This window comes from Pseudoxanthomonas sp. UTMC 1351 (assembly GCF_040948865.1).
Classification (GTDB): Bacteria; Pseudomonadota; Gammaproteobacteria; order Xanthomonadales; family Xanthomonadaceae; genus Pseudoxanthomonas_A.
The window spans coordinates 1-41,537 of record NZ_JAVGJT010000034.1 but is presented as its reverse complement, the minus strand read 5'-3'; the positions used below and the strand labels follow the sequence as shown (position 1 = coordinate 41,537).

31 protein-coding genes, 4 tRNA genes and 2 pseudogenes are annotated in these 41,537 nt (G+C 62.6%); 14 read left to right on the top strand and 23 right to left on the bottom strand.

Annotated elements, in window-relative coordinates; genetic code table 11:
• Window positions 1-214 precede the first annotated feature (214 nt).
• The 9 genes from AB6O04_RS18760 (at window position 215) to flgL (ending at window position 10,399) form a co-directional block, all read left to right on the top strand.
• The gene (locus AB6O04_RS18760; RefSeq protein ID WP_368565857.1) at window positions 215-886 is read left to right on the top strand and encodes a flagellar hook capping FlgD N-terminal domain-containing protein; all 672 of its coding nucleotides are present in this window, start codon (window positions 215-217) and stop codon (window positions 884-886) included.
• 51 nt (window positions 887-937) lie between these two features.
• Window positions 938-2,158: a flagellar hook protein FlgE gene (gene flgE, locus AB6O04_RS18755; RefSeq protein ID WP_368565856.1), complete on the top strand. Its 1,221-nt coding sequence runs from the start codon at window positions 938-940 to the stop codon at window positions 2,156-2,158.
• A gap of 235 nt (window positions 2,159-2,393) precedes the next feature.
• A complete protein-coding gene (locus AB6O04_RS18750) occupies window positions 2,394-3,143 on the top strand; it encodes a flagellar basal body rod protein FlgF (protein WP_368565855.1) in 750 nt (249 codons plus the stop codon).
• Window positions 3,144-3,516: 373 nt separating this feature from the next.
• The gene (flgG, locus tag AB6O04_RS18745; protein ID WP_337344779.1) at window positions 3,517-4,302 is read left to right on the top strand and encodes a flagellar basal-body rod protein FlgG; all 786 of its coding nucleotides are present in this window, start codon (window positions 3,517-3,519) and stop codon (window positions 4,300-4,302) included.
• 22 nt (window positions 4,303-4,324) lie between these two features.
• Entirely contained in the window at window positions 4,325-4,999 is a 675-nt protein-coding gene (gene flgH / locus AB6O04_RS18740; RefSeq protein ID WP_368565858.1) for a flagellar basal body L-ring protein FlgH, read from the top strand.
• Window positions 5,000-5,010: 11 nt separating this feature from the next.
• Window positions 5,011-6,195, top strand: coding sequence for a flagellar basal body P-ring protein FlgI (locus AB6O04_RS18735; RefSeq protein ID WP_368565853.1), 1,185 nt, complete (start codon window positions 5,011-5,013; stop codon window positions 6,193-6,195).
• A complete protein-coding gene (gene flgJ, locus AB6O04_RS18730) occupies window positions 6,195-7,307 on the top strand; it encodes a flagellar assembly peptidoglycan hydrolase FlgJ (protein ID WP_368565851.1) in 1,113 nt (370 codons plus the stop codon). Before AB6O04_RS18735 ends, flgJ begins: the two co-directional genes overlap by 1 nt.
• Window positions 7,308-7,319: 12 nt before the next feature.
• Window positions 7,320-9,200, top strand: a complete 1,881-nt coding sequence (flgK, locus tag AB6O04_RS18725; RefSeq protein WP_368565847.1) for a flagellar hook-associated protein FlgK — start codon at window positions 7,320-7,322, stop codon at window positions 9,198-9,200.
• Window positions 9,197-10,399 carry a flagellar hook-associated protein FlgL gene (gene flgL, locus AB6O04_RS18720; RefSeq protein ID WP_368565845.1) on the top strand — a complete coding sequence of 401 codons (1,203 nt, stop codon included), beginning with the start codon at window positions 9,197-9,199 and terminating at the stop codon, window positions 10,397-10,399. Before flgK ends, flgL begins: the two co-directional genes overlap by 4 nt.
• Before the next feature lie 503 nt (window positions 10,400-10,902).
• Here flgL and AB6O04_RS18715 read toward each other — a convergent pair.
• From AB6O04_RS18715 to AB6O04_RS18705, 3 genes and pseudogenes are all read right to left on the bottom strand, one after another.
• On the bottom strand, window positions 10,903-12,027 hold the full coding sequence (locus AB6O04_RS18715) for an HDOD domain-containing protein (protein WP_368565844.1): 1,125 nt from the start codon (window positions 12,025-12,027) through the stop codon (window positions 10,903-10,905).
• A 371-nt stretch (window positions 12,028-12,398) separates the two neighbouring features.
• Window positions 12,399-13,172 (bottom strand): annotated as a pseudogene (locus AB6O04_RS18710) (ribonuclease H-like domain-containing protein); the annotation flags it as partial.
• Window positions 13,173-13,273: 101 nt separating this feature from the next.
• Complete coding sequence (locus AB6O04_RS18705) at window positions 13,274-15,694, bottom strand: DEAD/DEAH box helicase (RefSeq protein WP_368565842.1); 2,421 nt, start codon at window positions 15,692-15,694, stop codon at window positions 13,274-13,276.
• Window positions 15,695-16,000: 306 nt separating this feature from the next.
• Here AB6O04_RS18705 and AB6O04_RS18700 point away from each other — a divergent pair, with 306 nt between their 5' ends.
• From AB6O04_RS18700 to ligD, 3 genes and pseudogenes are all read left to right on the top strand, one after another.
• Window positions 16,001-16,372, top strand: coding sequence for a hypothetical protein (locus AB6O04_RS18700; RefSeq protein WP_368565840.1), 372 nt, complete (start codon window positions 16,001-16,003; stop codon window positions 16,370-16,372).
• 18 nt (window positions 16,373-16,390) lie between these two features.
• Window positions 16,391-17,290 (top strand): Ku protein, encoded by a 900-nt coding sequence (locus AB6O04_RS18695; RefSeq protein WP_368565838.1) that lies wholly within the window; start codon window positions 16,391-16,393, stop codon window positions 17,288-17,290.
• Window positions 17,291-17,480: 190 nt separating this feature from the next.
• Window positions 17,481-18,344: pseudogene (ligD, locus tag AB6O04_RS18690) on the top strand (non-homologous end-joining DNA ligase); the annotation flags it as partial.
• A 147-nt stretch (window positions 18,345-18,491) separates the two neighbouring features.
• Here the strand turns inward: ligD and AB6O04_RS18685 are convergent.
• Together AB6O04_RS18685 and AB6O04_RS18680 are read right to left on the bottom strand one after the other, a co-directional pair.
• Entirely contained in the window at window positions 18,492-19,628 is a 1,137-nt protein-coding gene (locus AB6O04_RS18685) for a GGDEF domain-containing protein (protein ID WP_368565836.1), read from the bottom strand.
• 158 nt (window positions 19,629-19,786) lie between these two features.
• Window positions 19,787-19,861 (bottom strand) — tRNA-Val (locus AB6O04_RS18680).
• A 21-nt stretch (window positions 19,862-19,882) separates the two neighbouring features.
• On the opposite strand from AB6O04_RS18680, the gene arsC reads away from it, so the two are divergent.
• Window positions 19,883-20,275: an arsenate reductase (glutaredoxin) gene (gene arsC / locus AB6O04_RS18675; RefSeq protein WP_368565834.1), complete on the top strand. Its 393-nt coding sequence runs from the start codon at window positions 19,883-19,885 to the stop codon at window positions 20,273-20,275.
• A gap of 539 nt (window positions 20,276-20,814) precedes the next feature.
• Here arsC and AB6O04_RS18670 read toward each other — a convergent pair.
• From AB6O04_RS18670 to AB6O04_RS18585, 18 genes are all read right to left on the bottom strand, one after another.
• Window positions 20,815-22,437: an FMN-binding glutamate synthase family protein gene (locus AB6O04_RS18670; RefSeq protein ID WP_368565832.1), complete on the bottom strand. Its 1,623-nt coding sequence runs from the start codon at window positions 22,435-22,437 to the stop codon at window positions 20,815-20,817.
• 245 nt (window positions 22,438-22,682) lie between these two features.
• Window positions 22,683-22,769, bottom strand: a tRNA-Leu gene (locus tag AB6O04_RS18665).
• 269 nt (window positions 22,770-23,038) lie between these two features.
• Window positions 23,039-23,112, bottom strand: a tRNA-Cys gene (locus AB6O04_RS18660).
• A gap of 278 nt (window positions 23,113-23,390) precedes the next feature.
• Window positions 23,391-24,791 (bottom strand): sensor histidine kinase, encoded by a 1,401-nt coding sequence (locus AB6O04_RS18655; protein WP_368565831.1) that lies wholly within the window; start codon window positions 24,789-24,791, stop codon window positions 23,391-23,393.
• A 182-nt stretch (window positions 24,792-24,973) separates the two neighbouring features.
• Window positions 24,974-26,554, bottom strand: a complete 1,581-nt coding sequence (gene treF, locus AB6O04_RS18650) for an alpha,alpha-trehalase TreF (RefSeq protein WP_368565830.1) — start codon at window positions 26,552-26,554, stop codon at window positions 24,974-24,976.
• Window positions 26,535-27,332, bottom strand: coding sequence for an SDR family NAD(P)-dependent oxidoreductase (locus tag AB6O04_RS18645; protein ID WP_368565828.1), 798 nt, complete (start codon window positions 27,330-27,332; stop codon window positions 26,535-26,537). Before AB6O04_RS18645 ends, treF begins: the two co-directional genes overlap by 20 nt.
• 368 nt (window positions 27,333-27,700) lie before the next feature.
• A tRNA-Gly gene (locus AB6O04_RS18640) sits at window positions 27,701-27,776 on the bottom strand.
• Window positions 27,767-28,414 carry a CDP-diacylglycerol--glycerol-3-phosphate 3-phosphatidyltransferase gene (pgsA, locus tag AB6O04_RS18635; protein ID WP_368565826.1) on the bottom strand — a complete coding sequence of 216 codons (648 nt, stop codon included), beginning with the start codon at window positions 28,412-28,414 and terminating at the stop codon, window positions 27,767-27,769. The genes AB6O04_RS18640 and pgsA overlap by 10 nt, the downstream gene beginning before the upstream one ends.
• Window positions 28,415-28,421: 7 nt before the next feature.
• Window positions 28,422-30,272, bottom strand: a complete 1,851-nt coding sequence (uvrC, locus tag AB6O04_RS18630) for an excinuclease ABC subunit UvrC (protein ID WP_368565824.1) — start codon at window positions 30,270-30,272, stop codon at window positions 28,422-28,424.
• Window positions 30,269-31,690 carry a hypothetical protein gene (locus tag AB6O04_RS18625; RefSeq protein ID WP_368565823.1) on the bottom strand — a complete coding sequence of 474 codons (1,422 nt, stop codon included), beginning with the start codon at window positions 31,688-31,690 and terminating at the stop codon, window positions 30,269-30,271. Before AB6O04_RS18625 ends, uvrC begins: the two co-directional genes overlap by 4 nt.
• Window positions 31,691-31,715: 25 nt before the next feature.
• Window positions 31,716-32,180, bottom strand: a complete 465-nt coding sequence (locus tag AB6O04_RS18620) for a low molecular weight protein-tyrosine-phosphatase (RefSeq protein ID WP_368565821.1) — start codon at window positions 32,178-32,180, stop codon at window positions 31,716-31,718.
• On the bottom strand, window positions 32,177-32,950 hold the full coding sequence (kdsB, locus tag AB6O04_RS18615; protein WP_368565820.1) for a 3-deoxy-manno-octulosonate cytidylyltransferase: 774 nt from the start codon (window positions 32,948-32,950) through the stop codon (window positions 32,177-32,179). The genes AB6O04_RS18620 and kdsB overlap by 4 nt, the downstream gene beginning before the upstream one ends.
• Before the next feature lie 206 nt (window positions 32,951-33,156).
• Window positions 33,157-34,176 (bottom strand): tetraacyldisaccharide 4'-kinase, encoded by a 1,020-nt coding sequence (lpxK, locus tag AB6O04_RS18610; RefSeq protein ID WP_368565819.1) that lies wholly within the window; start codon window positions 34,174-34,176, stop codon window positions 33,157-33,159.
• Complete coding sequence (msbA, locus tag AB6O04_RS18605) at window positions 34,173-35,951, bottom strand: lipid A export permease/ATP-binding protein MsbA (protein WP_368565818.1); 1,779 nt, start codon at window positions 35,949-35,951, stop codon at window positions 34,173-34,175. Before msbA ends, lpxK begins: the two co-directional genes overlap by 4 nt.
• Complete coding sequence (locus tag AB6O04_RS18600; RefSeq protein ID WP_368565817.1) at window positions 35,948-36,370, bottom strand: ExbD/TolR family protein; 423 nt, start codon at window positions 36,368-36,370, stop codon at window positions 35,948-35,950. Before AB6O04_RS18600 ends, msbA begins: the two co-directional genes overlap by 4 nt.
• 9 nt (window positions 36,371-36,379) lie before the next feature.
• Window positions 36,380-37,039: a MotA/TolQ/ExbB proton channel family protein gene (locus AB6O04_RS18595; protein WP_368565816.1), complete on the bottom strand. Its 660-nt coding sequence runs from the start codon at window positions 37,037-37,039 to the stop codon at window positions 36,380-36,382.
• 2 nt (window positions 37,040-37,041) lie between these two features.
• A complete protein-coding gene (locus tag AB6O04_RS18590; RefSeq protein WP_368565815.1) occupies window positions 37,042-39,429 on the bottom strand; it encodes a DNA internalization-related competence protein ComEC/Rec2 in 2,388 nt (795 codons plus the stop codon).
• Window position 39,430: 1 nt separating this feature from the next.
• The gene (locus AB6O04_RS18585) at window positions 39,431-40,393 is read right to left on the bottom strand and encodes an integron integrase (RefSeq protein ID WP_368565813.1); all 963 of its coding nucleotides are present in this window, start codon (window positions 40,391-40,393) and stop codon (window positions 39,431-39,433) included.
• 623 nt (window positions 40,394-41,016) lie between these two features.
• On the opposite strand from AB6O04_RS18585, the gene AB6O04_RS18580 reads away from it, so the two are divergent.
• Entirely contained in the window at window positions 41,017-41,448 is a 432-nt protein-coding gene (locus AB6O04_RS18580) for a bleomycin resistance family protein (protein ID WP_368565812.1), read from the top strand.
• The last annotated feature ends 89 nt before the right edge of the window (window positions 41,449-41,537 follow it).

The following is a 41,537-nucleotide window of genomic DNA, read 5'->3' as shown; positions in this document are numbered from 1 at the left end:
GTATGTCGATCCATGCCCGAGTGATGACGCGGTCCCGTGCGCACTGGGTTGCGGCCCTTCGGGTTGCTTCCCCGCCTCGCCAGGAACTCGCGCGCGGCTTGAACAGGCGGCCAGCCTGTCGCTACGCCACGCACAAGCCCCTGGCGAGGCGGGGAAGCAACGTGACCTGTCCCAATAGCGTTAACAGGCCCCAACTAATTTCAGGACACCGCCGATGAGCACCATCCCCAGCGATCTGTTTTCCAACACGACCACCAGCACCCCGACGGCCAAGAAGCCCGAGACGCTCGGCCAGGCGGATTTCATGCGCCTGATGACCGAACAGCTCAAGCATCAGGATCCTTTGAAACCGCTGTCCAACAGCGAATTCATCGGCCAGTTGGCGCAGTTTTCCACCGTGCAGGGCATCGGCGATCTCAATACCGCGGTGAAAGGTTTTGGTGATGCACTGACGGGCGACCAAGTGCTGAAAGGCGCATCGCTGGTAGGCCACGCCGTATTGATTCCTTCAGAAAAAATGGCGCTAGCCGCCAGCGGCAACACCACCGGCGTGGTGATGGCACCCAGTCCCGGAACCACTCGCGTGGAAATCACCGACGCCAGCGGCGTGGTGGTGAAGAAAATCGAACTGAATGTCGAAGCCAAGGGCGAAGCGACTTTCGCCTGGGATGGTCTGAACGCCAAGGGCGAACGCATGCCCGCCGGCACCTATGCCATCAAGGCGACTCATACCGACGCCAGTGGCACCGCCACCGCGCTCAATACCTACGTCGATGCCACCGTCGAAAGCGTGACGATCGGTACCGACGGGCTGTACCTCAACCTGCCGGGCCTCGGCACGGCGCCACTCGACTACGTGCTGCGCATCGGCAAGTCGGCTTCCTAAGTCCATCGTCCATCCACGCCACCTCACCTCGCATTCCGCAAGGAGTACTCCATGGCTTTCAACAGTTCGCTCTCCGGCATGAAGGCGGCCAACGCCGACCTCAATGTCACTTCGCACAACATCGCCAACGTCAGCACCACCGGCTTCAAGGAATCGCGCGCGGAGTTCGCCGAGGTGTTTTCCACCACCGGTTACGGCCTGTTGCGTAACGGCATCGGCGCCGGTGTGCGCCTGACCAATGTGGCCCAGCAGTTCTCGCAGGGCGACATCAACCAGACTGGCCGCTATCTGGATCTGGCGATCGATCAGGAAGGCTTCTTTACCGTCAGCAACAACGGCAGCAACGTCTACACGCGCGCCGGTAATTTCCAGCGCGATGCCAACGGCTTCGTCACCACGCCGGATGGCTACCGCCTGCAGGTATTCCCGCCACGCGGGGACAATTCCGGCTTCGACACCGGCAGCATGGTCGATCTGCAACTGCTGACCACCGACAGCCCCCCCAGCCCCACCACGGAAGTAAACCTGGGCGTGACGCTGCCGGGCAATGCCGCGCAGCCGACCATCACCCCGTTCAATCCGGCCGACAGCAGCACCTACAACGAAACCACCTCGGTCACCGTCTACGATTCACTGGGCGTGGCGCACACGCAGTCGGTGTACTACGTGAAGACGCCAAATCCCAACGAGTGGCAGGTCAACGTGTACGTTGACGGCACGTCGATGGGCGCGCCGACCACGGTGCAGTTCGACAACAACGGCGCATTGACCGTACCGGCCACCGGCCAGATCACGTTGGCACCGTTCACGCCCACCACCGGCGCCGGCGTGTTGAACATGACCCTGGATATCAGCGGCACTAATCAGTACGGCGAAGTCTTCGCCAAGAACGACCAGCGCCAGGATGGTTTCGCCAGCGGCAAGCTCAACGAATTCAGCGTATCGCCGGAAGGCGTGGTGTATGCCCGCTATTCGAATGGCGTGGATCGCGCGGTCGGCCAAGTCGCGCTGACCAACTTCACCAATCCGCAAGGCTTGGTGTCGCAAGGCAATAACACCTGGACGCACAGCTTCGCCTCGGGCGAACCGCGTACCGGTGCGCCCGGCACGTCGGATTTCGGCCAGGTGTCGTCGGGTGCCTTGGAAGCTTCCACCGTCGACCTCACCGAACAGTTGGTCAACATGATCGTGGCGCAGCGTAATTTCCAGGCCAACTCGCAGATGCTTTCGACGCAGGACCAAGTGACTCAGACGGTTATCAATATTCGTTGATGAAGTGAAGCGGGAGCGGGGAACAGGGAACGGGGAACGGGGAACGGGGAATGAAAGATTCCGGTGTCGGACAGTTCGCTTATCTGCTGTCAGGAAAATATTCCCGGAGGTCCATACACCTTCAGCGAAGGGGAGAATTCATTCCCCTTTCCCCGTTCCCCGTTCCCCCGTTCCCCTTTCCCCGTTCCCCGTTCCCGCTTCTTCTCAAAAACCTCAGCCCCACGGAATTCCCCAAATGGACAAAGCCCTCTACGTCGCCATGACCGGCGCCCGCGCTTCACTGCAGGCGCAAGGCACGGTGTCGCACAACTTGGCCAATGTGGATACCAAGGGTTTCAAGGCGGCATTGGCCGGCACTGAGGCTTTCCGCATCCAAGGCGAAGGTTTTCCGTCGCGCGTGGACGCGGTGCTGATCGATCCGGGATTCGATTCGCGCACCGGTTCGCAGATGGCCACTGGCCGCTCGCTGGACGTCTCCCTGCAGCAGAACCGCTGGTTGGCGGTGCAGGCCGCGGACGGTAGCCAGGCCTTCACACGCAATGGCGAACTCAGCCTGACGCCGAATGGTCAATTAGTGACCGCCAGCGGCCGTCCCGTGCTGGACGACAACGGCAATCCCATCGCCGTGCCGCCGGCGCAGTCCATCGATATCGGTGCTGACGGCACCGTTTCGATCATCCCGCAAGGCGAAGGTCCGCAGACGATGGCCGTGGTGGGACGGATGCGGATCGTCGATGCGGCCCCGCAGCAGCTCGCCCGCGGTGCCGATGGCCTGATGCGCCCCGTCGATCCGCAGACCCCACCCGCCCCTGCCAACGGCAACAACCTGACCGTCGGCGTGCTGGAAGGCAGCAACGTCGACGCCGCCGGCGCACTCGTGCAAATGATCCAGTTGCAGCGCCAATTCGAGATGCAGGTCAAGGTAATTCGCAGTGGCGATGAGATGGCGCAGGCGTCGAATAGTTTGTTGAGACTTGGCGGCTAAGGCTGGGAGCAGAAGCGGGAACGGGGAACGGGGAGCGGGGGAACGGGGGAACGGGGAACGGGGAACGGGGAATGACGGATCGCTTCCGCCGGCAGATACCGGTTGCTCTGTTTCGTCGTTGACGCCGAATGGTGTCCTTCTCGAGCCGCCGCCCGCCAACTTTCATTCCCCGTTCCCTGTTCCCTGTTCCCCGTTCCCCGTTCCCTGTTCCCGCTTCATGCGCTCCCGTCGGAATTCCGTCCGCCCTTCTGGCACAGGACTTGCTGCTGACTTGATGCCGAATGGTGTCCCTTCTCGATCCGCAACTTGTCACTTCCATTCCCCGTTCCCTGTTCCCCGTTCCCGCTTTCGCCTCACCACATAGGAGCCACCAATGAATCAAGCACTCTGGGTCGCCAAGACCGGGCTGGATGCGCAGCAGACGCGCATGTCGGTGGTCTCCAATAATCTGGCGAACACCAACACCACCGGTTTCAAGCGCGATCGCGCCAGCTTTGAAGATCTGCTGTATCAGCAGGTGCGCCAGCCCGGCGGCTCCACTTCGCAGCAGACGCAGCTGCCGTCCGGCCTGCAACTGGGCACCGGCGTGCGTGTGGTGTCGACGTCCAAGGATTTCCAGCAGGGCAATCCGCAGCAGACCGGCCGCTCGCTGGACGTGATGGTCAACGGCCGCGGCTTCTTTGAAGTGCTGCTGCCTGACGGCACGCCCGCCTATACCCGCGACGGCTCGTTTCAGATCAACGCCCAAGGCGAACTGGTCACCAACAGCGGCTATCCGGTGCAGCCCGGCATCCAGGTACCGGAAGGCGCGCAGTCGATGACCATCGGCAACGACGGCACCATCAGCGTGACCATGGCCGGTGAAGGTCAGGCATTGGAAATCGGCGCGTTGACGCTCACCGATTTCGTCAATCCCTCGGGCCTTCAAGCCAAGGGCGAAAACCTTTACGTGGAAACCACCGCATCAGGCCCTGCGCAAAACGGCACCCCCGGCCTCAATGGCCTGGGCAGTGTCGTGCAGGGCGCGCTGGAAGGCTCCAACGTCAACGTGGTGGAAGAGCTGGTCAGCATGATCGAAACCCAGCGCGCTTACGAAATGAACGCCAAGGCCATTTCCACCACCGACTCCATGCTCGGTTACTTGAACAACAACGTCTGAGGCACCGGTGAAAAATCCCATCTTGCTCATCATCATCCTCACCGTCTCCACGCTGGCGCTCAGCGGCTGCGCGCGCTCGTTCGGCGATGTGCGTCCGTACGCGCCAATGGCGCCGATCCAGCCCGTCATGGCGCCGCAGGAACAAGCCACCGCCGGTGCAATCTATCGCGCGGGTCCCGGCCTGAGCCTCTATTCCGATCGCCGCGCACGCAACGTCGGCGATCTGCTCACCATCAATCTGATCGAGAACACCACGGCGCAGACCACCGCCACCACCTCGGTGGACAAGAGCAGCGAAATCACCATGGCCGCGCCGAACATTGCCGGCGCACCGCTGACCTACAACGGCCGCGACCTGCTCAGCGCTTCGGTCAATGGCGACCGCGGCTTCAACGGTAACGGGCAAAGCGCGCAGAGCAACCGATTGCAAGGCAGCCTGACGGTCACCGTCATCCAGCGCCTGCCCAACGGCAATCTTGTCGTGCAGGGCCAGAAGAACATGCGCCTGAACCAGGGCGACGAGCTGGTGCAGATTCAGGGAATCGTGCGCCCGGCCGATATCGGTACCGACAACAGCATCTCGTCCAGCAAGGTGGCCGATGCACGCATCGCCTACGGCGGCCGCGGCGCAATAGCGCAGTCCAACTCAATGGGTTGGCTGGGCCGGTTCTTCAATTCGCCGATCTATCCGAACTAAGGGGAATCGCGATGGACAGCATCGAGACCAAAGCAGGACCAGAAAGCCCGGAACCGGCGAAGAAACCCCGTGAACTCGACGGGCCCACTTTCTGGGGCGGTCTGGCCTGGCTGATCATCGCGCTGCTGTGCCTTGCGCCGTCCGCACGCGCGGAGCGCATCAAGGATCTGGCCCAGGTCGGCGGCGTGCGCAGCAATCCGCTGGTGGGCTACGGCCTGGTGGTGGGTTTGGATGGCACGGGTGACCGCACCAGCCAAGCGCCCTTCACTGTGCAGAGCCTGAAGAACATGCTGGGCGAACTGGGCGTCAACATTCCGCCCAACGTCAATCCGCAGTTGAAGAACGTCGCGGCGGTGGCGATCCACGCCGACCTGCCCGCCTTCGCCAAGCCAGGCCAGCCGATCGATATCACCGTGTCTTCCATCGGCAACGCCAGTTCGTTGCGTGGCGGCAGTCTGCTGATGGCTCCGTTGCGCGGTGCCGACGGCGAGGTCTACGCGATCGCACAAGGCAATCTGGTGGTCGGCGGTTTTGGTGCGCAGGGCCGCGACGGTTCGCGCATTTCGGTCAATACACCCAGCGTGGGCCGTATTCCCAATGGCGCCACTGTGGAGCGTGCGGTTCCCGATGCTTTCGGCGGCGGTGACACCATCACGCTCAATCTGCACCAGGCGGACTTCACCACGGTTTCGCGGATGGTGACGGCGTTGGATCAGAGCTTCGGCGCTGGCAGTGCATACGCGGTGGACGCTGTGACGGTCGCAGTACGTGCTCCGGCCGATCAGAACGCCCGCATCGGCTTCATGGCGCGCGTGGAAAGCCTGGAACTGACACCCGGCACCGCGGCCGCCAAGGTCATCGTCAACGCGCGCACCGGCACGGTGGTGATCGGTTCGCAAGTAAAAGTCATGCCGGCCGCGGTGACGCACGGCTCGCTGACGGTCAGCATCACTGAATCGATCGACGTCAGCCAGCCCAACGAATTTTCGCGCGGTGGCCAAACCGTGGTCACGCCGCATTCCTCGGTGGCGGTCACCACCGAAGGCAACCGCATGTTCAAGTTCGAAGGCGGCACGACGCTGGATGAAATCGTCCGCGCCGTGAACGAAGTCGGCGCCGCGCCGGGCGATCTGATCGCGATCCTGGAAGCGCTGAAGCAAGCCGGCGCGCTACGCGCGGAGCTTGAGGTCATCTGATGGCCGCGCCGGTTAATAGCCTGCTTTCGAACAGCTTGGCGTCGAACAGCCTGACGCAGCCTTCGCTGCCGCTGGCCGATGCCAATGGCAAGCCGGACCGCGCGCGCATCCAGGAAGTCGCCAAGCAACTCGAAGGCCAGTTCGCACAGATGCTGATCAAGTGCATGCGCGACGCCAGCTTCGGCGATTCGCTGTTTCCCGGCGAAAACCAGACCTTCCGCGACATGTACGACCAGCAGCTCGCCAAGGCGATGACGCAGGGCAAAGGCATGGGTTTGGCGCCGATGATCGCGCGCCAACTGGGTGGTGACGAAGCGCCGGCACCTGCCGCTACGCCGAGCAGTTACGGATTATCCGAATACCGCCGCATGTTGCCGTCGACGGAAACCGGCCAGATGCTGGACGCCATCGCTGGCCGCAGCGGTAACACGTCGGACGCTTCTTCCGAAGCCAGCGGCGATAACTTGCCACTGACACTGAAGCAATTGACGATTCCGGAACCGGATGCCTGCGAGGAAGTGGAATCGGTGGGCAAAGCCGATCCGCAGAAATATGCGCGCAATACACCCGAACGCTTCGTCGCCGAAGTCTGGAACCATGCCGAGAAAGCGGCCAAGGAACTGGGCGTCGACCCGCGTGCCCTTGTCGCGCAGGCCGCGCTGGAAACCGGCTGGGGCCGCCGCGGCATCCAGCGCAATGATGGCGGCAGCTCCAACAACCTGTTCGGCATCAAGGCGACCGGTTGGAAGGGCGACCGCGTCCGCACTGGCACGCACGAATACACCAACGGCGTGAAGCATTCGGAAACCGCCGAGTTCCGCGCCTACAGCTCGCCTGCTGAAAGCTTCGCCGACTATGTGCGGCTGTTGAAGAACAATCCGCGCTACCAGCAGGCGTTGGCGGCGGGCAAAGACATCCATGGTTTCGCCAAGGGCCTGCAAAAAGCCGGCTACGCCACCGATCCGTCGTATGCCAACAAGATCTCTTCCATTGCCAACGGCCCGACGCTGGGCAAGGTGCTGTCGGCCATGCGTTCGGTGGCCACCACAGCATTGGATACCGCCGTGGCGTCGGCAGCGGGCACCACACAGCGCAACACCCTGCACCGTTGATGAGGAACTGAAATGTCGAATCTTCTCGCCACCGGTAGCAGCGCCCTCATCGCCTTCCAGCGAGCGCTTTCCACGGTCAGCCACAACGTAGCCAACGTCAACACCGAAGGCTATTCGCGCCAGCGCACGGAATTCGCCGCACGCGACGCTACTTTCTATGGCCATGGCTTCCAGGGTACCGGCGTCCAGATCGTCGACATCAAACGCATGGCCGATTCGCTGGCCACGGCGCGGCTGTTGGACAGCGGCGGCGAGCTCAGCCGCCTGCAACAGATGTCGGTGCTTTCCAGTCGCATGGACAGTTTGTTTTCCGAGAAAGCCACCGGCATCAGTGCGCCGTGGTCGGGCTTCTTCGATTCGGTCAGCGCGTTGTCTTCCAACGCGTCGTCGTCCGCCGATCGCCAGAGCATGCTGGCGCAGGCCAATGCCCTGGTGACCCGCTTCAATCAGATCGATAAGCATCTGGATGGTTTGAACGACGAGGTCAACAACGGTTTGGTCGCCGGCACCAGCGAAGTGAACCGCTTGGCCGTCGAAATCGCCCAGCTCAATGGCAAGATCGGTGGCAACGTCAATGCATCGGCGGACCTGCTGGACCGCCGCGATCAATTGATCAGCCAGCTGGTGGGTTATACCGGTGGCAATGCAGTGACGCAGGATGGCGGCCAGGTCAATGTCTTCACCGCAGGCGGGCAACCGCTGGTGGTTGGCGCCACGGCCAGCAAGCTGGTGACCGTCGCCGATCCCTACCGCCCGGAACGCTTGCAGGTAGCGCTGGAAACCAACGGCATGCGCACCCACCTGGACAATCGCGCCATGGGCGGGCAGATGGGCGGCCTGATGGAATTCCGCACCACCGTGCTGGATCCCGCCGTGGCCGAACTGGGCCGTATCGCCGTGTCACTGGCGGAAACCTTCAATGAAGGCCACGCCGCCGGTATGGATCTGTACGGCCAGATGGGCGGCGATTTCTTCAATCTGACGCCACCCCGGATCACGTCGCATTCCGGCAATGGCGGCAATGCCGTGTTGCAGACATCGCTGGGTGATCTGGGTGCGTTGAACGGGCAGAATGCGCTGCTGCGTTTCGATGGCGCGGCATGGAGTGCCACCCATCCGCAAACCGGCGCCGCGATTCCGCTCACCGGCACCGGCACCGCCGCCGATCCGCTGGTGGTGAACGGCGTGGAAGTCGTGCTGGCCTCCGGTGCGCCGGCGGCGAACGATCGTTTCCTGCTGCAACCCACCGCGGGCGCGGCCGGCACCCTATCGCTGGCCATCACCGATCCCAGCCGCATCGCCGCCGCCACGCCGATCAAGGGCAGCGTCGATCTGACCAACCTCGGCAGCGGCAAGCTCAGCGGACTGAAGGTCACCGACGCCAGCAACGCCAATCTGCTGACGCCGGTGAATATCGAATTCATCGACGCCACCCAATACACCGTCGACGGCACCGGCCCATTCGCCTACACCGCCGGGCAGACCATCAGCTACAACGGCTGGAGCCTGGCCGTGGACGGTGCACCCAGAGCCGGCGATACCTTCACCGTGTCGGCCAATGGCGCCAATTCCAGCGATAACGGCAACGCCAAGTTGCTGGCCAACCTGGACGATGCGCGCGCTTTGAACGGCGGCACGCTCACGCTCAATGGCGCCGTTGCTGGCCTGACCACCAGCGTGGGCTCGGCGGCACGCCAAGCCGACTATTCCGCTGAAGCGCAGCAGGTGATCCATGACCAGGCGCAAGCGGCGCGCGACAGTATTTCCGGCGTAAACCTGGATGAGGAAGCGGCCGACCTGATGCGCCTGCAACAGGCCTATCAAGCGGCCGCGCAGATCATCTCTACCGCCGACAGCTTGTTCCAATCCCTGCTCAACGCGGTGCGCCGATGACCTATCGAATTTCCACCGGCATGATGTACCAGCAATCGATCAGCTCGATGCTGGCCAAACAGGCGAAGCTGGCGCATACGCAGCAGCAGCTTTCCACCAGCCAACGGCTGATCACCGCCAAGGACGACCCGGTCGCCGCCGGTACCGCCGTTGGTCTGGATCGCGCGGTGGCCGAGCTGGAGCGCTTCGCGCAGAACGCCAACGCAGTGCAAAACCGACTAGGGCTGCAAGAAAACGCGCTGACGCAAGTCGGCGATGCGATGGCCCGCATCAACGAACTCGCCGTGCAAGCCAACAATGCCGCACTGGGCGATGACAGCCGCGCCGCCATCAGTACCGAACTGAAAGCAATCCACGCCGGCTTGCTGGACCTGGCCAATAGCACCGACGGCGCCGGACGTTATCTGTTCGGTGGCACCGACGACGGTGGCGCACCATTCGCCATCACCGGCGGCAGCGTGCTGTACAGCGGCAATCAGACCCAGCGCCAGGTCGAAGTGGCGCCGGACATGTTCGTTTCGGACACCATTCCCGGCAGCGAGATCTTCATGCGTCTGCGCACCGGCGATGGCCAGGTGGACGCGCATCCTGAGGCAGGCAACACCGGCACCGGATTGCTGATGGATTTCGGTGTGACCGATTCCAGCGCTTGGACCGGCGGCAACTACCGCATCGAATTCACCGCGACCAATGCCTACGAAATCCGCGACAGCAGCAATGCGGTGATCGCCACCGGCGCCTATACCAAGGGCGAAAGCATCGCCTTTGCCGGCGTGCAGATGAAGATCGACGGTAATCCGGCGGCGGGCGATGCGTTCGAGATCGGCCCTTCGGCCACCCGCGACGTCTTCGCCACCGTGCAGAACATGATCGCCACGCTGGAAAGCAATCCCACCACTCCCGCACAGCGCACGGCGATGCAGAACGGCTTGCAGACCGCCATGCGCGACGTTGCCACCGCGCAAGGCCGCATGATCGACGCCCGCGCCAGCGGCGGCGCCCAACTGTCAGCGATAGACACCGCCGCCGAACTGCGCGACGCCAACGCCGTGACCTACAAAGGCACCCTGTCCACCCTGCGCGACCTGGACTGGGCCGAAGCCATCGGCCGCTACAACATGGAAAACACCGCCCTGCAAGCCGCGCAAATGGTCTTCACCCAGATGCAGTCGCTGTCGCTGTTCAAGCTGATGGGGTGACGTAGATGCACCTTGTAGGAGCGACGGCTTTCAACAGCCGAATGGCTGGTCAAGTCGCGACGTTGATGTCTCCGGTCGCGGCTTGAACGTATCGCCAGTACCGAAGATCGACAACCCGCCAAAGAGTTCAATTGCTGTCCTTGTCCAAACCCCGCAGCAGGCCTGTCCACTGTGGGGATTTTTTTGCCTGTTTGGCGGGGAGCAAACAAAAACATCGTGCAGAAAGTATGCCGGCATCAACGTAGAGCGGAGCTTGCTCCGCTGCTGTTCGCACTATGCACGCGGATCGAAGAGCAGCCGAGCAAGCTCGGCTCTACGTCAGGTGCGGCTGAAATTCTTTGTATGAAGCAGCGGTTTTTAACAGCCGAATGGCGGGTCAAGTCGCGACCGGAAACATCAACGTCGCGACTCACCGGTGCCGGCATGCCGGCACCACTCCCACAAGTGAAGATTCCGAGTCAGGAATTCTCCATTCTCGGTTCCCTATTCCCCGTTCCCGGCTCCTAAGCCGCCGTTTCCTCGAACCGCTCGACCATCGATTCCGCCATCTGGCGCCACGACGGCAGCTGATGCAATACGCCCAGCGAGGACAGGTAAGCCTCGTCCACGGGTTCGTTGCTGGCCAGCGCGCCGGCCACGTGCACGGCGCCGGGTACCCAGAAGCTGCGCAGGCTGGAACGCTGCGGATGGCGGTGGAAGGCGACCGCTTCGACGATGGGCATCGGCAGGCCCCACAAGCCCAGCAGATACGCGCCGGCTTCGGTGTGACCAGGACGCTCGTTCTGATCGTCGGGCAAAAGTGGCTCGCGCTCGTCGCGTACGCCAGGCAGCAGCAGGCCGATGTTGGCCAGCAACGCCGCGGTGGCACCGAGGTCGGCGCTGGTCTTGGGCAGAATCTTGGCCGCCAGCCGCGAAGCGAACAGCGCCCGCTGCTGCAACATCGTACGGTCGACGGTGGAACTGGTCTTCATAGAGAAGACTTCGCTGGCCAACACCAGGTCACGCAACGTGCTCAAGCCCAGCCGTGTCACGGCGGCGCGCAGATCAGTGATACCGCGACCGTTGGAGAAGAACGCGGAATTGCTCAACTGCAGCACCTTCGCGGCGATGGCCGGATCACCGGCAACCACCTTGGCGATGTCGGTCGCCGTGCCCTCGTCCTCTTCCAGCGCACGCGTCAGCGCGAAATACAGATGCGGCGGCGATGGCAGATGCTCGACCCGGCCGATGGCACGGCGCAGGCGCGGACTGTCCAGCAGATCGCGCAGTTCTTCCAGGCTATGGATCGCTTCCAGCACCGTTTCCGATGACAGCGGCAGCGGCAGGAACCGGTGCGCGACGCCAATCAGCTTGATCGGGGGCGCCATGCTGCCATCGGAGGTTTCCAACAGCGCGATGCGGATGGTTTCGGGCCGAAGCGTGCGGATCTGGCCGAGCAGAGTCGGCGGCGGCAGGTCAGGCAGCGAAGGCCCGACAAGCACCACATCGACCGGCGCGACGGCGATAGCGAAAATCGCGGCGTTGCCATCGGCCACCACCTCGACTTTCCACTCGTCGCCCATGTCACCGATATAGTCGGCCAGGTCGGCAGGCAGGCAGGCGGTATCGCCAACGTACAGAATCCGCAAAGCAGTTCCCCTAAAGCGTTTGATCCAACCGGAGGTAAGCGTTTTCCCGAACGGTTTCACCCGCTCGAAAATCTACCAAGGATTTCGGCAAGCCCTGTTGCTTCTTTAGGGGCGCTTTCCGGGATTGAGCAGTGCTTCACATTCTGGTGGGTGGTGGGTGGGGAGAGTCCTGATGGCAAGGTCGTCGTTGGCGTTTTTCCCTTCTCCCCTGGGAGAAGGTGGCGCGCAGCGACGGATGAGGGAATGGAGTATCCGCTTGTAGCAAACTTGACCAGCGAGTCATTGCCATTCCCTCATCCGCCCCCGTATCAAGTACGGGGCAGGCTCTTCGGGCACCTTCTCCCGAGGGGAGAAGGAAACTAAGCCGCCGTTCAAGCGATAGCGGAAAGAACCAAGGGCGCCCCAATGTCCCCCGCTAACCGCTCACCGCCCACATCCACCACCGCCAAATGCTCCAACAACCTTGCCAACGTCACCACATCCTGGAAGTTGTGCGCCAGCACCCGCCGCAACAGGTCCGAAGAACCACCACGCAGATATTGCAGCCAGGCGCCAGGCGCTTCCGATCCCGGAAGATCGTCTTCGCGGACAATACCCAGTGCATTGCGTTCGATGGTGGCCAGCTTGCAGTTCTCCCAGACACCGCGGTAACGGCGTCGCGTGGGAAACAACAAATCGAGGTGCGCCAGATCGGACAAAGGATTGTATTTGCGTGCCAGCCGATAACGTGTGGCCAATAGCGGTGCGTCGTAACAGCGTCCGTTGTAGCTGACCAGGCGCGTATCCGGCCCCAGCCATTGCGAGAACGCCTCCAGCATCGCCGTCTCGGCCGCCAAGTGGGAAATAAGCAGTTGCCGTATCCGCAGACCGTCCGGTACGAAGTCGGAGGCGCCGATCATGAAAGCGCGCGTGCCGGTGCCGCCAGACAACCCGGTGGTTTCGGTGTCGAAGAACAGCATGCCTTCACTAGGGAACGCTTCGCTTCGCGCGAAGCCGCCATCGAACTGCGCCGGCACTGTGGCCCAAGGCAGGACGTGTTCCACCAGGCGCAGACCCGGTGAGAGCTCAACGCCTGGCAATTGCCGGTCGGATTCCGCAGCACGCACGGTCACCGTTCGCTGGCGCACACCCAACATCCGCCGCAGCATCGGCATCGTTTCCGACGCCGCCGGCACCTTGGGCTTGGCTGCCGCCACCGGCACGCCACTCTGCGTGCGCAAACGCTGCAATTTTTCGGCACTGACGCTCATGATGTTTCCAAGAATTCCAAGACGCGGGACGCAAGTTGCCGTGGCGTAACTTCGGCATCCTCGTCAGCGGCCAGCACCGGTCCCACGCAGGCCGGACAACCGGCCTGGCAATCGCAGGCGGCGACCAGTTCGCGTGCACGTTGCAGCAGTTCGCGCTGGCGATGCCACAACGGTTCGCTCAGTCCGATGCCGCCCGGGTAGTTGTCGTAAAGATAAACCGTGGGAACGAAGCGGTCGCCGGAAGCCGGCGAAAGCAGTTGGCTGCCTGCCCCGCGCAACTGCCCACGCCCCTGCCCGTCCGGCAGCGCCGACCAGGCGCCATCACTATCGCCGACCGCTTTCTGCAGGTCGCGCCCTTCCGCCATGACCGCCACCGTGGCGGCGATATGCAGCGCGTTAGCTGCGCCAAGAAAACCATCCAGCGCCTGCTGCCTCGATTCGAAGGCGCGCTCCAGTACCTCCGACGGCAGCTGCCACCACAGACTGGTGGTGTGCATTTCCTGGTCCGGCAGATTGACCGGCCCGTAGCCGATGTTCTCGTGGGTGTAGTAGCGGATTTTCTTGTAGCCAGCGACGCGCCGCACCAGATGCACTTCGCCGTGATGACAGGTGCCCTGCCCGGCGATGCAGCCGTCAAAGCGCTCCAGGACTTTCAGCTTGGTGTAGTCGATGGCATCGGTGTAGTAGTCGACTTGCGTACGCGTCACGTAAGCCTTGCGTCCTTCCCAGTCCAGCCGCTCCACTTGGTAGGGCATGGACTGGATCATGTGGATGGCGCCTTCGTACAAGGTCAGCGGCGCGGCACTGAAATCCACTTCGGCGATGATCGTCTGGCGACCATCGGTGCGGTCGACCACCACGAAATTGCCATCGGCCACCGAGCGCAGACTCACCGCATTGGCCGGATAACTGTCGGCGATCCACTCGTAGCGGTCGCCTTCGCGATGCACCACGCTGTCTTCGCTGAGCAATTCCAGGAACGGCGCCGGATCTACCGGCCCGAAGCGTTCGCCTATCAGGAACGGCAATTCGAAGGCCGCACAGCGAATGTGGTCCAACAGGATCATCGGCTGGTCGGCGGCGATGCGTGCATGCTCCGGCGGACTGTCGGCGAAGAATTCCGGGTGCCGCACCACGTACTGGTCCAACGGCTGCGAACTGGCGACCAGGATGCCCAGCGATGCCTGCTGGCGGCGCCCTGCCCGGCCGAAACGCTGCCACGTGGCGGAGATGGAACCGGGATAACCATTGAGCACCACCGCGTCCAGGCTGCCGATATCCACACCCAATTCCAGTGCTGAAGTCGACACGATCCCATCGACGCGTCCGTCGCGCATCGCGCGTTCCGCCTCACGGCGCTCCGTCGGCAGGTAGCCGCCGCGGTACGCACGGATGCGGGGCGGCTTGCGCGGGTCGTGGTCGAACACGTCCTTCAGGTACTTGGTCAGCACTTCCACCATGGTCCGCGATTGGGCGAACACCAATGTCTTCAGGCCTGCCTTGATCGCGAGCCGCGCGATGCGGTTGCTCTGCGAACGCGCCGACGCGCGCAGGCCCAGATCGGGATTGACCACAGGCGGATTCCACAGCAACACGTGCTTGTCGCCGGTAGGCGCGCCGGATTCGGCAATCGCCTCCACCTCGGCCTCGATCAACGCTTCAACATGCGCCTTGGGATTGCCGATGGTGGCCGAGCACAAAATGAACTGCGGATCGGCGCCGTAGAACGCGCACACCCGTTTCAACCGGCGCAGCACATTGGCCACATGCGAGCCGAACACGCCACGATAGGTGTGCACCTCGTCGATCACTACAAAGCGGAGGTTCTCGAAAAACTGCGCCCACTTGGTGTGATGCGGCAGGATGGCCTGGTGCAGCATGTCCGGATTGCTGACCACGATGTCGCCATGCAAACGGATCGCCTGGCGCGCATCGCCTGGCGTATCGCCATCGAAGGTGAACGCCTTGACGCCAAGATCGCCTGCCGCATTCAGCTCCAGCAGTTCGCTGACCTGGTCCTGCGCCAGCGCCTTGGTGGGGAACAGGTACAGCGCCTTGGCCTGGCGGGTGATCGCCGCCGATACCACCGGCAGCGTGTAGCAAAGCGATTTGCCGGAAGCGGTCGGCGTGACCACAGCCAGGTGTTTGCCCGCCTGCGCATGCGCCCAGGCCTCGGCCTGGTGCGAATACAGGCGTTCGATGCCGCGTGCGCGCAACGCCGTCGCCAGCGACGCTGGCAGGTCAGCCGGAAGTTCGGCATAGCGCCCTTCCCGTCCGGGAATCATGAAGCGGCCGGTGATGCGGTCGTGGTACTTGGACGCCAGGCGGTCGCTCAAACCCTTGCCATCGCCACTTCGCGCCGGCAGCAGCGAAGATTCAGATTCGAGCTTTCTCAACAAACCGGTTTGGCTGGCCATGCCTGCATTCCATGAAGGAGCGCTATCTCAACCGTTACCTGTCGCAACTGGTGAGACTGGCGGATTCTGGCGCACGGTCTTTTTCCACAGCGTAATTGAGTGCCGCGGGTCCGCTGGCGCGTTCATATCCGTTTCGATCCGCTGCGCCACACGCGGCGCCGTGAAAGCGTCTGCTCGCTGAATGACTATTCACCAATGCAGGCAAGTGAGTGTTGCGTATACGGTCCCGTCACGGGCTGGTAACGGCCCGGCGGATAACTAACACGTTACTGATTCGGACCCCCACCTTGCCGAGCCGGAGAACGCATGGACAGGATCAAATATCGCGACCAGTTGGAATCGCTGAAGAAAACGCGCGGCAGGATCGCACAATGCGTTGCCTTCCGGGACACCGACCAAGCTTCCGATTTCGAAGCCTTCAGCGCCGCCGACTACGGACGGCGTGTCCGCCTTCACCCTGAAGTGGCGTGGGATGACGCCTGCTCGGCTTACGCGCTGGCACTGGCAAGTTACGAAGCGCATGACGGTACGCTGGATCTGTCGACCGAATACGAACTGGAAGCGCAGTGGGAAACGATCCGCGGCCCGTCGGAGGTCAGTTGGCCGGTGGTGCGCACCATGGTGAGAGAGGCTTGGCGCTGGCTGGACGATCACCGCCCTGCGCCGACCCAGCACTGACGGCTCTCACCGACCCTCATGGCGCGTCCGATCTGGACAGGCACGTTATCGTTTGGGCTGCTGAACGTCCCCGTTTCGCTGATGTCCGGCGAGCGCAAGGTGGACCTGCATTTCCGGATGCTCGATTCGCGCGACAAGAAGCCCGTCCGCTTCGAACGTGTCAACGCGGAGACCGGCGAGGAAGTACCTTGGAAAGATATCGTCAAGGCCTACGAATACGACAAGGGCAACTATGTCGTGGTCGAGGAAGAAGATTTCCGCGCGGCGGCGCCTGAAAGCCGCGAAAGCGTCGAGATCGAAACCTTCGTGGAAGCCAGCGATATCGACCCGCGCTACTTCGAAAAACCCTACATCCTGGTGCCGGGCAAGAAAGCCGAGAAAGGCTACGTACTGCTGCGGGAAACCCTGGAAAGCACCGGCAAGATCGGTATTGCCCGCGTAGTGATCCGCACCCGGCAATATCTGTCCGCGGTAATGCCGCTGGAAGACGCCTTGGTGCTGATCCTGTTGCGCTATCCGCAGGAGCTGGTCGACCCCGCCGAACATCACCTTCCTTCTGGTGCCGCGAGCACTTACCGCATCAGCGCCAAGGAAATCGAAATGGCCAAGCAGCTGATCTCGTCGATGGCGGGCGAATGGAAACCCGACGACTATCAGGACGAATACCGCCAGCGCCTGCACGAGATCATCAAGAAGCGCGTGAAGTCCAAAGGCAAGGTGGCCAAGTTCGACGACACCGAAGAGGCGCCGAAGGACGCCACTACCAACGTGGTGGATTTCATGGCCTTGTTGGAAAAGAGCCTGGCCAGCAACAAGCGCACGCCCGCCAAGAAAACTCGTAAGACAACCAAAGCCACCAAGGCAAAGTCAGCCAAGAAGACCAAGACCACCAAAGCGGCGAAGAAGAAAGCGGGTTGAAATGGCCGGCCGTCGCCGGCGCCAAGACTTGGCGATGTCGTCGGCGCTGTTGTAGGAGCGGCGTCCCGCCGCGAGCTCTTCCGCTTCTATCGCGATCTGACGGGAAGAGCTTGCGGCGGGACGCCGCTCCTACATTGAGATACACCATCGAGATCCATCGGCACCACACGGAAACCATCCGATGAAAAAATCGGCCAAAGATACGGTGACGCTGACCAGCCCCGACCGCGTCGTCTATCCCAACAGCGGCATCACCAAAGCCGACGTCGCCGACTACTACCGATCCGTCGCCAAATGGATACTCCCGGAGCTGATCCGTCGGCCGTTGTCCCTGGTGCGCTGCCCTGACGGCGCAGAGGGCGAATGTTTTTTCCAGAAACACCACACCGACGCCCTGGGCGCGAGCGTCGAAGCGATCCCGCTGCAGCAGAAAAGCGGCAAGGAGGATTATCTCTATATCGAAGATCTGTCAGGGCTACTGGCGCTGGTACAGATGAATACGCTGGAGTTCCATCCTTGGGGTGCCACCATCCAAGCGCCGGAACGGCCGGACCGGCTGGTGTTCGATCTCGATCCAGGCGAAGGCGTGGATTGGGCAAAGGTCAAAGCCGCCGCGCGCGAAGTGCGCAAGCGCCTGCAGCAAGCCGGTCTGGAAAGTTTCGTACGGCTCTCCGGCGGCAAGGGCCTGCATGTGGTGGCGCCCATCAAACCTGGGCCGTCGTGGGAACAAGCCAAGGATTTCTGCGAATCAATCGCGAAAGGCTTGGCACAGGACCAGCCGCAACGTTACTTGGCCACGGCGAGCAAGGCCGAGCGCGAAGGCCGCATCTTCATTGACTGGCTGCGCAACACACGCGGCGCCACCAGTGTCTGCAGCTGGTCGCTACGCGCCCGCCCGGATGCCACCGTCGCAATGCCGATCCGCTGGGAAGACCTGAGCAAGATCGCATCCCCCGGCGCCTTCACCCTGCCCGTGGCTAAAGCACGGGCAGCACGATTGCGAAGTGACCCTTGGGGAGATATCGGCAAGCTCAAGCAGAGCTTGCCGGGTTGAGAGCTTCAGGTCCCGCAATAACTCCTTGTGGGAGCGACGTGAGTCGCGACGCTCTTCGTACTACCAACTGCTACGGTCGCGACTCACCGGTGCCGGCATGCCGGCACCACTTCCACAGTTAGGAATACTGGAACGGCTCTCCGCCCTTCAACCGCGCACCACCAACCGATCCCTACCCGCATCCTTGGCTTCATACAACGCCTCATCGGCACGGCGCATCTGCGCGCGCAGGCTGTCGCCAGGCTGGCGATAGCTGATACCGGCGCAGACGGTGGTACGGATGTCGCCGTAGCCCTTGGAGAATTCGGCGCGGACGCGTTCGGCGAACGACTGCGCCGATGCCGCGTTTTCGCCCGTCATCAATACCGCGAACTCCTCGCCTCCGATCCGGGCGGCGTAATCGCCTTCCGCCAGTCGCGCCTTCAGTATTCCGCCCAGCCGCTGCAACACGGCGTCGCCGCCTTCATGCCCATGCTGGTCGTTGATGCGCTTGAAGTTATCGATATCGAAGAACACGATGGCGGTCGGGCGGTCTTCCACCGCTTCGTACGCATTTGCTGCCCGGTCGTTCCAACCGGAGCGATTCGCCAGGCCGGTCAGCCCATCGGTGTAGGCCTGCTGCATCAGGCGCCGGCGCATGCGCCAGACCGATACCGCAAAATCGGTTCTGTACCCCGCCAGCACCACGCCAAATCCGACCGTGGTGAAGATGTATAGCCAGTACAGCGCGCTACCAGCCCCCGGAACCCCGTAGACGGCAATCCGCAGATACGCCAGTACCAATACCAGCACCGCCATCGCGGTGATCGACATCGGCCTGACCATCAACGCCATCAGTGCCAGTGGCAATAATTGGAACAATCCGGCACGCAGCGCCAATTGACCGGTTTCGCCGGGCAGCGGCATGCTCATGAACACGCCGATCAACAGCGTGGCTGTCAACGCCAACGTCAGGCGCAGTCTCCAATCCGTCAAACGCATGACGGCAAATGCGCATCCGGCCGACGTCGCCGCCGCCAATTGCACCAGCCACCAGGGATAGCCGGAACTGGGCGCGACGCCCGTCATTTCGAAGAAACCAGTCAACGCCAGCAGCAGCGCGCCGCAAAACAGCACGCCGCTGATCACAGGGCGCGTGGCTTTTACCTGGGCCTCGGTCAGATCGGCCCGCTCCTCGTCATCCAGCTCACGTGTGGAGCGGCGGGAAAGCAGACGACGGAAATTAGGAGCCGAAGCTCGGATCTGGACCGATGGCGTGGCAACCGGAATGGCGTGACTGTTCATACAGGTTTCCTCCCAAGAGACCTGTCGGAACAGAGGCAAGTTGTGTGCCAAATCTGCCTCTTCGCCTCTTTTGAGCGACACCCTGGCATGCGGATCGCCCGCTTCCGCTGCTCCTCAAAAAGCAAAAGGCCCGGACAAGCCGGGCCTTTTGGTGCAACTGGTGGGCGGTACAAGTTTCGAACTTGTGACCCCTGCCGTGTGAAAGCAGTGCTCTACCGCTGAGCTAACCGCCCGAAGTCGGGGCGCAAATGGTAATGGGAGGGACGATTCTGGTCAAACAGATTAATCTTGTGCCCGTGGACGGCACTTTGCTTTACCACAACCCCTGCCGCTCAAAATCCCGCGGCGCCTTGCAACTACTGGCTGAAAGCGGCATCGAGCGTACCGTGGTGCCTTATTTGGATCGGCCACTGCATGCTGACCAGCTCCGCGCCCTGCTCCAGCAACTCGACCTTTGCGCTCACGACCTCCTCCGCCCCGGCGAGCCCGAATACGCCGAACTGGGGTTGGCCGACCCGGCCCACAGCGAGGACCAGCTGATCGCCGCCCTGGTCGAACACCCACGCCTGATGGAACGCGCGATTTTCGTCCACGGCGGACGCGCAGTCATCGGCCGGCCGCCAGAGCGGGTGTTGGAATTGCAGTAGCCGGACGTTCGGCCGCCCGCCTCGTAGAGCCGAGCTGCGCCCCGCGACAGCACCGAGTCAATACCAATGAGGTCGTCGCAACGGGGCGTGATAGCGAATAGCCGCTTGGTGGCGGCTCTCGTAGAGCCGAGCTCGCTCGGCTGCTCTTCGATCCGCCCCGGCCAACGTGTGCCGGCCAGCAAGAGCAGCGGAGCAAGCTCCGCTCTACATGAAAGCCTGCTCCTTCCCCGAAAAGGGCGCTCCTCGTAGAGCCAAGCTACGCCCCGCGAGAGCACCGAGTCAGTAGCAATGAGGCCGTCGCAACGGCGGACGATAGCGAATAGCCGCTTCCGCTTCTGGTAGAGCCGAGCTCGCTCGGCTGCTTTTCTATCCGCGTCCGGTCAATGTGTGCCGCCCAAGGAATTTCCCTAAGAAGCGGGTTTAAGGCCATTCGCCATCACGTGCCGTTGCGCCGGCGTCATTAGCGATCGGTACGGCAAGACCGCGGGGCGCAGCTCCGCTCTACGTCCGTCCGAGAATCAATCCAAGCGCCGCCTCGCCTACCGATCCTTGGAACCGCACAGCGCGCTGACCTTGGCCGGCGCGGCGAACGCATCGCTGCGGGCGTCGGCCCAGAAATCGCGGAATACCGCATGTTCCGGCACCCCATCGATCAGCTCGCCGGGTTCCAGGAAACGGTACAGCGCCGCCAGCGACCGCACTTCGATAGGCGAGACCCGGCGCAGGATGTGCTCCGGCCCCAGTTGCTGCGGATGGCTCAGCCCCGCGGCACATAACATGTCACGCAACGCCTTCAATGTGTTGGCATGGAACTGCTGTACACGGACCTCCTTGTCCCCGACATCCAGATGCTTCCAGCGCTGTGGATTTTGCGTGGCCACACCGGTGGGACAGCGGTCGTTGTGGCAGCTCTGCGCCTGAATGCAACCCAGTGCGAACATGAAACCGCGCGCCGCATTGCACCAGTCCGCCCCCATCGCCATGGTCCTAGCAATGTCGAACGCGCTGGTGATCTTGCCCGCCGCGCCAATGCGGATGCGGTCACGCAAGTTCAGACCCACCAGCGTGTTGTGGACCAGCAACAAGGCTTCATGCATCGGCACCCCGATGTGATCGATAAACTCCGCCGGCGCCGCGCCGGTGCCGCCTTCGGCTCCATCAACCACGATGAAATCCGGCAGCAGTCCGGTTTCCCGCATCGCCTTGGCGATACCGAACCATTCCCACGGGTGCCCGATCGCCAGCTTGAAACCGGTCGGTTTACCGCCGGACAACTCACGCAAACGCGCGACGAACTGCAGCAGCCCGACGGGCGTGGAAAACTCCGCATGCTGGGCCGGCGACACGCAGTCGTGCCCCATCGGCACACCGCGGGTCGCCGCGATCTCGGGACTGACTTTGGCCGCCGGCAGTACGCCGCCGTGGCCGGGCTTGGCGCCTTGCGACAGCTTCAGCTCGATCATCTTCACCTGCGGCGAGCGCGCATTTTCGGCGAAGCGCTCTTCGCTGAAGTGGCCTTGTTCGTCGCGGCATCCGAAATAACCCGATCCGATCTCCCAGACCAGATCGCCGCCTTTTTCACGGTGATATGCGGAGATCGAACCCTCGCCAGTGTCGTGATAAAAGCCGCCTCGTTGCGCGCCGCCATTCAACGCGCGAATCGCATTGGCCGATAACGAACCAAAACTCATCGCCGAAATATTGAACACGCTCGCCGAATACGGCTGCGCACTGCCCGCGCCAATCACGATGCGGAAATCGTGCGAATCGATCGACGCCGGCGCCATCGAATGGTTGATCCACTCGTAGTCCACGCCATAGACGTCCTGCTGGCTGCCGAACGGCACCACATCCATCACACCCTTGGCGCGCTGATAAACCAGTGAACGTTGCTGGCGAGAAAATGGCACCTCGGCCGTATCGCCCTCTATGAAGTACTGGCGTATCTCCGGCCCCACCGACTCCAGGCCGTAGCGGAAATGCGCCAGCATCGGATAATTGCGCCGCAACGTACTGCGCCTTTGCAACAGATCCCAGGTGCCCAGCAGCGCCAGCAACCCGAACACCGCCGCCGCCCAACCCCAAAGCGACCAGCGAACCGACAACGCCAGCGAAAGCAGGGTCAACACGATGCTCAATGCGTAAGGAAGATAGCGTCCCATCGGAAATCCGTAGCCAAAGGAGGGCTGACCCACGAGGCATTCCCAAACGTTTACGCGTTCGAAATACCGGCAATTTGGGCGATTCTACGTGACAGCCGCCGGAGTGGCGGCGCCGGGCCAGGCTGGTCGAGTGGATTGGTGGAGAGTTGGATCGATCATTGTGGGAGCGACGTGAGTCGCGACGTTGATGTTTCCAGTCGCGACTCACGTCGCTCCCACAGTGGCGCGGATTCGCAAATAGAAGCTGGTGCCCGGAGCCGGAATCGAACCGGCATGGCCTCGCGGCCGGCGGATTTTAAGTCCGATGCGTCTACCAATTTCGCCATCCGGGCATGGGGATAGCCTGCCTCAGCGACGCCAGAATGGAAAGCCGAGGCGTAGAACCTGTTCACGATCCTGCTGCGCTTGGCATGCGGCCCGCGTGCGGTGCTCGCAATGCTCACGTATCCCAATACGCTGCGCTTGCTCCGCTCCACCACGAGCCGCCTGCCTTCGCTCGCGACGGATCGGGAACAGGTTCTTGCCGTCCGGCAGGACGGGACAATAAACAAAAAACCGGCCATAAATGGCCGGCTTGGTGCCGAAATTCCGGCGAAAAATCTGGAGGCCTGGGTCGGAATTGAACCGGCGTACGCGGATTTGCAGTCCGCTGCATGACCACTCTGCCACCAGGCCGGTGACGTGCGCCAGACTGGCGCAATCAAGGCGCTATTTCAAGCGCCCTGCAAAACAAAACCCCGCGTGCGGGGCCTGGTTTGCTCTCCCTTCGAATCGCCTGCACCGGATGTGCGGACTTCATCTTTGGGCGGATACCGGCTGGAAGGACCTCCGGCTCCGTTATCTCTTGATCGCCAAATTTCCCTTGCGATCAAGACGTTGGATTATGAACTAAGCGGGCAGCGCCTGGCAACACCTGCTCAAACGGATGGCCCTATCCAGCTTGGTCGGCACGACTATCCGTGAATATCCGCGACAGACGGCAGATGAATGAAAAATTCAGCGCCGTTGCCAGGCGAACTCTCCACCTCAATGCTGCCCTCCGAATTGAGGATCAAGTCGTGAATCACCGCCAAACCAAGCCCGGTGCCCTGCCCGCGCGGCTTGGTAGTGAAGAACGGCTCGAAAATGTGTGCACGCGTCTCAGCATCCATCCCACAGCCGGTATCACGAAGTTCGATAGCCACGCGGGCCGGTTGGCTCAATGCTCGTACGGCCACATGGAAACTTCCGCCGTCAGGCATCGCGTAGTTAGCATTGGCCGCGATATTGAGGATCATCAGTTCGAACTGCGCCCGATCGAAATGGATAAGCGCGGATTGCTCTGGCAGATCGAAGACGATCTCCACAGACGGATCGAACAGCTGACGCAGTGGTCCTTGCATCTCGCGCAGCGCCGCACTGACGTCGAAAACCTCAGGCTGCGCCACGTCGCGACGACTGAAGCTGAGCAGCTTCTGGCTGACCGCCGTCGCTCGGCGCGCTGCGGATTCCACACCGATCAACGCCTTCTGCTTTTCTTCTTCGTCAGGTGCGCGTTGACCACGTTGGGCATAGCCTAGAACCAGGCCCAGCAGGTGATTGAAGTCATGCGCCACGCCACCCGCCAGGCGCCCTACCGCCTCGACCTTCTGCGAGTGGATCAACTGATGCTGCACGCGTTCGCGTTCGGCGATCTCGGCCTGCAATCGTTGGTTGGCACGCGCCAACTGATCGCCGCGTTTGGTCGCTTCACTCAGGCTTTCGCGTAGTGCCGCCGCACTGCGATCCACCACCACCGCAATGAACAGGAAAATGATCGCGCTGATCGCCACATCGCCAGTGATGTTGGCGGTAGAAGTGGCTGCCGCGATCTTCGCCTCGACATCCCGCCAAGCGCCGACGGCGAAGGTCAGTACCGTCCACCCGTACATCAGCCACAGCGCGCGCCGACCGATCATCAGCCCGGAGATAACCAGCCAGATCATCTGGATGGGCTGCTCGAAACGGTTCGCATCGAAGCCGTTGCCGACATACGAGAGCATCATGACTAAGGCCACGAGCGCCATGAATTGGCGGACCGCCCACTGGAATCGGCCACGCCGGATCAGGACGACGCTGAAAATAGCCAGGGCGCTCAACAGCAAGCTCAGCATCAGGCTGAACGTCTCGCCGGGGCGCCAAGGCGCCGGAGCCACGAAGATCCGATAGGCCCATGCCAGTGGTGGCAGTGAGCCGAGCATCAGGAGCACCAGTTGCAACATCGGCGCGTTGCGCCTGTCGACCGGATCCTTGACAGGCACGCGCGACAACCACCCCCTGATGCCGCGCCAGCCTGATGGCGCTGAGAGGCGAAAAGCGGAAGGACGTTCGATCATTGTTTCCCTTGATAGCGAGCTGGTCAGCGCTGGCGTTTTTCAAAGTCACACTATAGCTATGTGGCGCCGAAACCTGCCAACACATTGGCGCACGGCTCAGCGAGCAAGGTTGGGGGCGGCAAGTTTTCGCCGAAAGTTCGCGAAACCGTCAATGGAGGAAGGCCCCATCCGCCAGGGCGCACTCAGGTGAAGGCATCGTCGTGCAGCAGGCGGCACGTCACCCCATTGGTCCATCCAAACCCGTCCTGCAAGGGATACTCGCCGCCACCGCCACCGTGCGCACCTTCCGGCGCCAGTTGCAGCACATATTTCTCCACCAGCTTGTGCTCGCGTTGGTAAAGGCTGCGGACGGTGGTCAGCCAGCGGCGGCCAATCTCGCGCGATATCTCGGTCTCCCCGTAGTCGGCCAGTCCCTTGACCGCCATCCACTGCAACGGCGCCCAGCCATTGGGCTGGTCCCACTGTTCTCCACTGAAGCGTTCGCTGGTGCCAATGCCGCCATCTTCCAGCAACCGCGCGCGCGCTATCTCGGCCACCCGCCGGGCTTGTGATTGGCCCGCCAACCCGACGAACAGCGGCGTGAGAGTAGCGGCGTACAAGCGTTTGCGCGGACGGCCGTGCTGGCAGTCGTAGTCGAAATAGGCGCCAGCGGTTTCGCTCCACAGCCAGCGATCGATCGCCTGCCGCCTGGCCGCGGCGCGTCGATCGAACTCGTCCGCCGATACTTCGTCGCCGCAAGCCGCCGCAAGTTGCGCGATCTGCGCTTCCAATTTGTGCAGAAAGCTATTGAGGTCCACCGGCAGAATCGCCGTAGTCCGGATCGTTTCCAGCCCCGCACCGTCATCGCACCAACGGGAACTGAAATCCCAGCCGGAAGCTGCGCCGGCACGTAGCTCCCGATAGACCCCGTGCACGGGCCGGGAACCTTTGACCGCAGTGCTGACGTCCTCGATGTACGACTCCTCGCGAGGTGTGTCGCGGTCATCCCAGTATCGGTTGAGCAACGCGCCGTCTTCCATGCGTACGCAGTGGCGGTGCGCTTCGTTGGGTCTTAGCTCGTCGGCGCCCTCCATCCAGTACGCATATTCCTTGCGCAGCCTGGGCAGGTATCGCACGGCCTGGCAGATGCCATGTGTTTCGAACAGCTCCGTCATCAAAGCGAACACCGGCGGTTGCGACCGGCTGAGGTAATAACTTCGATTGCCATTGGGAACATGGCCGTAGGTGTCGATCAGGTAAGCAAAGTTGTCGGCCATCGAACGCATGAGGTCCAGGCGACGGCTGTCGGCCAGGCCGAGCATGGTGAAGTACGAATCCCAGTAGTACATCTCGCCGAAGCGGCCACCCGGCACCACGTAGGGATTGGGGAGCGGCAGCAGCGAGGAACGCACGGGATGTTCGCGTGGCTGGCGGGTCAGCACGCCCCATAGATAATCGATGTGCTCGGCCAGGGTACGGTCCGGATCGGACACGTAGCGGCTCTTGGGCGGTTGTTCGGGCCGGAAATGCGCATGCACGAATTCCGCGAGATTGAAATCCGGCGCGGCTTTTTGCGCGCGATAGGTTTCCAGGATGTCTTCCGGGTCTCCCAACGGCGCGCAGTCCACGAAGATCTTGCTGTCGGCAAATATCCGGCCGGCCTGCACGGCCACAAATAATTCCTGATATCGGTCGGCGGGCGTCAGCGTGTCCGCCTGCGCTACCTCAGCTACCTTCGCGGCGTTGAGCTCAGCGTCTTCGCGGTCAACCCGTTTGCTGCTCATCGGTCCGGACGCGCTTTTCGGTGTAGTCCCACAACAATCCGCCATCGACATATACGGTGCTGCCCGTGATGTAGTCGGCGTCGGAAGAAGCCAGGAAAACGACCGCGCCGGCAACATCGCGCGGAGTTCCCAGGCGCTTGAGCGGGATATTCGCCAGCAGCGGCTCCAACAACGCCGGATCATCGAGTATGGGCGCGTTGATCGGCGTGCGGATCGCACCGGGAGCGACGTTGTTCACCGTGATGCCCATCGGCGCCAACTCCACCGCGAGATTGCGCATCAGCATCATCATGCCGCCCTTGCTGGCGCTGTAGCTGGTGAAATTCGGGAACGGCAGCTGCTCATGCACCGAACTGATGTTGATGATGCGGCCGCCTGGACCCGCTTCGCGCCGATGACGGACGAACGCCTGCGCCGTGAAGAAAGCGCCCTTGAGGTTGACGTCCAATACGCGGTCGTAGTCCGCCTCGGCCACGTCCGCAAACGGCGCGCAAAGTTCGATGCCGGCGTTGTTGACCAGGACATCGATATGCCCCATCCGGCTTGCCCCTTCGGCAACCAGCCTGCGTACCGCATCGACGCTGGCGACATCCGCCGCCAACACGCAGCCCTCCCCGCCCGCTTCCTCCACCATTGCCAATGTGTGGCGCGAATCCGCGTCATCGAGCAGATCGGCGATGATCACCCGAGCGCCTTCTTGTGCGCTTCGCAGCGCTATTCCGCGGCCAATACCCTGACCGGCGCCGGTAACCAGCACTACTTTGTCCTTGAGCCGCATGTTGGCTCCCACGGTTGAGCGTTGCCGCGATGCTATGGGTCGTGACGTAAACAAGGCGCGAATCGAGCGAAAGCAGGATGGGTTGAGCGTAGCGACACCCATCGCTTTTGTTAGGTATCCGAGCGATGGGTGTCGCTACGCTCGACCCATCCTGCGGTTCCTGTTTTTGTGTAGGAGCGCGAGCCCTTCCTTCATCGCTTCACCCAGAGCAAAGCTCGCGCCGGGACGGCGCCCCTACAAGGAACCGAAGATGCTGAAGCACTGGGCTTGCTTGGATTCCGGCAAAAATCCACAGGCATGAAAAAAGGGACCGAAGTCCCTTGTTTTCAACGACCCACAAGTTTCAGTGGGATTCGTGGGTCTCTATCTGGAGCGGGAAACGAGACTCGAACTCGCGACCTCAACCTTGGCAAGGTTGCGCTCTACCAACTGAGCTATTCCCGCGTCGAGAGAGGCGAAATTGTAGCGTCTTGTTTCGGGCTGTCAACAGCCTTTTTTTCATCGGCACGCAAAATCGGCCACGCAGCCCGCAAATACTGGCCTCCGGACCATAAGGTGAGAATGGCCGCCAGCGCCAGCAGCCAGTCGCCGAGGTGGAAAACCCACTCGCCCAGCCAGATATCCGAGCGATCCAGCTTGCCTGGCGTGGACGCATACAGCAGGCAGCCCAGGGCGACCATTTGCACGATGGTTTTGATCTTGCCCAGAGACGCCACTTTGACGGTGGCGCGCTGACCGAGTTCGGCCATCCATTCACGCAAGGCGGAAACCGCGATCTCGCGGCCCACGATAACGGCAGCCCATATCGCCATCCACATGGTGGGGTTGTCCTGCACGATGAGGAACAGCGCTACCGCCACCATCAGCTTGTCCGCCACCGGGTCCAGGAACGCCCCGAAGGCCGAATACAAGTGATAGCGGCGCGCTATCCAACCGTCCAGCCAATCGGTAACGGCCGCCAGGATGAAGACGAAAGCCGCGGCGAAGTTGGTCCATTTGAAAGGCAGGTAGAACACCAGCACCAGCACCGGAATCAATACGATTCGCAGCAGGGTAAGCCAGGTGGGGACAGTCAACTTCATTACGCGATTACTCGTTTCCTGCGTTCGGCGTCGGCAACCCGTGCAGGTTAGCGTAGATACGCTCGGCCAGCGCGGCATTAATCCCGTCCACGCGCGCGATTTCGTCGGCGCCGGCGGCTTTCAATCCGGCCAATCCACCAAAATGCTTGAGCAAACTGGCGCGCCGGCGTGGGCCGATGCCGGCGATGTCCTCCAGCTTACTCGTCATGCGTGCTTTTTGCCGCTTGCCGCGGTGGCCGGTGATGGCAAAACGGTGAGCTTCGTCGCGTACTTGCTGAATCAATTGCAACGCAGGCGACGCGGCACCGGGCCGGATTTCGCGGCCGTTCTCCAAGATGAGAGTTTCGTGACCGGCCCTGCGCTCTTCGCCCTTGGCCACGCCCACCAGCACTACGCCACCATCCACACCCAGATCGGCCAAAGCGCTTTTCGCCTGCGCCAACTGCCCGGCGCCACCATCGATCAGCAGCACGTCGGGAAGCACACCGCCCTCTTCTACCGCGCGGCGAAAGCGCCGTTCGATGGCTTGGCGCATGGCGGCGTAGTCGTCGCCCGGCTCGATGCCGGTGATGTTGTAGCGCCGGTATTGCCCGCGCACCGGGCCGTTGGCGTCGAACACCACGCACGACGCGACCGTCGCTTCGCCCATCGTATGACTGATATCGAAGCATTCGATCCGCCGCGCGGGTTCACTCAAGCCCAGCATTTCGCGCAGCGCTTCGCTGCGTGCGGTTTGCGCGTTGCGACTGGACACTTCGGTGACCAGCGCAATTTCGGCATTGCGCTTGGCCAAATCCAGATAACCTGCGCGTTCGCTGCGGACATTCCATTTCAGCTGGACCTTGCGACCGGCGGCGGCTGTCAGCGCCGATTCGATCAGGGCGGATTCCGGGATTTCGCGGTCCAGCAGGATTTCTCTCGGCGGCAACTGCTCCGCGTAGTACTGCGACACAAACGCGCCCAGCACCTCTTCCGCGCTGTCTTCGCCGTTGGTTTTCGGGAAAAAAGTGCGCGTGCCCAGATTGCGGCCATCGCGGAAGGCCAACAGCAGCACACACGCAGTGCTGCCCTGCATGGCGCACGCCAGTACGTCGAGATCGGCCGCGTGGCCGTCCACGTATTGGCGTGCCTGCAAGCTGCGGATCGAGCCGACCAGATCGCGCAAACGCGCGGCCTGTTCGAAATCCAAGCGCGCGCTGGCAGCCTCCATGGCGCCGTTCAGTTCCCCCGTCAGTTCATCGCTGCGACCGTCCAGGAACAAGCTGGCGCGGCGCACGGACTCGGCGTATTCGGCTTGCGCCACCAGGTCCACGCAAGGCGCGCTGCAGCGGCCGATCTGATATTGCAGGCACGGCCGGGTCCGGTTGCGGAATACGCTGTCTTCGCAGTTGCGGATCTTGAACAGCTTCTGCATCAGATTGAGCGTATCGCGCACGGCGGTAACGCTGGGATAAGGGCCGAAATAGCGCCCAGGCACCGCCCGCGGCCCACGGTGAAGCGCGATTCGCGGCCAGGTTTCCTGGGTCAGCAGCACGTAGGGGTAGCTCTTGTCATCGCGCAGCAGCACGTTGTAGCGCGGCAGCAGCGACTTGATCAGCTGGTTTTCCAGCAGCAGCGCTTCGCCTTCGGTGCGGGTGACGGTCACGTCCATCCGTGCCACCTGCGCCAGCATGGCCAATGTACGCGGCGTCTTGGGCGTGTTGCTGAAGTAGCTGGAGACGCGCTTGCGCAGCGCGCCCGCCTTGCCGACGTACAGCAGGCTGTCGTCGGCGGCGTACATGCGGTACACCCCTGGAGCCGTACTCAGGCCGGCCGCGAAGGCCTTGCCATCGAAATCCACCTTGTTGGTACCGCTCATTCGTCGATCGGGACGTGGCTCAGTTCGCCGGTGGCGATATCGTAACGCAGCACCGCATGTGCATCGGTTTCCGCGATCCACACCGCACCTGCGGCGACCGACAGCCCCGCGGGTCCCCGCAGGGGGCGCGGCAAGGGAACGGTGGTGAGTTCTCCACCACCCAGCCGCAAGCTACGCAAGCTGCCATTGCCGGTATCGGCGATCCATAGCAGCGGCGCGTCGGGGCTGAGCGCAATGGCCTGCGGATGCTGCAAACGCGCCGATTCGCGCGGGCCATCTTCTGCCCCGAAATCCCAAAGCCCCTGCCCTACCAGCGTCTGCACGATATCGCCGCGCAACTGCAGCGAGCGGATCGCGGAACCTAAGGTGTCGCAAACGTAGACGACCTGATGCACTGCCGCCAGCGAAGTCGGCTGAGCGAAGGCAGCCATCGGCCCACTGCCGTCGCGGATGTCCAACTGACCGGATCCGGCGCGCTGGCGCAATTCGCGGGTGCCCAGGTCGTAGCTCCAGATGCGATTGTCGCCGGCGGTCGCCAGATACACCTGATTGTTGACCACGGCCAACGCTTGCGGCTGGTTCAAGAACACGTCGCGCGGCACCGAAGCCAAGCCTTCGACTGTTTCCCCCGGACGGCCGTTGCCGCATAACGTGGCCACGATGCCGCTGGACAGGGTGATGCAGCGCAGCGCGTGATTACCGCTATCGGCCACATACAACGATTCGCGCAGCAGCGCCAAGCCCTGCGGATGGCGGAACGCGGCGTGGCTGGAATCGCCATCGACGAAATCCGGCGTTCCCATACCGAACTGCCGGACGACGCGGCCCTGATGGGTGCACTCCAGCACGCGATGGTGGCCGGTGTCGGCAATGAACAGGCGTTCCGGGGTGGCGATCAAACCGGTGGGGAAACGCAACGGCAGGCGCGGCTCAGGACTGCTTTCGGCCGCGTCGCGCAAGTCGTCATCGGTGGGTGAATGCAGGGTTTCGCACAAGTTGGCGACCGAGCGCTCCAGCTCTGACGAGGCATCCACGCCGACCATGCGATGACGGATGTGTCCTTCACCATCAATCAGCAGCACAGTGGGCCAGGAATCGATGCCGAATCGCTGCCAGGCGGCCCAATCAGCGTCCTGCGCGATGGGCAGGCCCACGCCGTGCCGGCGCAGGCGCTTCAACGCGCTCTGCGGGTCGCGTTCGCTATCGAAACGGGGCACGTTGACGATCAATGCCTGTAGCCGGCCCGGGTAGCGGGACTGCAGAGAGGTCAGTTCGCTCAAGCGCTGTCCGCACCACGCCGAAGCGGCGTTGACGAACGCCAGCGCGACGATCCGGCCCCGCTGGTCGTGCAGCGAGGTGGCGGGTGCATTCAGCCATTGCAGGCCACGGGGAAATTCGGGTGCGAGAGCGGCGTTCATCGTCTTCCTTGATTATGCCGAAGTGTCACATTTGCGACAGCCGGTGCACAACCGCTGATCCGGCTGAATCGACCAGTCGCCAGACCCGCTCGAAATCCGCTGAGCCGCCGGTGTAGGGATCCGGGATTTCGCCGCCTTCCTGCAACCCCGCCCATTCGAGCAGCAGCGCCACCTTGCCTTCGCTGCCCTGTGGCGCGATCCGCAGCACATCGCGCACCACGCTGGCGTCGGCACACAGCAACCAGTCGAAGTGGTCGAAGTCTTCGGGTTTCAATTGCCGTGCCCGCTGGCCCGAGATATCCATGCCGTGCGAACGAGCGCAGGCAATGGCGCGCCGGTCCGGCGGCTCGCCCTGGTGCCAGTGGCCGGTGCCGGCGGAATCCACCTCCACCCTGCCCGCAAAAGGGGAATCCTCGATATGCGCGCGCAGCGCGCCCTCCGCCAACGGCGAGCGGCAGATATTGCCCAGGCACACCACCAGCAGCTTCAAAGGCCACCCGCCAACGTGGCTTCGGCGCGCACCAGATCTTCCGGAGTGTCCACGCCCGGCGGGAACGGTTCCGGCGTCAGTGCCACGGTGATCCGAAACCCGGCCTCAAGAACACGCAATTGTTCCAGCGACTCCACTTGCTCAAGCCGGCCGGGCGGCATGGCCGAAAACCGCCGCAGGAAACCTGCGTGGTACGCATAGATGCCGATATGCCGCAGCCATTCGCCCGGCGGCATCACATCGCGGCTCTGGGCGAACGCGTCCCGATGCCAGGGAATGGGTGCACGGCTGAAGTACAGCGCATCGCCATTGGCGGCACGCACCAGCTTCACCGCATTCGGGTCGAACAGGGTTTCGGCGTCGGTGATCGGCACCGCCAAGGTGGCCATGTCCGCACCCGTGCTGGCTAATGCCTCGGCGACCGCACGAATGCCTGCCGGCGGCGCGAAGGGTTCGTCGCCCTGGAGATTCACCACCAACGTGTCGTCGGACCAGCCCGCGATATCCGCGCATTCGGCCAGTCGGTCGCTTCCCGATGCATGCGCAGGCGAGGTCATGGCGACACGCACTTGGGTGGATTCGAGCGCCTCGCGAATGCGCTCATCGTCAGTGGCAACCCAGACCTCGCCCGCCCCCGCCGCCAGAGCACGGCGCGCCACATGCACGACCAGCGGTTCTCCGCCCAGCAGCCGCAAGGGTTTTCCCGGCAGGCGGGAGGCCGCATAGCGGGCGGGAATGGCGACAGTAAAAGCGGTTGGGTTAGGCGACATGGAGTGTGCGCGATCTCGGTTTCAAGTGAGTGATTTTTCCCTACCAGCACCATAGGGTGGGCCCTGGCCCACCATTGCTATCGAAACGCTTGCGCAAACAACTATCGAAATCCATATCGCGAACGTTTCAACCCACCTCCCCCAAATGCTGTCGTGAATTCAAGCATGGCGTTGGTGGGCCGGGGCCCACCCTATGCTCTTCCCGTTCACCGTTCACCGTTCACCGCAACCTTCAGTGTTTTCAGCCGATCCAGCAAGGCCACCCAGAATGCCTCGGGTAGTTGCGCGGCCACGGGCACGCTGAAAAACCAATCATCGGCAAGTTCCATGCACTTCACGGCATCCTTTTCCGTCATCAGTATCGGCAACTCGCTGCCGAAGGCGAAGTCGTCCTCGGTATAGCGATGATGATCCTCGAAGGCATGCGGCACGACACCCAATCCCAGCCCGCGCAACATGTCGAAGAAGCGCTGAGGATTGCCGATTCCCGCCACGGCGTGCACGCGCTGGCCGGCGAATGATGTCAGAGCGCGTGGACGGCCGCCTCGCAGCGGCAATGCGCAATCGGCGGCAAGACGCATGGGCCACTCACCGAAACCGGCTTCAATGTCGGCGTGGGCGATGTTCAGCACCCGGAAGTCACACCCCGCCGCGCGTTCGACAGGCTCACGGAGCGGACCGGCCGGCAACAAACGGCCGTTTCCGTATCGGCGCTGGGCGTCGATGACTTCTATCTCTATATCGCGGTGCAGCTGGTAATGCTGCAGACCATCGTCGCAGATCACCACATCGCAGCCGGTCGCGACCAGCGCGCGCGTGGCGGCGACGCGATCACGGTCCACCCGCACCCGGATGCCGGTCTGGCGGGCGATCAGCACCGGTTCGTCGCCGCCGTCCTCGGGCGAAGTCGCGGCATCCACCCACCGCGGTTTGTCTTCGCCACGCCGCCCATAGCCGCGGCTAGCGACGCCCGGCTTGTAACCATCAGCGCGCAGGCGCTCCACCAAGGCGATGGTCAACGGCGTCTTGCCGGTACCACCCACAGTGATGTTGCCAACCACGATCACCGGCACGTCGACGCGCTGGCGGCGCAGCACGCCGGCATTGAACAGCCGTCCACGTAGCGCCACCAACCCCCGATAGACCGACGAAAGCGCGCGCGCAGCCAGCGGCGGCGGCGCGTCGTTGAACCAATAAGCGGGAGTCTTGGTTTGCGGTTTGCTCACCCGTTCTCGCCTTCGCGGAACTGCATCTGATGCAGGTGCGCATACAGGCCGCCGCGCGCCAGCAATTCGGAATGGGTGCCCTGCTCCACCAGCCGGCCCTGGTCCAGCACCAACACCTGATCGGCATGTTCGATGGTCGACAGGCGATGCGCGATGACCAGCGTGGTGCGGTCCGGCATCAGCTTCTGCAATGCGTTCTGCACCAGCCGTTCCGATTCGTTGTCCAGTGCGGCGGTCGCTTCGTCCAGGATCAGCAGCGGCGCATCCTTCAACATGGCGCGGGCGATCGCCAGACGCTGGCGCTGGCCGCCGGACAGCCGGCCACCCTTGGTTCCGATGGGTTCGTCCAGCCCCGCCGGAAGCTCTTCCACGAACTCCATCGCATTGGCGCCCTGCACCGCGTGTTCCAGCGCTTCCGGCGGCGCCTGCTGCAACTCGCCATAGGCGACATTGGCTGCGACGGTACCGTCGAACAGCATCACCTGCTGCCCCACCAGCGCGATCTGCCGACGCAGATCCGCCAAACGGTAGTCCTGCAGCGGATGCCCATCCAACAGAATGATGCCGGCTTCGGGTTCGTAGAATCGCGGAATCAGTTTGATCAACGTGGATTTGCCGCTACCGGAACGGCCCACGATGGCCGTCACCGTCCCCGGACGCGCGGTGAAGCTGATGTCTTCCAGCGCCGGCCGCGGCTGGCCGGGATAACGAGCCGAGATATTGCGGAATTCCAGCAACCCTTGCGTGCGCTCCAACGGAAGCGTGCCGGTGTCAGCTTCATCGGGTGCATCGAGCACCGAAAACAGGCGTTCGGCCGAGGCCACGCCACGCTGCAGCATGCCTTGCACGTTCGTCAGTTGCTTCAGTGCGGGAATGATGGCGATCATCGACGTCATCAGCACCACGAAACCGCCAGCATTCAAACGGCCGGCAACCGCTTCTCGTCCCGCCAGGAACAGCAGCACCGCCAGCCCGATGGCGCCCATCAGCTGCACCAGCGCGGAAGAAATGCCGCGGGTGGATTCCACCTTCAGGCTCAACTTCAGATGCGTGTTGGCCAGCGTGGTGTAGCGCTCCAGCTCGGCCTGCTGCGCGCCATAGATCTTGACTTCATTGTGATTGGATAGCGCCTGGTCCGCGGACTGCATCAGACTGCCGCCGCTTTCCTGGATACGGTGGCTGATGCGCCGGTAACGCCGCCCCACTTTGTCCATCACCCATGCCAGCGGCGGCGCCAGCACGAGAATTGCGATGGTTACCTGCCAACTGGTCCACAGCATCACCCCCAACATGGCGATGACCTGCAGCGATTGCTGGACCATGACCTTCATGGCGTCAATGGCGGCCTGGGCGACCTGATCGCTGTCCGAGCCCAGCCGCATCAGCATGGAAGGTACCGGCTCCACATCGAACCGCAGCCCCGGCAGACGCAGGTACTTTCCCAATACGGTGACGCGCAGATCGCGCGCGATGCCGCGCCCGGATTTGGCCATGCTGTAGTCGGTCAGGTAACCGGCAAAGCCACGCGCCAGGAACAAGCCTACGATGGCCAATGGCAGCAACAGGCTGACGCCGGTGTTCTTGGTGATGAAGGTTTCGTTGACGATGGGGCCCATGAGCCAGGTGAAACCGGCACCCGCCACCGCTTCGATCACCATGCCAAGCCCAGCCAGCCAGAGCAGACCGCTGTAGGGACTGGCCAAGCCGATCAGGCGCCGATAGGTTTGCCAGGGCGAGAGGTTCGCGCCCACGGGTTCGCTTACCGCTTCGGTCACTTCTTGCTCTCCGGCGCCGTGGCGATGGAGATCTTGCGGAAACCGAGTTGGCCCAAGGCGTCCAATGCGGTCACCACCGCTTGGTGCGGCGTACGCGCATCAGCGCGTAGCAACACAGTGCGCTGGCGGTCGTCGCCCGCCACTTGAGTCAGCGTTTGCTTGAGCGCATCGATGTCGGTGCGCAGCACTTCGTGTTCGTCCACAAAGTAGTGCCCGTCGGCGTTGACCAGCACGCTCAGCGCCTTGGTCTGCGCGGCTACCGGCTCACCGGTGGCACTAGGCAACTGCAATTGCAGCATCGAGCGGGAGTCGAACGTCGTGGTGATCACGAAAAAGATGATCAGCACCAGGATGACATCGATCAGCGGAACCAGATTGATTTCCGGTTCGTCTTGGGCACGGTCGTCGCGTATCCGCATCGCCGGAACTCAGGCGCCAGCCGTGGCGGGAGATACAGCGGCGTTGGGACGCACTGCCGGGCGCGGATGCCGCGCTTCCAGCGCGTCCAGCAGTGCGGTGGCTTCCTTTTCCATCTCGATCACGTAGGCCGCTACGCGGCCACGGAAATAGCGATGGAACATCAGCGCCGGGATCGCCACGATCATGCCGGTGGCCGCGCAGACCAATGCCTTGCCAATGCCGCCAGCCAACTGGTTCACATCGCCCACACCGCTGTCCAGGATGCCCAGGAACATCTGGATCATGCCCACCACGGTGCCCAGCAAGCCCAGCAGCGGCCCCGCGGAGGCGATGCTGCCCAGGCTGTTAAGGAACTTTTCCATCCGGTGGACGATATGCCGACCGGTGTCTTCGATGCGTTCGCGAATCTGTTCGCGCGGGCGATGACGCACGTCCAGCGCGGCGGCCAGCAATTCGCCTAGTGGTGAAGTGCGCCGCAGCGACTCAATGTGGGCCTGTTCCAATTGGCCGCGTACGGCCCAGGTGCGGACTTCCTTCCCCAGACCGGGCGGCAGCACTTCCTTGCGGCGCAGCGTCCAGAACCGCTCCACCACGATGGCCAGGGCCAGCACCGCCAGCAGCAGCAGCGGAATCATCGGCCAACCACCGGCCTTGACCAATTCCAGCACGTTCAGTCCTCCGGCACATCGGGCCGCTCGTTCGAAGGCCGATAGGATAGCCCAGCTGCCTGCGAGCGCCGCACCGGGTCCCATAAACGCGCCCGGGAGTGGCGTCGTTCACGGACCACCGGGCCTTCCTCTTCCAGCCAGACCCGCAGTGCGCCGCCGGTCTCGGTACTCAGGACTTCCGCGCCTGCCCGTTGCCACCGGGCAACAATCTGAGGCTTGGGATGCCCGAAGCGATTGCGGTAGCCGTTGGCTACCAATACCAGCCGGGCTCCGGTGGCGGCGACAAACGCTGGGTCGGAAGAGCCTGCGCTGCCGTGATGCGGGGCGAGCACGACATCCGCTCGGACGGACGCCGGATCGCGCCGTACCAGCTCCCGCTCGATGACTTCGCCAATGTCCCCAGTCAGCAATGCTGCGCCGTGCACAGTCTCGACCCGAAGCACGCAGCTGGCTTCATTGCCCAAGTAGGGGAAATGCGGCGTGGGATGAAGGAAACGAAACCGCACACCATCCCACTCCCAGGACTGACCGCTGCGGCACGGGCCGTCCATATCGACCGGTGCACCTTCCGGTGCCAGCGATTGCTCTACTGGCACGGCACGCCGAACGGCCTCCACCCCACCGGCATGATCGTTATCGTGATGACTGATGATCACCCGGTCCAAGCGCGCCACGCCCAGCGCCCGAAGCGCCGGCACCACCGCCCGTTCGCCGGCGTCAAACCCGTCCTCCACCGCCGGCCCGGCGTCGTAGAGCAGCGCGTGATGCCGGGTCCTGACCAGTACCGACAAACCCTGCCCCACATCGATAACCACCAGTTCTGCTTCACCTCGTGCCGGCAGTTCACGATCCGGCCAAAGCATGGGTAGCCATAACAGCAGCGCCAGCGACTTGCCAGGTACGCCGCGCGGCAACAACAGCCAAAAAGCGCCGAGCAAGGCCAACGGCAATGCAGCGGCATGCGGTTCCGGTAGCCACCAAAGCGCAAACCGGCTTTGCGCCAGCCGCACGAATCCGGGCCACGTCAGATCGAAACATGCGGCAGCCAGCCGCCACATCCAACCGCCCCAACCAGTATGTAGCGTGTCCAGTGCGGTGCCGATCAACGACATCGGCACCACCACCAAGCTCCACCACGGGATGGCAACCAGATTGGCGAGCGGCCCCACCAGCGAAGCCTGCCCGAACAGCGCTACCGTCAGCGGCAGCAATCCCAATGTGGCCACACCCTGCGCGGAGAGGAAACCCTTCGCCCAGTGCTGCGATTGCGGCAGGCACCAGGCCAGCCAGGCGACACCTGCAAAACTAAGCCAGAAGCCGGCCGCCAAAATCGATAACGGGTCGAATGCGAGCACGGCCAGCGCCGCCAGCGCCAGCGAATCGGCAACCCGTACCGGCCGACGCGATAACCTCGCCAGCACCACGACTGCGATCATGAGTGCCGTGCGCACCGTCGGCAGCGCGAAACCCGCCACCACTGCGTAACCCATGGCTCCGACCATGGCCGCCACACCCGCTGCCTGCGGTCGTGGGATCCGGCGAGCCCATGTTGGAAAACATCGCCAGATACCCGAGGCACACAAGGCGAAGAAGCCGGCCACCAGACCAACATGGAAGCCCGAGATAGCGATCAGATGCGTCAGGCCAACAGCGCGCAGGATTTCCCAATCCTCATTTTGCAGCGCAGTGGTATCCCCCAACGCGAGCGCGCGGACATAGCGGGCAGATTCGGACGGGACACTCGCCTGGATGCGCACTGACATACCCTCGCGCCAAGCATCTATGCCACGGGGCCTGTCGATTGCTTCGGCAAAATGCGGATCACGCACGTAACCTGTTGCACTGATGCGTTGCCCCAATGCGTGGCGTTCGCTATCGAATCCGCCGGGATTACTAAGGCCGCGTGGCGCACGTACCTGCACAGTCAGCCGCCAGCGCGCGCCCGCGCGAAGTTGTTTGCGCGGACCGATCTCAGTAGCGCCGTAATCGTCGTACCAGGACAACTGCACTCGCTGCCCCCTCAGCGGTGCCGGCTGCGCTGGATTGTCGTCGACCAGAAAAAGGAAGCGCGTACGACGCGCTTGGGATTGGGGTAGATCGATCACTTGGCCCTCGACCTTGAGATCCTGCTTCTCCCACTCATGCGGCAGCTGTGCCGAAAGCACGAATGCCGCATGCAAACTCGCCCAACCAAACCCAACCATTAAAGGGCCCGCCAGCCGTAGGCGGAGCCCCTTCCACCACAATCCGATGCCCAGCAACAAGCACAACGCAGTCATTGGCCAGGGCAACAACTGCGGAAGCAGCAAGCATCCCATCGCACCCAGCAGCATCAGGGCCGCGGCGGCAAGCCCGAATCCAGGAGGCGCTTCGTTCCGCTGGATCGTCATATCAGCGGTCGAGCGGACTCAACACACCGCCCGCCCCGCGATTCAGCACATGGGTATATATCTGCGTGGTCGTCACGTCCTTATGGCCCAGCAGTTCCTGCACGGTGCGTATGTCGTAGCCGGCTTCCAGCAAATGCGTCGCAAAGCAATGCCGGAGCGTGTGCGGACTGACTGGCTTGGTCAAGCCGATGTGTAGTGCAGCCGCCCTGACCGCACGTTGCAGCACCTTCTCGTCGATGTGGTGCCGTTTCTCGCCTCCATCCAAGGGATCGATGCTACGGCGCGTGGCGAAAAACACATACTGCCAACCCAGCTCCTGCGCCGCATTCGGATACTTGCGAGCAAGTGCATGGGGAAGCGCCACTTTACCGAAACCCGCCTCCAGATCGCGTTGATGCGACGCCTTGGCGTCCGCGATATGACGCGCGACGTGTTCCCGCAGAGTGGCCGGCAATACCGTCTTGCGGTCTTTGCCCCCTTTGCCGTTCCGCACGGTCAGTTCGCCGCGCGCCAGATCGATGTCCTTGATCCGCAGCCGCACGCACTCCATCAACCGAAGACCGCTACCGTAGAGAAGACTGGCCATCAGCCACTCCCGGCCGGTCATTCCGCGAAGCAACGCCACCACTTCCGCCTTGTTTAACACCACCGGCAGACGCCGAGGCTGCTTGGCGCGGACGACATTCTCCATCCACGGGAGATCTATCCCCAACACCTCCCGATATAGAAACAGAAGCGCGGCAAGCGCCTGATTCTGAGTGCTGGCGGCTACCCGCTCCTGCACCGCCAACCGAGTGAGGAATCTTTCCACATGCACCCCGCCAAGCAAACGCGGGTGTGTCTTCCCATTCGCATGAATGTACCGGCGAATCCAGTAGAGATACGCTTTTTCCGTCCGCAAACTGTAGTGCTTCAACCGCAAACGACCACGAACTTCATCCATCAAGCGCGGAGGTCGAACCATCTCACCCGATCTATTTATCGGGGTGCCGTTGCCGCGATATTCCATAGCGGGGTCTCCTTGCCCTCTAATGCCAAAATCTAGCGCCAGGCAAAGCGTCCGTGTATCAGTCCAACCCGCTGATACTTGTAAGAAAATTCCTGTTGACAGCCCCACTCACCCCACAACAGACTGCGTGCATTGCCCCACTTTGGGGTCGAATAGTAGTTAGGCCGCATGAGAATTTCTCACCCGCTGAAAGCCCTGGTCCTGCTTCTGTGTGTCGGATGCACCTCAGTTCCGCCCACAGATCCAACTTTCAGTGGCGAGTACTTCTACAACTTCGAGTTCGCGTATCTCACCCCCGACGGACAGAATGTTCGCTGGTGCATCAAGGGCGACATGTCTGGCGCGGAGTTGCCTGAGCGCTGGGGCACTTCCCGTATTGTGGTTCGCGGCACTCTTGGGCCAGAGGGGAGTTATGGCAATCTGGGAGTGTGCAAGCACGTCCTTACCGTTACGCAGCTCATCAGCGTCAGTAACATGCGGGGCCGCCAGTGATCCGGCTGCGGCCTAACAATTCAATCAAGCCGAACTTGCTTCGCAAGTCGGCTTATTTCAGGCGTTAGGCGCCACACAAGGCCACCATGATCGTCAAACATCTAACCCCGATCTTGAATGTATCCAACATCCAACAGTCCTTCTTGTGGTTTGAGAAACTCGGTTGGAAGAAGGGATGGGATTGGGGCACACCGCCTACTTTTGGCGGGGTCTGCTCGGGGCACTGCGAAATCTTCCTTTGCCAAAACGGACAAGGCGGCCGTGGGCTCAGCGACTATCCGGCGACATTCGGCCCATCCTCTAACGAGGCTGCAGAGAAAGGAGTATGGATGTCACTCTGGGTGGACGACGTTGACGTGCTTCATCAACGTTGTCTTGAGCAAGGGATTGAGGTTACATGGCCACCAACCGACATGCCCTGGAATGTCCGAGAGATGCACGTTCGTCACCCCGATGGTCACGTCTTTAGAGTGAGTCAGGACATCGAAGGTCAGGGCGACACATCGGGTGGCGCCTAACAATTCATTCAAGCCGAACCGGTAGCTCCTACGGTTTAGTGGACACCCTGATCTAACTATCAGGAGTGTCATCCATGCCCAGACCAGGT

What these genes read in the sequence shown, in the direction of transcription:
- uvrC (WP_368565824.1), bottom strand. Translation starts at nt 30,272, where the DNA reads ATGAGCGGTACCAACAAGGTGGATTTCGATGGCAAGGCCTTCGCGGCC.
- AB6O04_RS18625 (WP_368565823.1), bottom strand. Translation starts at nt 31,690, where the DNA reads ATGAACGCCGCTCTCGCACCCGAATTTCCCCGTGGCCTGCAATGGCTG.
- flgE (WP_368565856.1), top strand. Translation starts at nt 938, where the DNA reads ATGGCTTTCAACAGTTCGCTCTCCGGCATGAAGGCGGCCAACGCCGAC.
- AB6O04_RS18705 (WP_368565842.1), bottom strand. Translation starts at nt 15,694, where the DNA reads ATGGCCAGCCAAACCGGTTTGTTGAGAAAGCTCGAATCTGAATCTTCG.
- flgG (WP_337344779.1), top strand. Translation starts at nt 3,517, where the DNA reads ATGAATCAAGCACTCTGGGTCGCCAAGACCGGGCTGGATGCGCAGCAG.
- AB6O04_RS18750 (WP_368565855.1), top strand. Translation starts at nt 2,394, where the DNA reads ATGGACAAAGCCCTCTACGTCGCCATGACCGGCGCCCGCGCTTCACTG.
- flgL (WP_368565845.1), top strand. Translation starts at nt 9,197, where the DNA reads ATGACCTATCGAATTTCCACCGGCATGATGTACCAGCAATCGATCAGC.
- treF (WP_368565830.1), bottom strand. Translation starts at nt 26,554, where the DNA reads ATGAGCAGCAAACGGGTTGACCGCGAAGACGCTGAGCTCAACGCCGCG.
- AB6O04_RS18590 (WP_368565815.1), bottom strand. Translation starts at nt 39,429, where the DNA reads ATGACGATCCAGCGGAACGAAGCGCCTCCTGGATTCGGGCTTGCCGCC.
- AB6O04_RS18645 (WP_368565828.1), bottom strand. Translation starts at nt 27,332, where the DNA reads ATGCGGCTCAAGGACAAAGTAGTGCTGGTTACCGGCGCCGGTCAGGGT.
- flgJ (WP_368565851.1), top strand. Translation starts at nt 6,195, where the DNA reads ATGGCCGCGCCGGTTAATAGCCTGCTTTCGAACAGCTTGGCGTCGAAC.
- AB6O04_RS18580 (WP_368565812.1), top strand. Translation starts at nt 41,017, where the DNA reads ATGATCGTCAAACATCTAACCCCGATCTTGAATGTATCCAACATCCAA.
- flgK (WP_368565847.1), top strand. Translation starts at nt 7,320, where the DNA reads ATGTCGAATCTTCTCGCCACCGGTAGCAGCGCCCTCATCGCCTTCCAG.
- AB6O04_RS18600 (WP_368565817.1), bottom strand. Translation starts at nt 36,370, where the DNA reads ATGCGGATACGCGACGACCGTGCCCAAGACGAACCGGAAATCAATCTG.
- AB6O04_RS18585 (WP_368565813.1), bottom strand. Translation starts at nt 40,393, where the DNA reads ATGGTTCGACCTCCGCGCTTGATGGATGAAGTTCGTGGTCGTTTGCGG.
- AB6O04_RS18655 (WP_368565831.1), bottom strand. Translation starts at nt 24,791, where the DNA reads ATGATCGAACGTCCTTCCGCTTTTCGCCTCTCAGCGCCATCAGGCTGG.
- AB6O04_RS18735 (WP_368565853.1), top strand. Translation starts at nt 5,011, where the DNA reads ATGGACAGCATCGAGACCAAAGCAGGACCAGAAAGCCCGGAACCGGCG.
- AB6O04_RS18670 (WP_368565832.1), bottom strand. Translation starts at nt 22,437, where the DNA reads ATGGGACGCTATCTTCCTTACGCATTGAGCATCGTGTTGACCCTGCTT.
- AB6O04_RS18695 (WP_368565838.1), top strand. Translation starts at nt 16,391, where the DNA reads ATGGCGCGTCCGATCTGGACAGGCACGTTATCGTTTGGGCTGCTGAAC.
- AB6O04_RS18685 (WP_368565836.1), bottom strand. Translation starts at nt 19,628, where the DNA reads ATGAACAGTCACGCCATTCCGGTTGCCACGCCATCGGTCCAGATCCGA.
- arsC (WP_368565834.1), top strand. Translation starts at nt 19,883, where the DNA reads ATGGGAGGGACGATTCTGGTCAAACAGATTAATCTTGTGCCCGTGGAC.
- kdsB (WP_368565820.1), bottom strand. Translation starts at nt 32,950, where the DNA reads ATGTCGCCTAACCCAACCGCTTTTACTGTCGCCATTCCCGCCCGCTAT.
- pgsA (WP_368565826.1), bottom strand. Translation starts at nt 28,414, where the DNA reads ATGAAGTTGACTGTCCCCACCTGGCTTACCCTGCTGCGAATCGTATTG.
- AB6O04_RS18700 (WP_368565840.1), top strand. Translation starts at nt 16,001, where the DNA reads ATGGACAGGATCAAATATCGCGACCAGTTGGAATCGCTGAAGAAAACG.
- AB6O04_RS18760 (WP_368565857.1), top strand. Translation starts at nt 215, where the DNA reads ATGAGCACCATCCCCAGCGATCTGTTTTCCAACACGACCACCAGCACC.